The sequence below is a fragment of the Halomicrobium sp. HArcht1-1 genome, from assembly GCF_058933285.1.
Genome location: NZ_JBZYDL010000001.1, coordinates 764,939 through 817,118 on the forward strand (window position 1 = coordinate 764,939; position 52,180 = coordinate 817,118).

General features: G+C 64.4%; 65 protein-coding genes and 1 pseudogene (2 of these 66 cut by a window edge). 28 read left to right on the forward strand and 38 right to left on the reverse strand.

Annotated features, from left to right (window positions below; all coding sequences use genetic code 11):
* Both AC5FRZ_RS04120 and AC5FRZ_RS04125 read right to left on the reverse strand, forming a co-directional pair.
* A protein-coding gene (locus AC5FRZ_RS04120; protein ID WP_493563935.1) for an ABC transporter permease crosses the window boundary here: on the reverse strand, nucleotides 1–88 show its beginning. Its footprint begins 719 nt before the window's first position; only the first 88 of its 807 coding nucleotides appear in the window; the start codon lies at nucleotides 86–88; the stop codon falls past the left edge of the window.
* Nucleotides 85–1,029: an extracellular solute-binding protein gene (locus tag AC5FRZ_RS04125; protein ID WP_493563936.1), complete on the reverse strand. Its 945-nt coding sequence runs from the start codon at nucleotides 1,027–1,029 to the stop codon at nucleotides 85–87. Before AC5FRZ_RS04125 ends, AC5FRZ_RS04120 begins: the two co-directional genes overlap by 4 nt.
* A gap of 79 nt (nucleotides 1,030–1,108) precedes the next feature.
* On the opposite strand from AC5FRZ_RS04125, the gene AC5FRZ_RS04130 reads away from it, so the two are divergent.
* The 3 genes from AC5FRZ_RS04130 (at nucleotide 1,109) to AC5FRZ_RS04140 (ending at nucleotide 2,582) form a co-directional block, all read left to right on the forward strand.
* Nucleotides 1,109–1,819 carry a TOBE domain-containing protein gene (locus AC5FRZ_RS04130; protein ID WP_170093538.1) on the forward strand — a complete coding sequence of 237 codons (711 nt, stop codon included), beginning with the start codon at nucleotides 1,109–1,111 and terminating at the stop codon, nucleotides 1,817–1,819.
* An 87-nt stretch (nucleotides 1,820–1,906) separates the two neighbouring features.
* A complete protein-coding gene (locus tag AC5FRZ_RS04135; RefSeq protein WP_170093539.1) occupies nucleotides 1,907–2,137 on the forward strand; it encodes an Lrp/AsnC family transcriptional regulator in 231 nt (76 codons plus the stop codon).
* A gap of 121 nt (nucleotides 2,138–2,258) precedes the next feature.
* Complete coding sequence (locus AC5FRZ_RS04140) at nucleotides 2,259–2,582, forward strand: DUF7991 family protein (RefSeq protein WP_493563937.1); 324 nt, start codon at nucleotides 2,259–2,261, stop codon at nucleotides 2,580–2,582.
* A gap of 72 nt (nucleotides 2,583–2,654) precedes the next feature.
* On the opposite strand, the gene AC5FRZ_RS04145 is transcribed toward AC5FRZ_RS04140, so the two are convergent.
* Entirely contained in the window at nucleotides 2,655–3,575 is a 921-nt protein-coding gene (locus tag AC5FRZ_RS04145) for a complex I NDUFA9 subunit family protein (RefSeq protein ID WP_208628397.1), read from the reverse strand.
* Nucleotides 3,576–3,729: 154 nt separating this feature from the next.
* Here AC5FRZ_RS04145 and tmk point away from each other — a divergent pair, with 154 nt between their 5' ends.
* From tmk to cofG, 5 genes are all read left to right on the forward strand, one after another.
* On the forward strand, nucleotides 3,730–4,326 hold the full coding sequence (tmk, locus tag AC5FRZ_RS04150) for a dTMP kinase (protein WP_493563938.1): 597 nt from the start codon (nucleotides 3,730–3,732) through the stop codon (nucleotides 4,324–4,326).
* Between the two features lie 147 nt (nucleotides 4,327–4,473).
* Complete coding sequence (locus tag AC5FRZ_RS04155; RefSeq protein WP_170093543.1) at nucleotides 4,474–5,658, forward strand: tubulin/FtsZ family protein; 1,185 nt, start codon at nucleotides 4,474–4,476, stop codon at nucleotides 5,656–5,658.
* Entirely contained in the window at nucleotides 5,633–6,415 is a 783-nt protein-coding gene (locus AC5FRZ_RS04160) for a hypothetical protein (protein WP_372479572.1), read from the forward strand. Before AC5FRZ_RS04155 ends, AC5FRZ_RS04160 begins: the two co-directional genes overlap by 26 nt.
* Nucleotides 6,416–7,027, forward strand: coding sequence for a 2-phospho-L-lactate guanylyltransferase (gene cofC, locus AC5FRZ_RS04165; protein ID WP_493563939.1), 612 nt, complete (start codon nucleotides 6,416–6,418; stop codon nucleotides 7,025–7,027).
* A 43-nt stretch (nucleotides 7,028–7,070) separates the two neighbouring features.
* A complete protein-coding gene (gene cofG, locus AC5FRZ_RS04170; RefSeq protein WP_170093546.1) occupies nucleotides 7,071–8,189 on the forward strand; it encodes a 7,8-didemethyl-8-hydroxy-5-deazariboflavin synthase subunit CofG in 1,119 nt (372 codons plus the stop codon).
* Between the two features lie 15 nt (nucleotides 8,190–8,204).
* On the opposite strand, the gene AC5FRZ_RS04175 is transcribed toward cofG, so the two are convergent.
* Complete coding sequence (locus AC5FRZ_RS04175; RefSeq protein ID WP_170093547.1) at nucleotides 8,205–8,867, reverse strand: helix-turn-helix domain-containing protein; 663 nt, start codon at nucleotides 8,865–8,867, stop codon at nucleotides 8,205–8,207.
* An 85-nt stretch (nucleotides 8,868–8,952) separates the two neighbouring features.
* On the opposite strand from AC5FRZ_RS04175, the gene AC5FRZ_RS04180 reads away from it, so the two are divergent.
* Nucleotides 8,953–10,269, forward strand: coding sequence for a cytochrome P450 (locus tag AC5FRZ_RS04180; protein WP_372479568.1), 1,317 nt, complete (start codon nucleotides 8,953–8,955; stop codon nucleotides 10,267–10,269).
* Between the two features lie 182 nt (nucleotides 10,270–10,451).
* Here the strand turns inward: AC5FRZ_RS04180 and cofH are convergent, their stop codons facing one another.
* Entirely contained in the window at nucleotides 10,452–11,819 is a 1,368-nt protein-coding gene (gene cofH, locus AC5FRZ_RS04185; RefSeq protein ID WP_493563940.1) for a 7,8-didemethyl-8-hydroxy-5-deazariboflavin synthase subunit CofH, read from the reverse strand.
* Nucleotides 11,820–11,935: 116 nt separating this feature from the next.
* Complete coding sequence (locus tag AC5FRZ_RS04190; RefSeq protein ID WP_493563941.1) at nucleotides 11,936–12,952, reverse strand: sodium:calcium antiporter; 1,017 nt, start codon at nucleotides 12,950–12,952, stop codon at nucleotides 11,936–11,938.
* A gap of 171 nt (nucleotides 12,953–13,123) precedes the next feature.
* Between AC5FRZ_RS04190 and AC5FRZ_RS04195 the strand changes: the two genes are divergently transcribed.
* Complete coding sequence (locus AC5FRZ_RS04195; protein ID WP_170093551.1) at nucleotides 13,124–14,152, forward strand: phosphoribosylaminoimidazolesuccinocarboxamide synthase; 1,029 nt, start codon at nucleotides 13,124–13,126, stop codon at nucleotides 14,150–14,152.
* 78 nt (nucleotides 14,153–14,230) lie between these two features.
* Here the strand turns inward: AC5FRZ_RS04195 and AC5FRZ_RS04200 are convergent, their stop codons facing one another.
* Nucleotides 14,231–15,205 carry a formyltetrahydrofolate deformylase gene (locus tag AC5FRZ_RS04200; RefSeq protein WP_170093552.1) on the reverse strand — a complete coding sequence of 325 codons (975 nt, stop codon included), beginning with the start codon at nucleotides 15,203–15,205 and terminating at the stop codon, nucleotides 14,231–14,233.
* A gap of 182 nt (nucleotides 15,206–15,387) precedes the next feature.
* Here AC5FRZ_RS04200 and AC5FRZ_RS04205 point away from each other — a divergent pair, with 182 nt between their 5' ends.
* The 5 genes from AC5FRZ_RS04205 (at nucleotide 15,388) to purQ (ending at nucleotide 19,353) form a co-directional block, all read left to right on the forward strand.
* A complete protein-coding gene (locus AC5FRZ_RS04205) occupies nucleotides 15,388–16,602 on the forward strand; it encodes a PKD domain-containing protein (protein WP_493563942.1) in 1,215 nt (404 codons plus the stop codon).
* Between the two features lie 299 nt (nucleotides 16,603–16,901).
* Nucleotides 16,902–17,468 carry a hypothetical protein gene (locus tag AC5FRZ_RS04210; RefSeq protein WP_493563943.1) on the forward strand — a complete coding sequence of 189 codons (567 nt, stop codon included), beginning with the start codon at nucleotides 16,902–16,904 and terminating at the stop codon, nucleotides 17,466–17,468.
* 220 nt (nucleotides 17,469–17,688) lie between these two features.
* Nucleotides 17,689–18,342, forward strand: coding sequence for a DUF7504 family protein (locus AC5FRZ_RS04215; RefSeq protein WP_493563944.1), 654 nt, complete (start codon nucleotides 17,689–17,691; stop codon nucleotides 18,340–18,342).
* A gap of 76 nt (nucleotides 18,343–18,418) precedes the next feature.
* The gene (gene purS / locus AC5FRZ_RS04220; protein WP_170093556.1) at nucleotides 18,419–18,676 is read left to right on the forward strand and encodes a phosphoribosylformylglycinamidine synthase subunit PurS; all 258 of its coding nucleotides are present in this window, start codon (nucleotides 18,419–18,421) and stop codon (nucleotides 18,674–18,676) included.
* Nucleotides 18,673–19,353: a phosphoribosylformylglycinamidine synthase I gene (purQ, locus tag AC5FRZ_RS04225; RefSeq protein WP_493563945.1), complete on the forward strand. Its 681-nt coding sequence runs from the start codon at nucleotides 18,673–18,675 to the stop codon at nucleotides 19,351–19,353. Before purS ends, purQ begins: the two co-directional genes overlap by 4 nt.
* 129 nt (nucleotides 19,354–19,482) lie before the next feature.
* Here purQ and AC5FRZ_RS04230 read toward each other — a convergent pair whose 3' ends face one another.
* The 4 genes from AC5FRZ_RS04230 to aglM all read right to left on the reverse strand — a co-directional run bounded on the left by AC5FRZ_RS04230 (nucleotide 19,483) and on the right by aglM (nucleotide 23,449).
* Entirely contained in the window at nucleotides 19,483–20,241 is a 759-nt protein-coding gene (locus tag AC5FRZ_RS04230) for a DUF4013 domain-containing protein (protein WP_493563946.1), read from the reverse strand.
* Between the two features lie 316 nt (nucleotides 20,242–20,557).
* Nucleotides 20,558–21,634 carry an archaeosine biosynthesis radical SAM protein RaSEA gene (locus AC5FRZ_RS04235; RefSeq protein ID WP_208628412.1) on the reverse strand — a complete coding sequence of 359 codons (1,077 nt, stop codon included), beginning with the start codon at nucleotides 21,632–21,634 and terminating at the stop codon, nucleotides 20,558–20,560.
* A gap of 37 nt (nucleotides 21,635–21,671) precedes the next feature.
* Nucleotides 21,672–22,109, reverse strand: coding sequence for a VanZ family protein (locus AC5FRZ_RS04240; protein WP_493563947.1), 438 nt, complete (start codon nucleotides 22,107–22,109; stop codon nucleotides 21,672–21,674).
* A gap of 44 nt (nucleotides 22,110–22,153) precedes the next feature.
* The gene (gene aglM / locus AC5FRZ_RS04245) at nucleotides 22,154–23,449 is read right to left on the reverse strand and encodes a UDP-glucose 6-dehydrogenase AglM (protein ID WP_493563948.1); all 1,296 of its coding nucleotides are present in this window, start codon (nucleotides 23,447–23,449) and stop codon (nucleotides 22,154–22,156) included.
* An 82-nt stretch (nucleotides 23,450–23,531) separates the two neighbouring features.
* Here aglM and aglF point away from each other — a divergent pair, with 82 nt between their 5' ends.
* Entirely contained in the window at nucleotides 23,532–24,293 is a 762-nt protein-coding gene (gene aglF / locus AC5FRZ_RS04250) for a UTP--glucose-1-phosphate uridylyltransferase AglF (protein ID WP_493563949.1), read from the forward strand.
* Between the two features lie 41 nt (nucleotides 24,294–24,334).
* Nucleotides 24,335–25,321 carry an SDR family oxidoreductase gene (locus AC5FRZ_RS04255; protein ID WP_493563950.1) on the forward strand — a complete coding sequence of 329 codons (987 nt, stop codon included), beginning with the start codon at nucleotides 24,335–24,337 and terminating at the stop codon, nucleotides 25,319–25,321.
* Nucleotides 25,322–25,334: 13 nt separating this feature from the next.
* On the opposite strand, the gene arcS is transcribed toward AC5FRZ_RS04255, so the two are convergent.
* The 6 genes from arcS to AC5FRZ_RS04285 all read right to left on the reverse strand — a co-directional run bounded on the left by arcS (nucleotide 25,335) and on the right by AC5FRZ_RS04285 (nucleotide 30,123).
* On the reverse strand, nucleotides 25,335–27,107 hold the full coding sequence (arcS, locus tag AC5FRZ_RS04260) for an archaeosine synthase subunit alpha (protein WP_493563951.1): 1,773 nt from the start codon (nucleotides 27,105–27,107) through the stop codon (nucleotides 25,335–25,337).
* A 92-nt stretch (nucleotides 27,108–27,199) separates the two neighbouring features.
* Complete coding sequence (gene tgtA / locus AC5FRZ_RS04265) at nucleotides 27,200–28,669, reverse strand: tRNA guanosine(15) transglycosylase TgtA (protein ID WP_493563952.1); 1,470 nt, start codon at nucleotides 28,667–28,669, stop codon at nucleotides 27,200–27,202.
* A gap of 25 nt (nucleotides 28,670–28,694) precedes the next feature.
* The gene (locus tag AC5FRZ_RS04270) at nucleotides 28,695–29,138 is read right to left on the reverse strand and encodes a type II toxin-antitoxin system VapC family toxin (protein WP_170093565.1); all 444 of its coding nucleotides are present in this window, start codon (nucleotides 29,136–29,138) and stop codon (nucleotides 28,695–28,697) included.
* Nucleotides 29,135–29,410 carry a hypothetical protein gene (locus AC5FRZ_RS04275; protein ID WP_153552839.1) on the reverse strand — a complete coding sequence of 92 codons (276 nt, stop codon included), beginning with the start codon at nucleotides 29,408–29,410 and terminating at the stop codon, nucleotides 29,135–29,137. The genes AC5FRZ_RS04270 and AC5FRZ_RS04275 overlap by 4 nt, the downstream gene beginning before the upstream one ends.
* Before the next feature lie 162 nt (nucleotides 29,411–29,572).
* Complete coding sequence (locus AC5FRZ_RS04280) at nucleotides 29,573–29,815, reverse strand: DUF7861 family protein (RefSeq protein WP_153552838.1); 243 nt, start codon at nucleotides 29,813–29,815, stop codon at nucleotides 29,573–29,575.
* Complete coding sequence (locus AC5FRZ_RS04285; RefSeq protein ID WP_493563953.1) at nucleotides 29,812–30,123, reverse strand: hypothetical protein; 312 nt, start codon at nucleotides 30,121–30,123, stop codon at nucleotides 29,812–29,814. Before AC5FRZ_RS04285 ends, AC5FRZ_RS04280 begins: the two co-directional genes overlap by 4 nt.
* 103 nt (nucleotides 30,124–30,226) lie before the next feature.
* On the opposite strand from AC5FRZ_RS04285, the gene AC5FRZ_RS04290 reads away from it, so the two are divergent.
* Complete coding sequence (locus AC5FRZ_RS04290) at nucleotides 30,227–32,023, forward strand: L-aspartate oxidase (protein ID WP_493563954.1); 1,797 nt, start codon at nucleotides 30,227–30,229, stop codon at nucleotides 32,021–32,023.
* Nucleotides 32,024–32,071: 48 nt separating this feature from the next.
* Here AC5FRZ_RS04290 and AC5FRZ_RS04295 read toward each other — a convergent pair whose 3' ends face one another.
* The 7 genes from AC5FRZ_RS04295 to trmY form a co-directional block, all read right to left on the reverse strand.
* Nucleotides 32,072–32,332, reverse strand: coding sequence for a hypothetical protein (locus AC5FRZ_RS04295; protein WP_153552835.1), 261 nt, complete (start codon nucleotides 32,330–32,332; stop codon nucleotides 32,072–32,074).
* Nucleotides 32,329–32,556, reverse strand: coding sequence for a hypothetical protein (locus AC5FRZ_RS04300; RefSeq protein ID WP_153552834.1), 228 nt, complete (start codon nucleotides 32,554–32,556; stop codon nucleotides 32,329–32,331). The genes AC5FRZ_RS04295 and AC5FRZ_RS04300 overlap by 4 nt, the downstream gene beginning before the upstream one ends.
* A gap of 130 nt (nucleotides 32,557–32,686) precedes the next feature.
* On the reverse strand, nucleotides 32,687–32,941 hold the full coding sequence (locus AC5FRZ_RS04305; RefSeq protein WP_493563955.1) for a hypothetical protein: 255 nt from the start codon (nucleotides 32,939–32,941) through the stop codon (nucleotides 32,687–32,689).
* Nucleotides 32,942–33,066: 125 nt separating this feature from the next.
* Nucleotides 33,067–33,612 (reverse strand): NUDIX hydrolase, encoded by a 546-nt coding sequence (locus AC5FRZ_RS04310; RefSeq protein WP_493563956.1) that lies wholly within the window; start codon nucleotides 33,610–33,612, stop codon nucleotides 33,067–33,069.
* 52 nt (nucleotides 33,613–33,664) lie between these two features.
* Nucleotides 33,665–35,773, reverse strand: coding sequence for a hypothetical protein (locus AC5FRZ_RS04315; protein ID WP_493563957.1), 2,109 nt, complete (start codon nucleotides 35,771–35,773; stop codon nucleotides 33,665–33,667).
* A 97-nt stretch (nucleotides 35,774–35,870) separates the two neighbouring features.
* Entirely contained in the window at nucleotides 35,871–37,109 is a 1,239-nt protein-coding gene (locus AC5FRZ_RS04320; RefSeq protein ID WP_493563958.1) for an outer membrane protein assembly factor BamB family protein, read from the reverse strand.
* A 145-nt stretch (nucleotides 37,110–37,254) separates the two neighbouring features.
* Entirely contained in the window at nucleotides 37,255–37,854 is a 600-nt protein-coding gene (trmY, locus tag AC5FRZ_RS04325; RefSeq protein ID WP_493563959.1) for a tRNA (pseudouridine(54)-N(1))-methyltransferase TrmY, read from the reverse strand.
* A gap of 413 nt (nucleotides 37,855–38,267) precedes the next feature.
* Here trmY and AC5FRZ_RS04330 point away from each other — a divergent pair, with 413 nt between their 5' ends.
* The 4 genes from AC5FRZ_RS04330 (at nucleotide 38,268) to AC5FRZ_RS04345 (ending at nucleotide 40,584) form a co-directional block, all read left to right on the forward strand.
* Complete coding sequence (locus tag AC5FRZ_RS04330; RefSeq protein ID WP_493563960.1) at nucleotides 38,268–39,200, forward strand: VOC family protein; 933 nt, start codon at nucleotides 38,268–38,270, stop codon at nucleotides 39,198–39,200.
* Complete coding sequence (locus AC5FRZ_RS04335) at nucleotides 39,197–39,868, forward strand: alpha/beta hydrolase (RefSeq protein WP_493563961.1); 672 nt, start codon at nucleotides 39,197–39,199, stop codon at nucleotides 39,866–39,868. The genes AC5FRZ_RS04330 and AC5FRZ_RS04335 overlap by 4 nt, the downstream gene beginning before the upstream one ends.
* An 87-nt stretch (nucleotides 39,869–39,955) precedes the next feature.
* Nucleotides 39,956–40,195 (forward strand): antitoxin VapB family protein, encoded by a 240-nt coding sequence (locus AC5FRZ_RS04340; RefSeq protein ID WP_153552795.1) that lies wholly within the window; start codon nucleotides 39,956–39,958, stop codon nucleotides 40,193–40,195.
* Nucleotides 40,192–40,584, forward strand: a complete 393-nt coding sequence (locus AC5FRZ_RS04345) for a type II toxin-antitoxin system VapC family toxin (RefSeq protein WP_170093576.1) — start codon at nucleotides 40,192–40,194, stop codon at nucleotides 40,582–40,584. The genes AC5FRZ_RS04340 and AC5FRZ_RS04345 overlap by 4 nt, the downstream gene beginning before the upstream one ends.
* A gap of 444 nt (nucleotides 40,585–41,028) precedes the next feature.
* On the opposite strand, the gene AC5FRZ_RS04350 is transcribed toward AC5FRZ_RS04345, so the two are convergent.
* Nucleotides 41,029–41,928 carry a tyrosine-type recombinase/integrase gene (locus tag AC5FRZ_RS04350; RefSeq protein WP_493563962.1) on the reverse strand — a complete coding sequence of 300 codons (900 nt, stop codon included), beginning with the start codon at nucleotides 41,926–41,928 and terminating at the stop codon, nucleotides 41,029–41,031.
* A gap of 599 nt (nucleotides 41,929–42,527) precedes the next feature.
* On the opposite strand from AC5FRZ_RS04350, the gene AC5FRZ_RS04355 reads away from it, so the two are divergent.
* From AC5FRZ_RS04355 to AC5FRZ_RS04370, 4 genes are all read left to right on the forward strand, one after another.
* A complete protein-coding gene (locus AC5FRZ_RS04355) occupies nucleotides 42,528–42,839 on the forward strand; it encodes a winged helix-turn-helix domain-containing protein (RefSeq protein WP_493565073.1) in 312 nt (103 codons plus the stop codon).
* 3 nt (nucleotides 42,840–42,842) lie between these two features.
* On the forward strand, nucleotides 42,843–43,109 hold the full coding sequence (locus tag AC5FRZ_RS04360; protein WP_493563963.1) for a MarR family transcriptional regulator: 267 nt from the start codon (nucleotides 42,843–42,845) through the stop codon (nucleotides 43,107–43,109).
* A gap of 27 nt (nucleotides 43,110–43,136) precedes the next feature.
* Entirely contained in the window at nucleotides 43,137–43,910 is a 774-nt protein-coding gene (locus AC5FRZ_RS04365) for a DUF2321 domain-containing protein (RefSeq protein ID WP_493563964.1), read from the forward strand.
* Nucleotides 43,911–44,421: 511 nt separating this feature from the next.
* Nucleotides 44,422–44,619 carry a hypothetical protein gene (locus tag AC5FRZ_RS04370; RefSeq protein WP_493563965.1) on the forward strand — a complete coding sequence of 66 codons (198 nt, stop codon included), beginning with the start codon at nucleotides 44,422–44,424 and terminating at the stop codon, nucleotides 44,617–44,619.
* 159 nt (nucleotides 44,620–44,778) lie between these two features.
* Here the strand turns inward: AC5FRZ_RS04370 and AC5FRZ_RS04375 are convergent, their stop codons facing one another.
* Nucleotides 44,779–45,021, reverse strand: coding sequence for a DUF5615 family PIN-like protein (locus tag AC5FRZ_RS04375; RefSeq protein WP_493563966.1), 243 nt, complete (start codon nucleotides 45,019–45,021; stop codon nucleotides 44,779–44,781).
* 112 nt (nucleotides 45,022–45,133) lie between these two features.
* A complete protein-coding gene (locus AC5FRZ_RS04380) occupies nucleotides 45,134–45,421 on the reverse strand; it encodes a DUF433 domain-containing protein (RefSeq protein WP_493563967.1) in 288 nt (95 codons plus the stop codon).
* Nucleotides 45,422–45,707: 286 nt separating this feature from the next.
* Between AC5FRZ_RS04380 and AC5FRZ_RS04385 the strand changes: the two are divergent.
* Together AC5FRZ_RS04385 and AC5FRZ_RS04390 are read left to right on the forward strand one after the other, a co-directional pair.
* Nucleotides 45,708–45,993 (forward strand): annotated as a pseudogene (locus AC5FRZ_RS04385) (DUF7692 domain-containing protein).
* Nucleotides 45,994–46,109: 116 nt separating this feature from the next.
* Entirely contained in the window at nucleotides 46,110–46,250 is a 141-nt protein-coding gene (locus AC5FRZ_RS04390) for a hypothetical protein (RefSeq protein WP_493563968.1), read from the forward strand.
* A 355-nt stretch (nucleotides 46,251–46,605) separates the two neighbouring features.
* Here the strand turns inward: AC5FRZ_RS04390 and AC5FRZ_RS04395 are convergent, their stop codons facing one another.
* The 11 genes from AC5FRZ_RS04395 to AC5FRZ_RS04445 all read right to left on the reverse strand — a co-directional run.
* Complete coding sequence (locus AC5FRZ_RS04395; RefSeq protein ID WP_493563969.1) at nucleotides 46,606–47,139, reverse strand: hypothetical protein; 534 nt, start codon at nucleotides 47,137–47,139, stop codon at nucleotides 46,606–46,608.
* Between the two features lie 154 nt (nucleotides 47,140–47,293).
* Nucleotides 47,294–47,950 carry a PIN domain-containing protein gene (locus AC5FRZ_RS04400; protein WP_493563970.1) on the reverse strand — a complete coding sequence of 219 codons (657 nt, stop codon included), beginning with the start codon at nucleotides 47,948–47,950 and terminating at the stop codon, nucleotides 47,294–47,296.
* A gap of 114 nt (nucleotides 47,951–48,064) precedes the next feature.
* Complete coding sequence (locus AC5FRZ_RS04405) at nucleotides 48,065–48,268, reverse strand: hypothetical protein (RefSeq protein WP_493563971.1); 204 nt, start codon at nucleotides 48,266–48,268, stop codon at nucleotides 48,065–48,067.
* Nucleotides 48,265–48,480: a hypothetical protein gene (locus AC5FRZ_RS04410; RefSeq protein WP_493563972.1), complete on the reverse strand. Its 216-nt coding sequence runs from the start codon at nucleotides 48,478–48,480 to the stop codon at nucleotides 48,265–48,267. Before AC5FRZ_RS04410 ends, AC5FRZ_RS04405 begins: the two co-directional genes overlap by 4 nt.
* On the reverse strand, nucleotides 48,480–48,929 hold the full coding sequence (locus tag AC5FRZ_RS04415; protein WP_493563973.1) for a hypothetical protein: 450 nt from the start codon (nucleotides 48,927–48,929) through the stop codon (nucleotides 48,480–48,482). The genes AC5FRZ_RS04410 and AC5FRZ_RS04415 overlap by 1 nt, the downstream gene beginning before the upstream one ends.
* 214 nt (nucleotides 48,930–49,143) lie before the next feature.
* Nucleotides 49,144–49,524: a hypothetical protein gene (locus AC5FRZ_RS04420; RefSeq protein ID WP_493563974.1), complete on the reverse strand. Its 381-nt coding sequence runs from the start codon at nucleotides 49,522–49,524 to the stop codon at nucleotides 49,144–49,146.
* Nucleotides 49,525–49,597: 73 nt separating this feature from the next.
* A complete protein-coding gene (locus tag AC5FRZ_RS04425) occupies nucleotides 49,598–50,245 on the reverse strand; it encodes a hypothetical protein (RefSeq protein ID WP_493563975.1) in 648 nt (215 codons plus the stop codon).
* A gap of 6 nt (nucleotides 50,246–50,251) precedes the next feature.
* Entirely contained in the window at nucleotides 50,252–50,824 is a 573-nt protein-coding gene (locus AC5FRZ_RS04430) for a hypothetical protein (RefSeq protein ID WP_493563976.1), read from the reverse strand.
* 61 nt (nucleotides 50,825–50,885) lie between these two features.
* On the reverse strand, nucleotides 50,886–51,149 hold the full coding sequence (locus tag AC5FRZ_RS04435; RefSeq protein ID WP_493563977.1) for a hypothetical protein: 264 nt from the start codon (nucleotides 51,147–51,149) through the stop codon (nucleotides 50,886–50,888).
* A gap of 1 nt (nucleotide 51,150) precedes the next feature.
* A complete protein-coding gene (locus AC5FRZ_RS04440) occupies nucleotides 51,151–51,606 on the reverse strand; it encodes a hypothetical protein (protein WP_170093233.1) in 456 nt (151 codons plus the stop codon).
* Nucleotides 51,607–51,914: 308 nt separating this feature from the next.
* Nucleotides 51,915–52,180, reverse strand: the 3' end of a protein-coding gene (locus AC5FRZ_RS04445; protein WP_493563978.1) for a hypothetical protein. Its footprint extends 328 nt past the window's final position; only the last 266 of its 594 coding nucleotides appear in the window; its start codon lies beyond the right edge, outside the window; it ends in the stop codon at nucleotides 51,915–51,917.

A 52,180-nucleotide genomic window follows, 5' to 3' on the forward strand; every position in this document is an offset into this window, starting at 1 on the left:
CGACGAAGTGGACGAGCAGGACACCGCCCAGCAGCGCCGGCACGAGCCGGCTCGGCGTCCGAAGGTGTCCTCGGTCGAACGCTCTCACACTGTCACCTCCGAGGGGACCGAGCCGTGTTCGCCCGGCAGTTGCTCGCTCACGCGCAGGCCGGCAGCCCTCAGCACGGACGGATTCGCACAGAGGAACCGAACGAGTGCCCGCCCGCCCGCCGGATCGTCGGCGTCGTCACAGACGGTCGCACTGTAGAGGATCGGCCGTCCCGTCGCGGTGTAGCCGTCGTCGGTCGTGTACGAGACTGTCGCGTAGTGGTCTGCCAGCGCCGGGTTCGAAAAGTTGTAGCGGTCCGGAAACGCCACGAAGGGCAGCCCGCGGTCGGCGGCCATGTTCTCGTAGACGACTGCGCCAGCACGAGACCCCGTCTCGACGCCCGCGAGCAGCTGTGGCTCGTCTGGCTCGGTGTACAGCCGCGGGACCACCCGATCGCGAAAGCCGTCGAGGTCGTGTGCCCGCTGTGCGAGTTCGAACGCCTGGAGCGCGCGATAGCCCAGCGGGTCCAGCTCCGGGTCGCCGATGGCGATGGCACCGTCGTCGGCGTCGTCGACGACCTCGTACCACGGGGTGCCGGCCGCCAGCTGTTCGCCCGGCCCCGTCGCCTCGTTGTAGCACAGCCCCAGGCTGTTCGCCGCGAAAGTCACGTCCCAGTCCGTGGCCACCCCGTACAGTCGGTCCCGGAGGAGCGTCGCGTCGGCGCTGACGACGGCGTCGGGCCGCTTGACGCCCTCTTTGACCATCCGCATCACGGCGTTCGATCCGTGGTACTCGCCGTGGATCGCCCGCCCCGTCTGCTCTCTGAACGCCGGGCCGACGTGTCGCTCGACGGTGCGGGCGAGACTGCCGGCACACAGCAGGCCGACTGCGCCGCTTTCCGTTCCCGTGACGCCGGTACACCCCCCGAGTGTCCCCACGCCGACGGCCCCGATCGCGGACAGGAACCCTCGACGGGAGACCGCAGCCCTGGTGTTGTCCATCGTTGTATCACGCCCAACATAACGGGGTTGTGCTGAGTACAACATAACGGTTTTGCTCGCTCCGTCCGTCGGCGTGGGTATGGACACGGACGTGGCCGTCTCGCTGACTGCCGATGAGGTGACCGTCGACGCGTCGGACGCGGCGCTGTTGCGGGCCGTCGACAGCGAGGGATCGCTGAACGCGGCCGCCACTGCGCTGGGCCGTTCGTACTCTCGGGCACACAAGCGCCTGACCGCTCTGGAAGAGACGCTTGGCTCGCTCGTCGAGCGCGAACGCGGGGGAGAGGGCGGCGGTGGGAGCGTCCTCACCGACCGGGGCCGTGAACTGCTGACCCAGTTCGCCCGCGTCCGCACCGTGGTCTCGGGTACGGCCGCCGCGGACGTGATCGCGCTCTCGGGCACCGTTCGCGAGCGAGCGGGACGGCTGGTGACCGCCGAGAGCCCGGCCGGCGAGTTGCACGCGATCGTCGTCGGGGACCGCGAATCGTCGGTCGACACCGGCGACGACGTGACGGTGACGCTGACCGCCGACGCCGTGACGCTCCAGGAGCCAGACGCCGGTCCCTCGGCCACCCGGACGAGTGCCCGCAACCGACTGCGCGGAACGGTGACGGCCGTCGACGAGCGCGACGGCGTCGCGACGATCACCGTCGACGTCGGAGCCGCGACGCCCATCCCGGTACTGGTCACGTCGGCGAGTCGGGCACGTCTCGACCTCGAACCGGGCGATCCCGTCGTGGCGACGTTCAAAGCGACGGCCGCCAGAGTGACACCGCTCTCCGGAGAGTGACCCGGCCGTCACTACCCTCGCCGTCGGCGTCTCGCGAACCACGCGACCGACCTGAAGCTTTTCATGTCATGGGTTCACACAGTACACATGGTCAGTGCATTCATCATGATCAAGAGTTCGGCCGGCAAGTCCCAGGGACTGCTGTCGGAAATCCGCGGTCACGACGGCGTCGGCGAGGCCCACATCGTCGCCGGCAACTACGACATCATCGCCGAAGCGGCCGGCGAGGAAGTGTACGACGTGATGCACACCGTCGCGACGCGGATCCGGGACCTCGACGGCGTCGTCGACACGCGGACCTACATCTGCATGGAGTGAGACCGAGCGGTGGCGACGTGTCCCGGGAGGCGTCGCCAGCAGGTAGCCCTCACCGGTCTATCGTCCGACGCCGTCCGACTCGTCCCGATACTGCAAAGCGTCTCGACTCCCTAGCCCGACCATGGTCGCCGTCATCGATCTCGTCGGACTGCTGGTGATCGTGCTGGTCAACAGCGCCGTCACGGCGTTGATGACTCGGTTCTTCCGCGTGCGACTCGACACGCGCTGGGGGAGTGTCATCTACTCGCTGCTGTTGTGCCCGGTCGTGCTGTTCGTCCTCTTGCTGGTGCTGTCGGGCGTGTTCAAGCTCGGCGGGAATCTCGGCAGTCGCGCACTCGTGGTGTTGGCGACGATCTTCCTCCCGCTGGCGCTGGGACTCACGTTCGACTACGTGTGGATGCCGGCCCCCGACGAGGTAGAACTCCCGGAGACGATGCAACAGTAATGTTCTGGAGGGCCGCGGCGTTCGCTCGCCCGCCGGCCCGAGCACGTCGTCCGGTCGAGGAGACGCCGCCGCTCAGTTCGCGACGCTGGCGGCGATGCCGAGGTACTCGCCGAGCGTCGTCAGCTCGCTCTCTTCGACGCCGAACCGCCCGACGTCGTTGTCGTCGGTCGTGTTGTCGAAGTTCAGTGACCGGTACTGATCGCCGCCCATGGGGAAGCCGGGGACGAAGCCGAGCGTCTTCAGCCCGATCCCGGCCAGTGCCATCGGGAGCGGGACGATGGTGACCGAGCCGTCCGCGGCCTCGTAGACCTGTTCTGTCACCGCTCGCAGCGACAGGACCTCGGGGCCACCGAGTTCGTAGACCTCGCCGACGTGTTCGGCCTCGGTGAGCGCGTCGGCCAGCATCGGCACGAGGTCGCCGACCCAGATGGGCTGGAACCGCGTCTGCTCGCCGCCGCCGGGCAGCGGGTAGATCGGGACGCCGGGCGCGAACATCCCCTTGAGCCGCTTGGTGAACGGGACGAACTCGCCGCCGTCACCGAACACGACGGAGGGACGGACGATCACCCAGTCAAGCGACGAGTCGCGGACGATCGCTTCGGCTCGGCCCTTCGAACGGATGTAGTGGGTCGCACCGTCGGCGTCGGCCCCGAGCGCGCTCATCTGGACGAATCGCTCGACGCCGTGTTCCTCGGCTGCGCGCACGCAGTGCTCCGTCCCACCGCGGTGGACGCGGTCGTGCATCTCGTTGCCGCCCTTCGGCTTGAACAGGGGCGACAGCGCCACGAGGTTGATCGCGGCGTCCTGGCCCTCGAACGCGCCCTCGATGCTGTCGTAGTCGGTCACGTCGCCCGCGACGGCCGTCGCCTCGGCGGGCAGATCGGCGGCGTCGGGCGAGCGTGCCAGCACCGTCACGTCGTGGCCGCGATCCACCAGCGCCGTACAGAGATTCGTCCCGATGAAGCCACTCCCGCCGACGAGCAGTACGTTCATACCCGATATATGACCGGGGACTGATGTAAAGCTAGTGCGCACCCAGTTAGGACGCGCCGCCAGTGTCCTGACAGCCTGTCGAGTGATCTCGGTGGAGCTGCCGGGGCTCCGACCAGTCGGGGCGTTTACGTACGGCCGCGGCGACGGCTCGGGTATGCTGCTCACGCTCGAAGGACTGGACGGCAGCGGAAAGACGACCGCGTGGGAGACGCTCCAGCACCACGCCGCCGTGCCCGACGACGCCGTCTTCACGCGCGAGCCGACGGAATCGTGGTACGGCGAGGCCGTCCAGCGATCGATCGACGACGACGAGGCGGATTCGCTGGCGGAGCTGTTCCTCTATACGGCCGACCACGCCGACCACCTCGCGAACACGGTCGAGCCGGCCCTCGACGCCGGACGACTCGTCGTCTCGGATCGGTACTCCGATTCGCGCTACGCTTACCAGGGGGCGACCCTGAGCGACCGCCTCGACGACGCGCTCGGGTACGTCAGGGACGTACACGCGCCCTGGACCCGACCGCCGGACGCGACGATCTACCTCGACGTGGACGCCGAGACCGCCGCCGAGCGCAGCGGCGCGACCAACAAGTTCGAGACCGCCGACTACCTCGCGGACGTCCGCGAGAACTACGAGCGCCTGATCGCGGCCGAGCCCGACCGGTTCGTCCGCATCGACGCCACCCAGCCCGAGCGGGCCGTCCGGGCGGCCATAGAGGCGGCCGTCGACGAACTCCTGTCCCGAGACTGATGGCTCCCCACCGGTGGCTCGATCCGCCGCTGTCGCGTAGTGTCGACCAGAAAAGTCAACTCGACTACCATATCGTATTCGATATCCTGGCAAAAGGCTTATGCCTGCTTTCCTACTTTCCCTCTTCAAGCGGAGTCTCACCAAGCAATGAAACTCGCGATGATCGGCTTCGGGCAGGCCGGCGGTAAAATCGTCGACAAGTTCCTCGAATACGACGAACGGACCAACTCTGGCATCGTCCGTTCGGCGGTCGCGGTGAACACGGCGAAAGCGGACCTGCTCGGCCTCGAGAACATACCACAGGAGAATCGAGTCCTGATCGGACAGGCGCGCGTCAAGGGACACGGCGTCGGTGCCGACAACGAACTCGGCGCGGAGATCGCCGAGGAGGACATCGACGAGATCCAGGGCGCGATCGACAGCATCCCGGTCCACGAGATCGACGGTTTCCTCGTCGTCTCTGGACTCGGCGGTGGCACCGGCTCGGGCGGTTCGCCGGTCATCGCGAAACACCTCAAGCGCATCTACACCGAGCCCGTCTACGGGCTCGGCGTGTTGCCGGGCAGCGACGAGGGTGGCATCTACACCCTCAACGCCGCCCGCTCGTTCCAGACGTTCGTCCGTGAGGTGGACAACCTGCTCGTCTTCGACAACGACGCCTGGCGCAAGACCGGCGAGTCCGTCGAGGGTGGCTACGACCACATCAACGAAGAGATCGTCAGGCGCTTCGGCGTCCTCTTCGGCGCGGGCGAGATCGGCGACGGCGACAACGTCGCAGAGAGCGTCGTCGACTCCTCGGAGATCATCAACACGCTTTCGGGCGGTGGCGTCTCGACGGTCGGGTACGCCTCCGAGGACGTGGAGATGTCGTCAAACAGCGGTGGCGGCCTGCTGTCGCGGTTCTCCAGTAGCAGCGACGACAGCAACGACATGGACACCGCCAACACCACCAACCGAATCACCTCGCTCGTCCGGAAGGCGGCGCTCGGTCGGCTGACACTGCCCTGCGAGATCGACGGTGCCGAGCGCGCGCTGCTCGTGATGGCCGGTCCCTCTGCCCACCTCAACCGGAAAGGCATCGAGCGCGGGCGCAAGTGGCTCGAGGAGCAGACCGGTAGCATGGAAGTCCGCGGCGGAGACTACCCGACAAACGAGCCCCGCGTCGCCGCCGCGGTGCTCCTGTCGGGCGTCCACAACGTGCCCCGCATCAAGGAGCTCCAGCAGGTGGCAATCGAGGCACAGGACAACATCGACGACATCCGCCAGGAGAGCGAAGATAACTTAGAGCAGTTGGTCGAAGACGACGATGATGAACTTGACCCGCTGTTCTAAGACTGCGACTGCGCTGCTTTGCGTCGCGCTGCTGGTGACCGCGACGGGGACAGCCGCTGCTCTCACTCTCTCTTCGGATGGGGTGCCAAGCGAGGCACAGGTCGGGGAGGAGGTGTCGATGACGTACACGATCGACGATCCCTTCACCGACACGGCCAACGACTGGACGCTCGTCGCGAACACCGAACTCCAGAACGTCCGCTGGACCGTCACCGTCCTCAGGGCCGGCACGCCGGTCGAGGACGGGGAGACGACATACGGCGAACAGTCGTTCGAACAGGATCTGAGCGTCGACAACAACGGCGACGAGATCCAGATCGAACTGGTCGGTGAGGCTCCGGCGGTCGCAAACTACAGCTACGACCCCGAACAGACGTTCACCGTCGCCGCGCTCGACCAGCGGACCGGCAGCAACACCGACGAGCTGGTCAACGACTCCGCCCACCACTACACGAGCGAGAGCCAGGCCGCTCGCGAGGCCATCGACGACGCCCAGAGCGCCATCGACGCCGCAGGTGGCCACCAGGAAGCCGAGGACCTGCTCGACAGTGCGATCTCGTCGTACGAGAACGAGAACTTCGAGAACGCACAGGAGCTTGCGGCCCAGTCTCAGAACACGGCCGACTCCGCCCGCCAGTCCCAGCAGACGACCCAGACGATTCTGATGGCTGCCGGCGTGCTCGTCGTCTTGCTCCTGCTCGGCGGGGGCATCTACTACTGGCAGTCCCAGCAGGGCGACGACTTCTCGAAGCTGTAGATGCGCGTCGTCGTTCCGTTTTCTGCGACCGAACCCAAGACGCGACTCGCGCCAGTTCTGGACGCCGACGAGCGTCGCGCGTTCGCTCGTGTGATGCTCGCGGACGTGCTCGACGCGCTCGATACGGTCGGCGTCGACCCCACGATCCTCGCGACCGAAGCGATCGACCTCGATCGGCCGGTGATCGTCGACGACCGCTCGCTCGATGCGGCGATCAACGATCTGCTCGCGGCGAGTGACGAGCCGGTCGCGGTCGTGATGGCTGACCTCGCGCTGGCGACCCCGGACGCGCTCGACCGACTCTTGGCGGCCGAGGGCGACGTGGTCCTCGCTCCGGGCCGTGGCGGCGGGACGAACGCGTTCGTCGCACGCCACCCCGACTTCCGGGTCGACTACCACGACGCGTCGATCCGCGACCACCGCCGGATCGCTCGCAACGCTGGTGCGACGGTGACCGAGGTCGACTCCTATCGCCTGAGCACCGACGTCGACGAGCCGGCCGACCTCGCGGAGGTCCTGCTCCACGGCGAGCGAGCGGGTGCCGACTGGCTGCGGGGCGCAGGCGTCCAGTTGACCGTCGCCGACGGGCGGACCACCGTCGAGCGATCCTGATCGTCCGGAAGGACTTTTGCCCTCGCAGTTCCGAGACGGTGACGTGATTCCCGGCGCGAGCGACTACGACCTGTCGCTGTCCATCGACGAGGAGGCGATCGAGCAGCTGTTGCAGACGACCCCAGCCGACGTGTCGGCCGCGCCGTCGCTGTCGTTCGCGCGCAACGTCTTCCTACCCCTGACGACGGCCTGTCGGTACACCTGTACCTACTGTACCTACTACGATCCGCCGGGCCAGGCCGAACTTATGACCACCGAGGAGATCAGAGAGACCTGCCGGCGCGGGGCCGACGCCGGCTGTACGGAGGCCCTGTTTACCTTCGGTGACGACCCGGACGACCGCTACACGGCGGTCCACGACCAGCTCGCCGAGTGGGGGTACGAGTCGATCCACACGTACCTTCGACGGGCCTGCGAGATCGCCCTGGAGGAGGGACTGCTCCCACACAGCAACCCCGGCGACCAGACGCGCGAGCAGATGGCAACGGTGGCCGACCGCAACGCCTCGATGGGCGTGATGCTCGAAACCACCGCAGACGTGCAGGCCCACGGCGGCCCCAGAGCCAAGAACCCCGGCCAGCGGCTCAACACGCTGCGGGTGGCTGGCGAGCTCGGAGTCCCGTTTACGACCGGAATTCTGGTCGGCATCGGCGAGGACTGGGCCGACCGGGCCGAGAGCATCCTCGCCATCGCCGCGATGCACGAGCGGTACGGCCACGTCCAGGAAGTGATCGTCCAGCCCGTCGTGGACAACGAGCGGTGGGACGGCGGGTCCCCGGACCTGGCGACGCTGCGTCGCGTGACGGCGATGGCTCGGGCCGGGCTGCCGGAAGACGTGTCCGTCCAGGTCCCGCCGAACCTCGCGCCGGCCCGCGAGCTCGTCGACTGTGGCATCGACGACCTCGGCGGCGTGTCGCCGGTGACCGTCGACCACGTCAACCCGGCCTACGAGTGGCCGGCACTCCAGGAGCTGCGTGCCGTGGCGGACCACGCCGACGTACCGCTCCGCGAGCGGCTGCCGGTGTACGAGCGGTTCCTCGGGGACGAGGCGTGGATCTCCGAGCGGATCCGCGCCGCCATCGAGCGCGACGACGTCCACGGCGAGCGGTTCCGTGCCGTGCGAGACCGGGGCGAGAACCCTGCCGGCGTCGGCGGCCGGTAGCTGCCGAGCACGTTCTCACGAGTCCGGATCGACGAACTGCGAGAACACCCGGTGCTCGATTTTCCGGAGGTGTTCCCCGACGGTCCCGGCGGTCGCGTCGACGGCGTCGGCGATCTCCGCCTGGGTCGCCTCTCGGGGGTTCTCGTAGTACCCTAGCTCGATCGCCGTTTCGAGGATCGTCTGCTGGCGGTCGGTCAGACAGGCAAAGAGGTCCTCGCCGCGAGGCGGGCGCTGGCCGGTCTCCAGCAGTTCGATCTCGAACGCCTCTCCGCTCGCGGGCACGGCCTCGCTGAAGGCTCCCTCGTCGCCGACGAAGGTGATCTCCATCGCGCCGTCTGGGTGGACCTCGATGGGCATCTCCATCATCACGGTCGACTCCTGGCGGTGCTGGAGCATCCGGTAGTTGGCGTCGTTGGGATCGAACTGACAGTAGGCGTACCAGCGCCCCTCGGTCCCGGTGACGGCGTACTGACGGACGTAGTCGCTGTCGTCGAGGATCGCCTCGTAGTGGTCGCGGTTGCCCCGCGCCTCCGCGAGCATCACGCCGCTGCCGTCGTCGAGCAACTCGACGCGGTGGATCGCCTCGCGGGTGATGTCCTCGGCATCGGACAGCGCCTGCCCGAGCGGGTGGAAGGCGGTGCCCTCACGCGGCTCGACGCGGACGGTGACGTACCGCATATCCGCAGTTTCTCCGGGCGCTACTTAAATCGACCTCGTCGGCGAGGCGACAGGCCGAGGCGAGTCCCGGCCGTCTCTGTACACGATGACGACCACAGACGCCCCCGGCCCGCGTGGATTGCCCGTGATCGGAAACTCCCACCAGTGGGCTCGCGACCCCTGTGCCTTCCGCGAGCGCTGTGCCGCGGAGTACGGCCCCGTCGTCAACTACGAGATGCTGGGGTGGGACACCTACATGCTGACCGATCCCGCCGACGTCAAGCGCGTCCTCGAAGATCCCGACACCTTCCCCAAACACGAACCGAGCAACGCCCAGCTGGAAGCGTTCGTGGGAAACGGCCTGCTGACGAGTGGCGGCGATCTCTGGGAGCGCCAGCGAGCGGCGATTCAGCCGGCCTTCTACATGGATCACATCCGCAACTACGCCGAGCGGATGGTCGCTCAGGCCGCCGCGACCGCCGACCGCTGGACGGCCGGCGAGTCGGTCGACGTTCGGCGCGCGATGACGCGGTGTACGCTCGACATCCTCGTCGACTGTCTGTTCGGCGAGGATATCGATCCGGCCGAACGCGGACTGTACGAGGCCGTCGAGGCGTTTCAGGCCCCGCTGGAACCCAGCAAGCAGCCGATCACGTTCTTCGCGCCCGACTGGGCTCCAGTCCCGTTCCTCAGGCGGGCCGATCGGGCGCTCTCTCACATCGACGACCAGATCTACGACATCCTCGAAACCCGCCGCGCCGACGAGTCGGACCGCGACGACCTGGTCGCGATGTTGCTCGCGGCCGACACCGCGATGGACGACGAGCAGATCCGCGACGAGCTGGTCACCTTCCTCTTTGCCGGCCACGAGACGACCGCGCTGTCGATGACCTACGTCTGGGACCTGCTCTCGCGCAATCCCACGGCCCAGCGGCGACTCCACGAGGAGGTGGACGCGCTCGACGGGCGACCGACGATCGAAGACGTGTTCGACTTCGAGTACACCGGTGCCGTCATCGAGGAAGCGATGCGACTGTATCCCCCAGCCCACGACATCCGTCGATCGCCCGCCACGACGGTCGAGATCGGCGGCTACACGATTCCAGAAGGGAGTCTCGTCACGCTCCCGACGTGGGTGTTGCACCGCGACGAGCGCTTCTGGGACGACCCAGAGCAGTTCCGCCCCGAGCGGTTCCTCGACGGCGGCCGATCGGACCGGCCGGAGTACGCCTACTTCCCCTTCGGCGGCGGCCCGCGTCGCTGTATCGGCCAGCAGTTCGCGATGACGGAGGCCCAACTGATCCTGGCGACGATCGCCCGCGAGTGGACGCTCGAACGCGAGTACGGCGACCTCGACCTGTCGGCCGCGGTCACGCTCCAGCCGAGCCACGACGTGCCGATGACTCCTCACGAGCGAACGTAGACCGACACTACCGGCTGTCCATCTGTGACCGATTTCGCCACCCCGGGGTGGCGAAGCTCGTCACGAAGTGACAGCCGGCAGTATGAGCGAGCGACAGCGTGCGCCCGATTGCTCGACGGGGCGTCGGGTCGCGGTCGTCGGCCGAACGACCGGCGCGGGCCGACGGTTCCACGGTGGCGGCGCTATCGTGTACTATCCTCTAGCATCGGAGTGCCGTCTGCCTTCGGCCCGAGTTCGGGACCGAAGGGCGGGTCGTCGGGGTCGATCCGGCGGCGCTGGCGGTAGTCGGTCGACCGTTCGACGGGGATCCGGCCGACGGCGGTGATCATGTCGACGTACTCCCGGAACGTGCGCATCTCGCCGTAGTCGCCGCCGGCTCGCTTGGTGATCTCTTCGGAGAGGATCGTCCCCATGAAGTCGTCGGCACCGCAGGTCAGCATCTTCAGGCCCTTGGCGTCGCCGTACTTGACCCACGAGGTCTGGATGTGTTCGACGTTGTCGAGAAACAGTCGCGAGACGGCGATCAGGAGCTCGTCCTCGTCGTCTGTCGCGCCGCCAGAGACCAGCCCTTCCTCGTACAGCGGCGTCTCCTCGTGGACAAAGGAGAGCGGGACGAACTCCGTGATCGCGCCAGTGCGGTCCTGCAGATCGCGGATCCGTTCGAGGTGGAGCGCCCGGTGGGCCTCGTTGTCGACGTGGCCGTACATCATCGTCGCGGTCACGTCCAGCCCGACGCTGGTGGCCGCCTCCATGGCCGCCATCCACTCGCTGCTGTCGATCTTGCCGGGACAGATCACGTCGCGCACCTCGTCGACGAGGATCTCGGCGGCCGTTCCGGGGACGCTGTCGAGGCCGGCCTCGGCCAGTCGCCCGTAGACCTCCTCGTAGTCCCAGTCGGTGCCCCGTCGGGCGTGGTAGGCCTCTTCGGGCGTCATCGAGTGGAGGTGGACGCCACCGACGCTCATCGCCTCGATCTGTTCGCAGTAGGTGCCCGGATCGGTGTCGTACTCGCCGGCCGGCCGGTAGTTCAGGTCGCCGCGGTCGCTGGTCGCGAGGATCTCGCGGTGTTCCTCGTCGAGGACGAAGGCGGGGTGCAGTCCCGAGACGGAGGTCACCTCGTAGATCCCCATCTCCAGGGCGTCGGCGACGATCTCGCGAGACCGTGCGGGCGTCTTGGTGAAACCGCCGTGTTCGTCCTGGTGGGACGTGCGGAACTGTTCGGAGCGATCCTTGAAGTTACAGAACTGACAGCCCGTGTTACAGGCCGTCGTCACGTTGTTGTTGAGGTTCGCGACGAAGGTGACTTCCTCGCCGACGACCTCGGCGCGGCGACGATCCGCGGCTTCCAGGACGAGTTCCTTGCGTCGCGGATCGATCCCCGAGTGGTCGGTGCCCGTCGTCAGGAGTTCGATCGCGTCGTCGACGGACAGTCGCGTCCCGTCGCGGGCCTTCGCCAGTGCGTTCTCGAAGGCCTGGTCCGTCTCGGGGCGGTGGGAGAAGTCGAACTCTCCCCGCGGGACGTTCGCCGCTGTGTCGAAGGCGTCCGGCATCGTCTACCGATAGGTGTAGTCGGTCAAAAGCGTGGCGGGACTGCACGAAGCTGTAGCGTTCCCGAGGGTTACCGCTCGAAGGCAAAACGTGCCGAGCCGAGCGATTCGGCCGGTCGCTACGACGGCAAGACGCCGACGACGCCGACCGCTTCGGCGACGACCCAGGCGACGAACACGAGGTACGCGATCAGCAGCGAGTACGCCTCGCCCATCGTCATCTCCAGATCCGTCCTGAGGACGGTAAAGAGGTGCAGCGTCGCGAGCGTGAGCACGCCGAACATCGGGACGGCCATCGCGAAGTCGACTGCCCACTCGCCGATGATGAGAACGCCGGCCGGGATCGCGACCAGCAGGTCGAACGTGTTCGAGCCGAGTACGTTCCCCAGCGACACGACTCCGCGCTCGTCTCGCGCCGAGCGCACGCTGACGAGCGTGTCCGGGAGGCTGGTCGCACCGGCGACGACGGTGACGCCCATGATGAACTCCGGGACGCCGAGCGCGAGCCCGATGGCGTCGACCGACTCGACGAGGAAGTGGACGGCGACGAGGATCGTCAACAGCCCGGCACCCAGCAGCGCCCACTGTCTGCCGGCGTCGATCCCCTCGTGTCCGTCCTCGTCGGCCTCGTAGTCGGCCGTGTCCTGCGACTGGATGAAGACGTACAGTCCGTACATGCCAAGCGGCAGCAGTGCCAGGGGACGGGTCACGGTCCCGACCAGCCGCTCACCGTCGGCGGGATAGTAGATCACCGCCATCGAGAACGTGATGATAAGGACCGACACCGCGAGCATGTAGAACTGGGCCTCCTTGTAGACGAGCGTTCGGCTGGCCTCCATCGGTCCGTCTCTGGCGATCCCCGACAGCGCCGGAATGACCAGGATGTTGAAGATCGCCGACCCGACGATCGCACCGACGCCCAGCGACAGCGACCCCTGGAGGGCCGAGGCGACGGCACTCGCGAGCTCCGGGAAACTGGAGCCGATCGCGGCGACGAGTGCGCCCTGTACGACCTGTGGCAGTCCGTAGTAGGTCGCGAGTCGATCGCTGGCCGATTCGAGCCAGCCGCTTCCTTTCCAGACCGCGATCGTGGCCGCGAAGACGATGCCGATGTCGATCGGCGCAACCCCACTCATCGACTGACGGTCCTGCTGGATCGGAGTTAGGTGTTTGGTTGCCCGCCCGAGTCGAGACAGCCAGACAACACGTGTGCCTGCGTCGGTGAACCCGGCGACGGATCTGGACGGCCGCTGCCCGACGGTGCGAAGTGCAAACGCCTTTGTCCGGGCACGCCGACGCTGGCAGTAATGACGAGCGTCAAGGAGTTCCGTGTCGACGAACCGGCCACTGCCGACCAGCTGGGCCGTGGCTCGTTCGTGTTCACCGACGACTACTCCGTGTTCGACTGGGGCAAGATGCCCGACGAGATCCCCGACAAGGGGGCGTCGCTGTGTACGATGGGTGCGTTCAACTTCGAGCTCCTAGAGGAGAACCACGTGCCCACTCACTACGAGGGCGTCGTCGTCGACGGCGAGGTCGTCGAACTCGGCGACGCGCTCGCGGCCGGTGTCGCTCCCGACGAGATGTCGATCTCGCTGACCCAGGTCCCCGACCTGCCTTTCGACGGGGGCAGCTACGACTACGACGCGTACCACGCCGACGCCGGCCAGAACTACCTCGTTCCCTTGGAGATCGTCTTCCGCAACCGCGTGCCGGTCGGCTCCTCGCTCCGGAGCCGGACCGATCCCAGCGATCACGGGCTCGACCGCGACAGCTGGCCCGACGAGGTCGTCGAACTCGACGAGCCGATCGTCGAGTACTCGACGAAATACGAAGAACAGGACCGCTATCTCGATCCCGCCGACGCCGACGAGATCGCCGGCCGGGCCGACATCGACCGCCTCGACGAACTCGCCCGCGCGGTCAACCACGTCGTCTCCGAGCAGGCCGCAGACGCCGGGCTCGTCCACGAGGACGGCAAGATCGAGTGTCTCTACTACGAGGGCGAGATCCGGGTTGCCGACGTGGTCGGCACCTTCGACGAGAACCGCTTTTCCTACGACGACCAGCAGGTCTCCAAGGAGGTCGTCCGCCAGTACCACAAGCGAACCCAGTCCGAGTGGGTCGCGGCTGTCGGCGACGCCAAAGACCGCGCGGACGAGGAGGGCGTCGCCGACTGGAAGTCGCTGTGTGACCACCGGCCCGAACCGCTCGAGGAGGACGTACTCGGTGTCGCTCGGGACCTCTACTGTGCCGGGACCAACGCCTACGTAGCGGCCGACGTGTTCGACGCCCCGTCGCTGGACGCCGCGGTCGCCGCCGCTCGCGACCTGTAGAACGCTCGCCGTTGTGCCGTTTCGGTCGACTGCACGCACTCGTGCGGTCGGCCGATCCAACGGCGGCAAGAATCCGTCTCAGTCGTCGGCCTCGATCTCGTCGTCTTCGCCGGCAACGAACTCGCCCAGTCCGTCGATGGGGCGATCCGGATTCTGCTCGTCGAGCTCTCGTGGTGCGCCCAGCTGGGCGTCGACCTCGTCGGCGTTCCGGAGTTTCGTCCGGCCGCGGTGGACCGTCACCTCGTCTTCGAGGTGGAGTCTGATGGCCTCCAGCAGCGCCTCGGCTTCGAGTGGCTGGCCGATCTGCTGGAGTTCCTCTTCGGTCGCGTCGTCGGGGACGTTGAACGCCCGCTGGGTGATGATCGGTCCCTGGTCGAGGTCTGTCGTCACGTAGTGGGCCGTGACACCGGCGATCCGGACGCCCTCCTCGATCGCTTGCATGTACGCCGACGCGCCGGGGAACGCGGGCAGCAGCGACGGGTGGACGTTGATGATCCGACTCTCGTAGCGAAAGACCACGTCGGGACTGAGGATGCGCATGTACCGCGCGAGAACGATCAGATCGGCGTTGTACTCCGAGAGGAGGTCCAGGAGCTCTCCCTCGTCGGGAGTCCCCTTCTCGTCGCCGATGTCGTGGAAGGGAACGTCGTACTTCTCGGCGAGGGGCCGAAGATCTGGGTGGTTCCCGATCACGACGTCGATGTCGGCTCCGAGGCTGCCGCTGGCCCACGCTTCGAACAGCGCTTCGAGACAGTGGCTCTCCTTGGTGACCAGGACGGCGATCGACTGCGTCTCTCGGTCGGCCGGGAATCGAACCTGCACGTCGACGCCGAGTTCGTCTCCCAGATCGTGGAGGTCGTTTCGCAGCGTCGTCTCCGTACAGACCATCTCGCCGGTGTCGACGTGCATCGTCATCCGGAACACGCCTTCCCGGACCGCCTGGTCCAGGTCTTCGATGTTGATGCTCCGCTCGAACAGGAGACTGGTGACCTCGGCGATCAGGCCCGTGTCGTCGTCGCCGACGACCGTGATCTCCGTCAGATCGTGCGTCACGCCCACCACCTCGTGACGATCGTGCTCATCATTGCCCGTTCGTCGGGCGTGCCACTCCAAAAGCCTTCGTGTTGGCCGCCAGCCCTGGCGAACGCCACCCATCTTTCCGATTAATCTGGAGAACATTCCCGAACCGAATGGACGAAATTATAAATACGGAGACGGAACCACGCCCCACCCAGATGCGACGACTCCACTCTCTCGTGGTACTCTTGGGGCTCCTCGCGGCGCTCGCGATTCCCGTCTCAGCGGCCGGCAACGCTCCGCCGACCGCTGCTGCGGGACTCGATCAAACGGTCACGAGCGGGACGACGGTGTACCTCGACGGCGCCAACTCCCACGATCCCGACGGGCGTATCCAGACCGTCGAGTGGTCGATCCGGGACCCAAACGGCGCGACCGTCGCCCCGTCGTGTCGGAACTGCCTCCAGCCGACCTTCACGCCGAACGTCACCGGGCGCTGGTCGGTCACTGTGACGGTGACCGACGACGACGGCGCAACGGCCACCGACACGCTGTACGTCACCGTCGAAGAGGCACGTGGCCCGACGCTCACGCTCGATGGACCCGACAGAGTCGTTCCAGACGAATCGACGCCCTTCGTCGTCGAGGCGACCAGCGACGGAGCACCCCTTCGTTCCGTGTCACTCTATCAGGACGACACGCGCGTCAACAGCACGACGGTCGACGGCACCACGACGCTGACGACGCTCACTCACACGTTCTCCGAAACCGGGTCGACGGAACTGCTCGCCGCCGTGACGGACGAGGCTGGCTACGTCAACACGACGACGATCACCGTCGACCCCACGACCGCCAGTGCTGCCAGGGTGGGCGATCGCTGTGACGAGGGCGAACGCCGGGTGTACATGGGTGGAAGTATCGGCAGTATGTGCTCTTCGACGGCACTGATCTATGAGACGCGAACCGACGTGACGATGGTCGTTCCGACGGGTGGCGCGTCTCAAGACGGCATTCAACTCTACAACGATGAACAGGGCGAAATCGTGACAGTAGCGACGGGCGAGCAGGTCCAAGAGCTACGACGTGAAAACGAAGACGGGGTCATTACACTGGAAGACGTAGAAAAAACTTACGAAGAAAACAAAGATAACGGCATGTATAGTCCATATGATCAGTCGGTAGGGAATATTATAGAAAATAATGAGGAAGAGTATGAAGACGCAATTGAGAACATGCCAGTATCGATGACGGAATCTGGAATCACTGACGTGGATGATACGACTGGATCCAACTCTCAAAGAGAAGAATCTGAAGAGTCAGATGATGGAAATGACGCTGCCGAGGATGACAACACGACATCAAATTCTAGTGGTTGTCCGCCAGTGAACAACCTTGTTCCTCCATCAGTCAGACACAACCGGATGAGTTGCTGAGTATGTTGGGGTACAAAACAAAACACATCATGAAACAAATTCTTCGAGTTATTGGACTCCTCTTTTCCCAATTACTTTACCAATCGCTGTTGGAACAAATACTGATAAATATGCAGAGCTATTCAGTTTACTACCCGGAATCAATGAAGATGGAGGAGTTATTAGTGGGGTATTAATGGCTCTGTACATTTCTTTATTTATGTATGCCATTTTAGCATTCGCCTCTAATATGTATGGTGGAGTAGCTGAACCGCAGGCCTGTAGATACCAATACTTCAGAAAGCAGCCATATGCAGACAGTGGTTCAAAGTATTAATAACACCCAAACTGCCGGGACAGTTACAACAACACCAGAACCATCCCAAACAACCGTATCAACTGAAACTCCTGAGGGTAGTACCACATATGGCGGTCAGGTCAAAAGAGAGATAGTTGAATATGTATCATTTATGATTGTATATAATAATACGCTATCCAACAAGAGCGGTGTAAATGTCCAGAACTATACTGTGGACCCAAGGAATGAATCAGCAACACTCTATTGGGAAACGAATCCGGATAATGAATCTAGATATATTCAGGAAACTCAGTCCGTAATGTTGAATTATGCTGGAGGCAGTGAACGAATCCGTGAGTCTGATAATGTATCGGTTAGTATGATACCAAAGAAATTGAACTTTGTTGTTCTAACAACAAACGGAGAAGTATATCTGAAAAGCTATGTAGAATATATGTCTGCTTGGAGATTTACTAAGGATGTTACCAGCGGACAACGATATTATATGGGGTTCTTTCAAAATTCAAGACCTGGCCCAGCACACCCGAATTACGAAGCGAACCAGACGACTACCGCAACCACGGGCTAGTGACTCGCCTCGGTATCAGTAATTGATTCGCGGCGATAAAACCTAACACGGAGGACTGACCAGAAGAGTACGTGAGCGGCCGAACCACGTCGGCAACCGGTCCCAGCAACGACCGAGCAGTGCGGTGTGAGCCACTCGACAGCCCAGAGTGTGGTGCAGTCGAGTCGAGTCGCCGACGGCGAACGGACCAGGAGCGACGGGCGAGTCACTGGAGATCGACATGAGTCAGGTGAAGACGCGATACGGGTTCGAGGGAGTGCCACTGGATCCGGTTCCAGCCGGGACGAATCTACTGGTGACGGGGCCGTCGCTCGGTGGCCTGCGGCAGCTTTCGCTGGGCCTCCTGTTTGGGCCGGCTGACGAGGGTATCTTGCTCGTGACTGCGGACGTGAGCGCCAGTGAGGTCGTCACCGACTTCGAGGCGGTCGGTGGCGATGCCGATCCGGGGCGGATGTGCCTCGTCGACTGTGCACACGAGAGCGACGGGACAGAGAGCGACCGCGTTCACGGTATCGCGACGCCGGCCGACCTGACGGGGATTGGGATGTCGCTCTCCGCGCTGTACGAGCAACTGTACGACGACGGGCTGCAGAGAGTCCGGGTTGGGGTGTACACGCTGGGTCCGTTGCTCGTGTACGCCGACGACGTGCGGCCGGTGTATCGGTTTTTGCACACCGTTGCCGGGCGTGTCAGAGCGGCGGACGGACTGGGTGTCTGTGCCGTCGATCCCGCGGCACACGACGAACGGACGATTCGGAGCGTCGCGCAGGCGTTCGACGGGACAGTCGAACTCCGCGAGGGCGACGCCGGACACCAGCTTCGTGTTCGGGGCCTGTCCGGTCAGCCCGACGGCTGGGTTGACGTGACCCTGTAGGTCCTGTCGGAGTCTGGCTGCGCCGGCACAGGCGAGAACACAAGCGTTTTGCCCGGTCCCCACCGTCGGTTCACCAATGACTGACTACACCGCGACCGTGACGGTCAGGCTCAAGCGGGGCGTGCTCGACCCCGAAGCCGAGACGACCAAGCGAGCGCTCGAACGGCTGGGGTTCGAACTCGACGCGCTCCGATCGACGGACCGCTACGAGCTCGATCTGGCTGCCGAGAGCGAAGACGAGGCTGCCGAACGGGCCGGTGAGATGGCAGAGCGGCTGCTGGCGAACCCGACCATCCACGACTACGAGGTGGCGGTCGAGCGGGCCGACGCATGACCGTCGCCGTCGTCCGCTTTGGCGGTTCGAACTGCGACCGCGACTCCGTGCAGGCGCTGTCCCATCTGGGCATCGACGCCGAACTCGTGTGGCACGAGGACGGACTCCCGGAGAACGTCGAGGGCGTCATGCTCCCCGGCGGGTTCTCCTACGGCGACTACCTGCGAGCAGGTGCGATGGCGGCACGGTCGCCGATCATGCAGGAGGTCCGCGAGGTCGCGGCCGAGGGGGTCCCGGTACTGGGCGTCTGCAACGGTGCGCAGATCGGCTGTGAGTCGGCGCTGACGCCCGGGGCGTTCACGACGAATCGGAGCGCACGCTTCCAGTGTGAACACGTCCACCTCCGCGTCGAGAACGCCGACACGCCGTGGACGGCCGCCTACGACGAGGGGCAGGTCGTCGAGTTCCCGATCGCGCACGGCGAAGGCCGCTTCGAGATCGACGACGACCGACTCGAAGCACTGGAAGCCGACGACCGGATTCTGTTCAAATACTGTGACGAGAGCGGCGCGGTTCACGACGGTGCGAACCCGAACGGGTCGAAGCACAACGTCGCCGGCATCACGGGCGAGGACGACACGGTCGCCGTCATGATGCCCCACCCCGAGCGCGTCTCGCTGCCCGACATCGGTGCCGTCGAGGGCCAGGGCGTCCTCCGCGGATTCGCGGAGGCGTAGGTCAGCGAACCGCCGTAGAAACGGTTTCTATCGAACGAGTGTGCGCGCTCATACTGCCGGCTGTAACTGTTTCAAGATGTTCGCGACCCCGTGGTCGCGAAATTCTTCACAGACTTACAGCCGGCAGTATCAGAAAGTCCCTTCTGCGGGTGCGCTGGCGTCGCCGGAACCCACGTCGGTGTCGCGAGTGAGGGGCGGTTCGCCGTACTCCTCTTCGTACGCGTCGGCGAAGCCGTTGCCCCAGACGTAGAAGATCGCCGACTGGAAGACGAACTGTACCCACGGGACCGCCAGCAAGCCAACGATCGTGAAGCCGAGGACACTCCCGACGACCGAGGCGATGATGTTGACGGCGAACGCGAGCAACACGGCAACCAGCATCGTCCGATTGGTGACGAGCGTTTTGACGACGTCGAGATCGAAGGCCGCCGAGACGCTGTCCTTACGGACGAAGTTCGCCGTCGCGACCGGCACGGCGACGGCGACTGCGATCAGACCCAGGAAGTAACACAGCACGCCAATCAACACCGCGAGGAAGAACAGCACCTCGTTCCCAGACGCCACACCGAGGACGGCGACGATCGCAGCGGGAATCATCGCGACGAGCAGCGCACCGATCGTGTACGGGAGCACGACGAGGAGATATCTGAGACCGTCGACCGTCGCCTCGACCAGATCGAGTTCGTCCCACTCAGGCGGATTCTCGGTGTCACCGGCGAGCACTCGGCGCATCACTTCCAGCATGTACCCCTGAAGCGTCAATAGCAGTACGAGCGGGAACAAAAAGATTCCGAGGAACAGTCCGACGAACACGATCCCACCGCCGATGCCGACGCGCTTGAGCCAGTCCTCTCCCTGTGTTTGATACCGAATCGAAGCTTCTAACATTCTGGTTAGGTCGTTTCGAGATATAAATAAATAGCTTGTGCAACAGCCGATATCACCGATCAAACGGTTGCGACTCGGGTCACAGTTGACTTCTGTTGCTACTACCCGTCGCTGTCGCTCACGGATGAAAGGGAACGAGGGGCCATGGAGCGTGTGACAAGATCCTGACCCCTAATCATCGGTAGGACACCCAGGAATAAAAAGACGGGGTTACCGGAGTGAAAGTGAAAATGGGTGTAACGCGACACCTACTGGCACTCTCTACAGACCAGCGGGCCAGCAATCGCTCCCCGTTCCTGGCCGGGATCGGGGATGGCTATCGGGCCAGGGGGAGCGAGTAACTCGCTTCGCGCTCGACGACGGCGTCCCAGGTCGCCTCACAGTCACAGGTGACTTGCTCGAAGACGCTGGGGTCCTGGCGGAGGTCGAAGTCCTTGATCGCGCGCTGGGCGCGGTCGTCGCACTCTCCGCAGTTGTGTGGGCCGCGATCGCTCCCGTGGCCGACGGGGTCCGAGACGACGATCACGTCCTCGTCGGCGGTCGATTCCAGCACCTCACACACCGACCAGAGCCACGGGGGCCGGTACCCCTGGTCGTGAAACAACTCTTCGACCATCGTGTACCGCTGGACGTTACAGGGGTTCATCGAGACGGTGTGACACCCCTCGACGTCGGCGCACTTGCGCACGGAACGTTGCATGTCTTCGATCGCTTCCGACTCCGTGAGGAAGGGCGGTTTCATCAGGAGATACGCCTTGACGCCGCCACCGGCGGCCTGTGCCTGTGCGGCCGCGTCCTCGAAGTCCGCAAAGTCGAAGTACTTGTTCACGCAGTCCCGGCGGACGCGGTCTGTCGCCGTTTCGAGGCCGACCGCGATGTCGGTCTCCAGTCCCGCGTCGACGAACTCGGCGACCTTCGCACGGTCGACGAAGTCGGGCAGGGACTCGACGACGATCCGGTCGCGGTCGGCGAACTCAGAAGCGATCGCGCGCCGCGTCTCGGCTCCGACCTCGCGTTCGTCGAGGAAGCTCCCGGACGTGTAGATCTTGATCAGCCCGGCCTTCTCGTCGGCCTCCTCGGCCTCGTGGTCGAGACAGTACTGGATCTGGGCCATCAGGTCCTCGTGGGCGACGCTGCCGCCGTCGACGCTCTCGGCGACGTAGCCACACATCGTACAGCCACCGGCGCGGGCCCACCGGCAGCCGCCGGTGTTGAGGATGATCGTCAGGCTCTGGTAGACGCCGTCGGGCGTGTTGTCCTCGTCGAGCCAGACGCGGGTCGGTTCGCGGGGATCGTAGGACGCGTCGTTGCGCGAGCGGACCTCGCGCATCACCTTGTTGTGGGCGTCCATGCCCTTCCCCTGTTCGTAGACTTCGGGCGTGGGCGTGCTCATTGTCGGGCAAAGCGGGGCTGTGCGTAAAGCGGCTTCGCTACGGCTCGCCGTCGGACGGGAACTCCGTCGCGTCCGTGACCGGTTCGAAGCGCAGTCGGGTGGCGATGACGCCCCAGCCGGCGGCGATCACGGACGCGCCGACGGCGTTTGCGAGCACGTCGAGACGACTGAACTGCCGGTACGCCAGTGGCAACTGGACGAGTTCGACCACGAAGCCAAACGCCACCGCGAGGACGAACACCGCAACGGCCACTCTGCGTGGCTCTCGCTCCGCCAGCGCGTAGGCAAGCACCGTCGCGAGGCCGCCGTACGCCAGCACGTGGAGGTACTTGTCGATCCCGAACACGCCGAGCGGACCCGTTATCCGGCTGGCCGAGCCTGGGCGAAGCACCGAGACGAACAGGATCACGGCCGCGACGCAGCCGACGACCAGCCAGCGCATCCGGCTGGAGACGAGTGGGAGCCGACGGGACATAGCGACGACTGGCCGGCGACGCGCAAAAATGTCTTGCTGTGTGCTCACCAGGTCAGGCCTTCGTAGGTGATGCCGTCGCGCCGCTCGACGACGTGGCGGCCGTCGACGACGACGGGGTCCGCCATCTCGTCGAACTCGTCGTCGAGCGCCGCGAACTCGTCCCAGTCGGTGACGACGACTGCGCCGTGGGCTCCTGACAGGGCGTCCGCCGCGGCGTCGGCGGCGCTAAAGGCCACGTCGGGCGCGTACTCCCGGAAGCTCTCGACGGCGACGGGATCGTAGGCGACCACGTCGGCTCCTCGCTCGTGGAGCCCCTCGATGACCGGGATCGCACGCGTCCCGCGCACGTCGTCCGTGCCGGGCTTGAAGGACAGTCCCAGCACGGCGATCCGTTTGCCCGCCACGTCGACGTGATCGTCGAGCAAGGAGAGGAGCCGTTCTGGCTGGCGGTCGTTGACGTTCACGCCGGCCTTCAGGAGTTCCGGGTCGTAGTCGGCGTCTTCCGCGGCCGCGATGAGTGCGTCGACGTCTTTCGGGAAGCAGCTACCCCCCCACCCCAGCCCCGACCGGAGGAACCGCTCGCCGATGCGGTCGTCGAGCCCGATCGCGTCCGCGACCTCGTAGGCGTCGACGCCGTACTCCTTGCAGATGTTCCCGAGTTCGTTGATGAGGCTCACCTTCGTCGCGAGGAAGGAGTTGTTGGCGTACTTGATCATCTCGGCCTCACGGAGGCCGGTGCGGACGACCGGGGCCCCGGTCTCCTCGACCAGTGGCTCGTAGATCCGATCGAGCGTCTCGTAGGCCCGCTCGTCGGTCGCGCCGAAGACGATCTTGTCCGGGTCCGTGAAGTCCGCGACGGCGGTCCCCATCCGGAGGAACTCGGGGTTCATCGCGATCCGGAAGTCCTCGCCGACCGCGAGGTCGCCGGCCTGCTCGATTGCCGGTGTGACGACCGCTTCGGTGCTGCCCGGGATCACCGTGCTCTTGACGATCACGAGGTGGTCGCCGCCCGCCGGGAGCACCTCGCCCAGCGAGCGCGCGCCCGCTTCCATGATCGAGAGGTCGTTGCTCCCGTCGTCGTTTGCGGGTGTCGGCAGCGCGAGGAACGTCGCGTCGGTCTCGCGGACGGCCGCGTAGTCGGTCGTCGCCCGCAGACGGTCGCCCGCGTGGCGCTCGATGCGCTCTGCCAGACCGGGCTCGTGGATCGGCGCGTCGCCGTCGTTGATCGCGGCGACGACCGACTCGTCGATGTCGACGTTGACCACGTCGTGTCCGAGGTCGGCCAGACAGGCCGCGAGCGTCGTCCCGACGTACCCGCTGCCGACGATGCTTACCTTCATTGGCCGCCAGTTGGCCGGGACTGGCCTTGAGGATTCTGTTCGACCGATAGCCTTTAGCTGACTGACTGGTGAAAGGGAACGTATGAAAGCTGTCGTCCTCGCCGCCGGGGAAGGCACCCGGCTCCGCCCGCTGACCGAAGACAAGCCCAAAGGAATGGTCGAAGTCGCCGGCAAGCCGATTCTCACTCACTGCTTCGAGCAACTGATCGAGCTCGGTGCCGACGAACTGCTCGTCGTCGTCGGCTACAAGAAACAGGTCATCATCAACCACTTCGAGGACGAGTTCGAGGGCGTCCCGATCACGTACGCCCACCAGCGCGACCAGAAGGGGCTGGCCCACGCCCTGCTGACCGTCGAGGAGCACATCGACGACGACTTCATGCTGATGCTCGGCGACAACATCTTCCAGGCGAACCTCCAGGACGTGATCAATCGCCAGCGCGAAGAGCGGGCCGACGCCGCCTTCCTCGTCGAGGAAGTGCCGTGGGACGAGGCCTCTCGCTACGGAGTCTGTGACACCAACAAGTACGGCGAGATCGAGGAAGTCGTCGAGAAGCCAGCGGACCCGCCGTCGAACCTCGTGATGACCGGGTTCTACACGTTCACACCGGCGATCTTCCACGCGTGTCACCTCGTCCAGCCCTCCAACCGCGACGAGTACGAGATCAGCGACGCGATCGACCTCCTGTTGCACTCGGGGCGGACCATCGACGCCATCCGGATGGACGGCTGGCGCACCGACATCGGCTATCCCGAGGACAGAGACGCCGCGGAGGAACGACTCACCGACGGTGACGAAGCCGACGACGGTGACGCCGTGCAGGCGGTCGACGGCGCGGAGTAGTCCCGACGGGTTTTTACTGACAGCCCGTGGCCTTTCCGACAATGAGGATTCTCGTCACCGGCGGTGCGGGGTTCATCGGCGGTCACATCGCCGAGCGGTTCGTCGTCGACGGCCACGACGTGGTCGCGCTGGACAACCTCGATCCGTTCTACGACGTGGACATCAAACAGCACACGATCGAGCAGTGTCGCGAGCAGGCGGCGTCGGGCGACGGTAGCTACGAACTGGTCGAGGGCGACGTGCGCGACGCCGACCTCGTCGCCGAGCTGGTCGCCGACGCCGACTACGTCTACCACCAGGCCGCACAGGCTGGCGTCCGTCAGAGCGTCGAGAACCCGCGCAAGTACGACGAGGTCAACGTCGACGGAACGCTGAACTTACTGGACGCCGCCCGCGAGACCGGTCTCGAGCGGTTCGTGATGGCGTCCTCGTCGTCGGTGTACGGCAAGCCGCGGTACCTGCCCTACGACGAGGAGCACCCGACGACGCCGGTCAGTCCCTACGGGGCGTCCAAGCTCGCGGCCGAACGGTACGTCTGTGCATACAGCGAGGTGTACGATCTGTCCGCGGTCGCGCTGCGCTATTTCACCGTCTACGGGCCGCGGATGCGCCCGAACATGGCGATCTCGAACTTCGTCTCTCGCTGTCTCGACGGCCGCTCTCCCATCGTCTACGGCGACGGGAGCCAGACGAGAGACTTCACCTTCATCGAGGACGTGGTCGAGGCGAACGTCGCACTGCTCGACACCGACGCGGCCGACGGCGAGGCGATCAACGTCGGCTCGACGGACAACATCGAGATCGAGACGCTGGCCCAGGAGATCCGCGACCAGCTCGCCCCGGAGCTCGATCTGGTCTACGAGGAGCGCCACGACGCCGACGCCGAACACACCCACGCCAGCACCGAGCAAGCCGCGGAGCTGCTGGGCTACGAGCCGGAGTACACGATCCGTGAGGGCGTCTCGGCGTTCATCGACTGGTACCGCGAGAACCGCGAGTGGTACGAGCCGCTGGTCCGCAACTCCTGACGGTCACCGCACGCTACTGTTCTTCGACGTGGCGCACCTGACAGGCGATCCCGCGAGTGGCTTCGTCCATCGCCGGACCGGGCATCGTCGCGCGGCCGACGCCGAAGGCCGACGGGCCTTCGATCACGACCTCGTCGCCGACGCGGATCTCGTCGTCGGCCTCTACGACGCCCGGCGCGAGCACGGAGCCGTGTGGCACGAAGTCGTCGATCGCGACGCGCTTTACCGACACGTCCGAGTCGACCCACCGTCGGGCTCCCGCGATCGTGAGTCCGAGGACGCCGTACTGCTGGGTCAGCGCCGCCAGCTGTTCGCCCTGGCCGCCGTCGGTCCGCTCGCCGTGGGCCCGTAGCTGGGGGTACGTCCCTTCCGCGGTCAGCGTGTCGCCGAAGATCTCGTCGCCCGCACCGGCCCCGAACTGGTAGTCTGCCACTGCCCGGAGCGTGTTGTGCTGGCGCTCGCGCTTGCGGTACTTCGGGTACCCCTCCAGCGCCCCGGCGAGGTTCGCCAGCGAGTCTGCCGTCGTCGGGTGGTCTTCGACGGTGTAGGTAAAGGACTGGTCGAGACGCTCCTCGACGCGCTCGCAGATCTCGCGGTACCCCTCGCCGGGGACGTGGACGATCACTTCGGGGTAGTCGGTGCCGTCGAGATAGCGTTCGAGCACGTCGGCCACGAATTCGATCTCGTTGGCGCTCCACTGCCCGGTGACGACGGAGTCGTAGTGCTGGGCCGGATAGGTGAGTTCCAGCTCCTGTGGGACGACGCCGATCGGCGAGGTCATCGACGCCATGTGGCCCCGGAACTGGACCGCCCGGTGGTACTGCTCGTGGCTCTGTGAGTCGCTGTAGGGCTTGCGCGCCGAGCAGGGGACGATGACGAGGGGCTGCTCGTCGAAGCGGGGCCGGTACCGTTCGGTGACCCGCTGTGCGAACCGCTGGATCTCGACCCGGCGCATGGTGTCTTCGGTCGCGGCGGTGAGCTCCTCGCGTCGGTAGATCGGGGTGTGGCGTTCGAGGTAGGCGTACTGCTGGTCGAGCCGGCGCATCGTCGCCGTCAGCCACTGGTCCTGGCGGGCCTGGCCCTCGACGTAGTCACGCAGCCGGCCGTCTCGTATCCGGCGACGGACCCGAGCCAGCTCCGCTTCCAGTGCGTTGACGTTGTGGTCGACACAGTCCTGTCGGTCGAACTCCTCGCGGGGCTGCCGGCAGGCCGGACACGAGCAGGGCAGCTCGTCGAGGTCTTCCAGGAAGTAGGCGTCGTCGGTCGTCAGGTATCGGCCCTGTGTCCCCCGGACGACGGCCCGGTCCCGGTCGACGAGGTCGACGCCAGCGTAGACCAGCGTGGCGACGTTGCGCGGCGTCGCGACGCCGGACAGCATCAGGGCGGTGTCGTCCGGTATCGCTTCGCGCGTCTCGATAACGGCCTCGACGAACGCTTCGGCGTGGCCGACGACCCCGGCGGCCTCCGAGAGGACGTACGCGTCGGCGCTGTCGTCGTCGGCCGTCTCCGTCGAGACGACGGCGGCGCTCGGATAGTCCACGTCGGGGTAGTCGACGGCGAACGCCTCGGCGACCTCCTCGGGCGTGCCACCGGGGAGGCCGCGGTGCGGGAGGACGGTGAGGACGCTCTCGTCGCCCTCCGGCACGTCTCGCTCCGTCGGCCAGAGGCTCCCGGCGTCCGCGAGGTAGTCGTCCACGACCGCGGGCGTCGTGACCGGATCGGCCAGCCGCAACTCGGCCAGCCGCGCCGCGCCGTCGCGCTCGTGAACCTCGAAGTACTCGGTCATGGCCCTGTATCGGCTACGGGGACCCAACTATCTTGCGAGTCACCCCGGCCGGCGAGTCGCCACACGACCGGACGGCCGACACGGCAGCCCGGTCAGTCCTCCCCCAGCTGCCTGATCGTCACCGAGTCGGGAACCCGCACCAGGGCGCTCTCGGGCCACTCGAAGTGGGCGAGGGTGAGGTCGACCTCGGGGTTGGCCTCGGCGAGGCGCGCGACGCCGTCGGCGGCGGCCTCGTAGGCCTGCGGTGCCAGCCGCTCGGGGACCTCCGCGGTGAAGGGATAGGCGTCGCTCATCTCTCTGGGATAGGGGCCGAAGGGGGGCGTCACCTGCCAGCACTCGCCGTAGGCCTCGTCCCGCTCGCCTTCCGTGAGCAGGACCTCGCCCGAGAGGTCGAAGCGGTCGAGTCGCTGGTGGTGCCGGACGACCTCGGGGCGGCGCGCGCTCTCCGTCGACGTGTGGAAGACGGTGTCCTTGGCGATGCGGTCGGTCTCTTCCAGTTGCTCGCTGTGGTCCAGCAGCGTCCGGTAGCCGTCCAGCATCGTCGGGTGGGCACGAGCCCGCGAGTCGACCAGTTCCATGAGGTCGCCGTCTCTGATCGCCTGCTTGATCGTCCGGATCTCGCCGTAAGTGACGTGGAGGTTGTGGCGGGCCAGCAGGTCCTCGCCGCGCTGGTCGTCCATCGCCCGGAGGTCGGCGGGCTCGTACTCGACGCAGACGGGACACGAGCAGGGGAAGTACTCCATGTCATCGAGGTGCTCGGTGCCGCGGACGGTGAGGTACCGGCCGTCACGAGCGTACAGCGCGTACGCCGCCGAGTCGAACAGGTCACAGCCGAGCGCGACGGCCATCGCGAACATCATGGGATGGCCGGCCCCGAACAGGTGGACCGGCGCGTCCTCGCCGAGCCCGCGCTTGCAGGCCGCGACCACGTCCGCGAGGTCGTCGTAGCGGTACTCGTTCATCAGCGGGACGACCGCGCCGACCGGGAACACGTCGAGGTCGGTCCCGTGTGCGTGCTCGGCCGCTCGCTCGCGCAGGTCGGGATAGGTCGAGCCCTGGATCGGCGCGGTCGTGAGCATCTCGCCGGTGTCGACGCCGTCGGCGATCTCCAGGCGCTCCTGGGTCGTCGCCAGCTCCGATTCGGCTCGCTCGCGCGCCACGTCCGGCGGCGTCGGGATGTCGACGGGCGTCCCGATGTCGCTCCCGATCTCCTGCTGGAAGGCCAGGATCTCCTCCGTCGTCACGTCGATCTCGCCGTACTCGGCCAGCTGGAAGGAGCCGGAGTCGGTCATGATCGCCCCCGGGAAGTCGAGCAGTTCGTGGAGGCCCTGCTCCTCGGCGGGCTCGCGGAGGTCGTCGCTCTGGTGGAGGATGTAGCTGTTCGTGATGAGGATCTCCGCGCCGAACTCCGACGCCAGCGTGGACGGCTCGATCGTCTGGACGTGGGGGTTGACGACGGGCAGGAGTGCGGGCGTCTCGACGGTGACGCCGGCCCGGGGCACCGTCAGCTCGCCCAGGCGGCCGGCCGCGTCGTACCGGCCGACTTCGAAGTGGTCTCGCATTACCCCCAGTGGGGCGAGCGCGTGCCTAAGGGTTGCGTTCCGCGACGGTGGCCGGAGCGAGGCGATCGACGAGACCGTCGAAATCGTCGTCGAACGCGAGGACGTGGTCGATGTCGTGAGACCGGACCAGCGCGACCGTCGTCGCGTCCGTGAAACTGAGGCGCTGGTCGTCGTACCGTTCGAAGATCTCCACGGCCTCGTCGAACTGCGGTGATTCGACATCGAGCATCGAGAACTCGCTCGGGTAGCCGTCGCCTCGAATCCGCTTCCCGACGTGGACTGCTCGCTCGTGATCGCCGCTTCGCTGTAGCGTCAACGTCACTGCCTCGTCGTAGACGTAGTCGCTGACGTACGGCTGTCCGAAGGCCCCGTCTTGCACTGCTTCGAGCGCTGCGGCGGCGACATCGTGGCGAGATGCCGAGTGATCCTGCTCCGCGTAGACGACGCCAGTATCGACGAAGACGGTCATCCGTAGAGGATGTCGTCGATGTCGTCCTCGTCGGTCTCGACGCCCGAGTCGAACTGACTCTCGCGTAGTTTCTCTTTTTGCTCGTCACTCAGCGGGACCGTCGAGTCACGGAACGAATCGACGAACTCCGTCCGGGACCGATCGACGTTCTCGACCATCCGTTCGAGGATCTCCTGTTGGGTCACCTTCCGACCCGTTTCGAGTCTGATCTCGGCCTGGATCTCCTCTATCTTCTCCTTGACCGCCTCGTCCATCTTCACGGCCGTCGCCATACAACTGAGTAGCAATTTCAACCGAATAAACGTTACTCACCCACGGCCGCGTCGCCACTCGCTTCCAGGTGTTCGCGTTCGGCGACGAGACAACCGGCGAGGGCGTCCCTACGTCCCATCTCGTAGTCCTCGCTTGCGGTTTCGGTCCGAAACGTCTGTCGTTCACCCGCCCCGGACGCGGTACCAGACCGTTTCACCGACCGGCGATCCGCCGTCGAGGTCGAGCCGTCCCACGAACAGGTCCCGGACGGCGAAGGTGACGGTCAGTTCGACGCACTCCCCGTCGTCGGCGCGGACCGTGACGACGCAGTGGCCGTCGCGTTCTTCGAGTGCCTCGATATGCCCACGCTCCCACCGGTCGACGTGGTGGTCGGGTTCTCTGGCGTGGATGCGATCGTGGTTCACGACGGGCTCCCGTCACAGCAGACGGTGTAGCGAACGTCCGCGTCGACCAGGGCGACGATCCGTTCGAGGACGGCCGTCGTCGTTTCCAGCGGGCCGAACTTGCTCACCGTCTCCCCGCCGGCTCGCACGACGACCGTCCATGCTGAGGTCCCTGCCGGCCCCTGACGCCGTTCGACGACGAGCGTCCGGTCGGGAAAGGCGAGGCGACAGTGGCCGTCGTCCGAGACGGTCAGCGACACGCCCTCGCGGTCGCCGAACCGCTCTCGGAGCCGCGCGTCGAGGCCGTCGGCGTGTTCTGGCTCGGTCACACCGGCCGTAGCGCCTCTCGACCGATACGTGTTTCGCGGCTTCGCGTGCGAGCACGCGCACGCGCGCGAAAGCCGTAAGGGTCCAGCGCCCCTCTATCTTGATGTGAGCAACCCAGACACTGCCGACAGCGACGGAACGTCTGTGCCCGAATACGAACGAGTCGACGTCTCGGTACTCGTCGTCGGAGCGGGCGCTGCCGGCGCTCGGACGGCGATCGAACTCGCCGAGCGCGGCGTCGACGACGTACTGGTGCTGGGCAAACGGAATCACGGCGACGCCCACACGACGTGGGCTCGCGGTGGCATCAACGGCGCACTCGGGACCCACGATCCGGACGACTCGTGGGCGATCCACGCCGCCGACACCCTCAACGAGGGCCACTTCGTCAACGACCCACAGAAGGTCGAGACGGTGACCAGACAGATGCCAGATCGCCTCCGGGAACTCGACGACTGGGGGATGGACTTCTCCCGAACGGACGACGGCGAGATCGACCAGCGATTCTTCGGTGCCCAGTCGTTCCGCCGGACGGCGTTCGCGGGCGATCACACCGGCGAGTCGATGCTGAAGGCGCTCGTCGACCGGGCACGGGAGCTGTCGGTGCCGTACCGCGAGAACGTGCTGATCACCAAGCTGCTGTCGGACGGTGACGAGTGTTACGGTGCGGTCGGGTTCGACATGGACTCCGGCGAGTTCGTGCTCGTCAACGCGGGGACCGTCGTCCTCGCGGCCGGTGGCTACGCCGCGGCCTACAACCGCCACACGTCCCGCGACGACGAGAACAACGGCGACGGCCCGGCACTGGCCTACGACGCGGGTGCCGAACTCATGGACATGGCGTTCGTCCAGTTCCACCCGACGGGGATGGCGGTCGACGAAGACGATCCCGAGTGGGAGCCCTGGAGTGGGCGACTCGTCACCGAGGCGGTTCGCGGCGAGGGAGGACACCTCTACAACACCGACGGCGAGCGGTTCATGGAGCGGTACTCCCCCGACCAGATGGAGCTAGACGCCCGCGACGTCGTCGCCCGAGCGATCGCACGGGAGATCGCGGAGGGACGTGGCACCGACAACGGCGGCGTCTATCTCGATCTCTCTCACAGAGACCGTGCGTTCATTCGAGAGCGTCTCCCCCGGATGTACGAGCGGTTCCAGGAACTGGGCGTCGACATGGCCACCGAGCCCGTCGAAGTCGCGCCGACGGCCCACTACGGCATGGGCGGGGTCGCCGTCGACGAACACGGGGAGACGACCGTCGACGGACTGTTCGCGATCGGTGAGACGATGGCCGGCGTCCACGGTGCCAACCGGCTCGGTGGCAACTCGCTGGCAGAGACCGTCGCCTTCGGCGTCGTTGCGGGCGAACGGATCGCCGAGCGCGTCGACGGAGCGGGGGACCTGCCCGAAGCGGTCGTCTCCGATATCGCCGAGCCGCAGTTCCGTGATCTGGCGACACTGGCCGGTCGGGACGGCTCTCACGACGTGATGGACGTGTTCACCGAACTGCAGGACCTGCTGTGGGAACACGCCGGCATCCTGCGGACCGACGCGTCGTTGCGGGCAGGCCTCGACGCACTCGACGAGGTCCGCCGGAAGGCCGCCGACATGGACGTGGGGCCGACGACGAGTTCGTCGTTCGAGTTCGCGATCGACATCGGGTTCATGCTGACCGCCGCAGAGGCGGTCCTGCGTGGCGCACTCGAACGGACCGAGTCTCGGGGCGCACACTACCGGACCGACGAGACGGAGACGGACCCGGACTGGCAGCGCAACATCTACTTCGAACGCTCCGATGTCGGTGGCATGCGGACCGAGACGCGTCCGGTCGGCACGCCGAGCGACGCCGTCCAGGCGGCTCTCGACGAAGGGCACGAACTGGACTACCACCAGCTCGAATGAGGCCGCTCGGGCGTCCCGAGGGCCGATCAGATCGTGTGGCTGGGGCTCTTAGCTGTCCGGCACGTCGAAGTAGCCCAGTGCGTCCAGAATCGCGCCCAGCAGGAAGCTGATCACGGCGAGCACGACGACGAGGCTGGTCAACACCGTCGAGATGGGTTCCGGGAGCGTAAACTGGAACGCTGCGATGAACACGCACGTGACGATCCCGACCACGAGGAGAAACGACCCCGCGCTCGGGTCCTCGCCGGTCAGGAACTCGATCCCGGAGAGCGAACGGTCGGGCTGTTCGTCTGCGAGGTCGTTGCTCATGTCTCGGCCTCGGGTGCGGCTCGCTGGACGATCTGAACGAGATGGGAGACCCAGAGCCCGCCAGTGAAGCCGAACAGCACGGAGACGACGACGACTTTCGTCATCAGCTCCAGTGGGGCGACTGCTGCCAGCAGGCAGAGCGTGCCAAACAGGAGCATCAATCCGTACTGGATGCGCGTCTCGGTGTCGATCCGTGTGAGTGGTCTGGTGATTGTCGAACGCATTGTGTCTGTCTCGTCGCGGCCGCAGTGTCTGGTCGTTCCGTACTTCGTCTCGTACTCTCGGCGGCCCATCTGTGAGCGAGTTCGCCACCCCGAGGTGGTGAAGACCGTCACAGCGTGGCCGCCCAGCGTTTCACTCTCGGTGCCGTTCGAGCTCCGTTTCGATCTCGCCCAGCCTGTTGTAGATGGCGAGCCCGAGAATCGTCGCGGGCCACAGGCCAACGAACTGCCCGCGCTGTTTGTCTCCCCGAACGTAGTAGTAGTACAGTGCTAGCGCGACGGAGGCGATCGAGGCAAGCAACGCCGGGCCGAGCGTCCGTTCGGCGCTACCGCCCGTCTCGACTGTCAGTTCTTCTGTGGACACACTGTTAACTAGTCCCACGCACATATATCACTTCGGAAGTAATTTCACTGAAGAATGTTCTTCCAGAATCTCTTTGACCCCTCTGTTCTCTCTGCAACCGTCGTTTCCGGGTGGCGCGTGGGGCACAGACGGACGGCCGGGAGACGCCGCTACCGCTCGAACAGCGCGTAGTAGAGCACGCCCGTCACGGTGCGCCCGTCGCGCAGTTCGTCCTCCCGGGCCGCATCGAGGAGGTCGTCGAGCGTCGTCGTCGTGACGCGGATCGACTCGTTGTCGTCGAGGTCCTGCTGGACCGTCTGCTCGCAGTCGCGGGCGACGAAGTAGTGGAAGACGGCGTCCGCGAAGCCGTTGGCCGGCTCGACCGTCGTCAGGTGTTCGAGCGACCCGGCCTCGTAGCCGGTCTCCTCGGCGAGTTCGCGACGGGCGGCGTCCGCGGGCTCGGCGTCGTCGGACTCCATCGAGCCGGCCGGGAGGCCGCGGTTCACGCGGCCGACCGCCTGTCGCCACTCCTCGATGACGACCACGTCGCCGTCGGGCGTCAGCGGGAGGACGACGACGCTCTCACCCTCCGCGAGGTAGTCGAATTCGGCGTCGGTACCGTCCGGGAAGCGAACGCGCTCGTTGCGTACGTCGAACCCCGCACAGCTGTAGGCGACGCTGCGCTCCAGAGTCTCCCAGGCGAGTTCGTCGGTCATGTCACAGCGTGTGTGGACGACGGTCAAAAGGAGCCCGGAACTGCCGCCCGCGCTACAGCTTCTCCGCGTCGAGGGCCTGCTGGACGCGTTTGCGGGCCTGTGACAGCCGTCTGTCGACCGCTCGCTCGATAGGATCGGGGAGACCGTCTGCGGCCCGTTCGAGGTTGTCTGCGACCCGGTCGAATCCGCTCTGGACGGCGACGAGCCGGCGGTCCGCTCCCTCTCGGTCGCCGTCTGCGGCCCGCTGGGCCGCTCGCTGTGCGGCGCTGCCGGTCGCTTCCAGCGCTCTGACGAGTCCCCGGACGGCGTTTGCCCTCCCGTCGAGGTCCAGTCCCTCGATCTCGGCGCGCGTCTCCTCGGTGATCGTCGCCAGAAAGCTCGCCAGCGATTCTTTCCCGGTGGTCGGCCGCTCGATCGCGATGCGGTCCTCGTCGGTCGGATTCACGCGGACGGCCCCGAGTTCGTCGTCGCTGTCCCGGATCTCGCCCGTGTAGGCACCGCCGCGGTGGACGTAGACCGCGTCTGGTCCCTCGACCGGCGCGTCGTAGAGCCGCCCGCCGAAGTCGTCTTCGAGCGCGAAGTCGGTCACGTCGGCCTCGCTCTCGGTCGGATCGACGGTCACCTTCGTCGCGTCCTCGCGAGCCACGAGCGGGATCTCGCCGTCGACGCCGGCCGCCGTCACGTCCTCGTCTTCGACCGTGATCGACTCGCTGTGCGGTTCGACACCCGCTCCGTTGACGGTGAGGCGGTGCTGGCCGGAGTCGACGCCCTGTGCCACCGCGACTCCCCGGAACGTCGGGACGGCACTCGGCTCGCTCTCCAGCAGCGCGACGGACTCGACCGCGCTGTCCTCGGTGGTCACGCCTTCCCCGTCCGGAGCCTCGCTGTCTTCGACGAGCGAAGAGACGGCAGTGACGACGGCGTTGATCGGTGCCGGCTCGCCGATCGCCGCGTAACGGTCCGCGAGTTCCCGGCGGTGGTTCGGGTCCGAGATGTCCGCCGCGGGGTTCTCGTAGCGAGGCTGGGTCCAGGGCTCGCCAGTGGTGGTGATGTGGCCCGAGACCGCGTCCTCGACAGCCTCGGGGATCGAGAACTCGAAGCTCAGTTGCGGGCCGGTGAAGCCGGTGATGTGCTCGATCTCGCTCGTCGGGCGCAGTTCGTAGGCCACGTCGGCGTCGGTCTCGGGGTCGTCGCGGCCTTCGAACTCGAAGACGAGGCCGGTCTCGCGCTCGGGGAGGTCGGTCGGCGGCGCGGTGAGCGCGTCGAACGACCGGATCGTGAGCGCCGCGGGAACGAGATCTTCGGGTTCGACCGACGGCAGCCGATCGTGCTCGTAGACGGGTACGCCGTCGAGTTCCGGGACGACGTAGGGGAGCCGACTCCCCTCGTCGCGGGGCAGCCCGTAGGCGACGGGGATCGAGGCGAGAGACTCGACGTCGTCGACGACGCGGTTGGTGATGTCCGCGATGTCGCCGCCCGTCGGCAGTCGCTGGAAGCGGTCGCGTTCCTCGTTGACCGACAGCGCGCTCGAATGAGAGCCCAGTTCCTGGAGGATCCGCGGCACGGTCCGCTCGGGATCGAGAAACTCGTTGTTGGGCACTTTCCGGGAGTGGGAACTGGCGACGAACAGCGCGGGCTCGTCGCTGTCGGTGTCGACGAAGACGTGGAGCACCTCCCAGTCGTGCCAGTGGAAGTTCGTCGTGAACTGGTCGAAGGCGCTGTAGGCCCAGTACTGGACGACCGCCAGCGGAGAGTCGTCGTAGGTGACGACGTTGTGGAAGACGGTCGGGTCCGGCGGCGTCTCGGCGGCTCGAAACCGTTCGGTGTAGCCGTCGAGTGCGTCGAATCCCTCGACGACAGTTTCGCCCTCGCGCTCGCTCTCGTAGGGGCGTGGGTCGGTCGGGTACCACTGCTCGGCGCTGTCGAAGTACAGCGTCGGTGCGAAACGCTCGGCCAACTCGCGAGCGCGGCCCTCGTCGACCGGCGTCGTCGTCGCGTCCTCGCCGGATTCCAGCGCGCTACAGCCGGCCACTGCGCCCGTCCCGACGACGGCGGTGGCGGCGAGGAAGGCACGCCGGTCGAGGGGATCGGAGGCGTACTCATACTGCCGGCTGTCACTTCGTGAAGATCTTCGCCACCCTGGGGTGGCGAAATCGTTCACAGATTTACAGTCGGTAGTATCACTCACGTGTGTCCCTCGCCGGGCACGTCAAAAGGTCTTCTGGCACTTTCGGGACCGCCCCAGCCGTCACCGCCGGTCACTCGTCGGCGACGATGCGGTACAGCCCGCCGGTGGGGCCCTCGCCCTCCAGCGACGCCTCGGAGGTCCGCTCGGCGACGTAGATCGCGCTGTCGGTGACCAGCGGGGTGCTGGTGACCTCGCCCTCGGCCGGGACGGTCCAGACCTCCTCCCCGGTCGACTTCGCCAGCGCGGACAGCGTCGGCTCGTAGGACCCCACGAGGACGTGCTCGCTGGTCACGGTCGGACAGCCGATGACGGGGCCACCCACGTCTGTCTCCCACTGCTCGTCGCCGCTGTCGGCGTCGAGAGCGTACAGCGACTCGTGCTGGTCGCCGACGTAGACGGTGCCCGTCGCTCCCTCGACGGCGGGGCCGGCCATCACCGACGCGCCCAGATCGGTCGCCCACTCCTCTGTGCCGTCCGACAGCGCGACGCGATAGACGCTGTCGCTCCACGAGCCGAAGAACGCGCTCCCGTCCCAGGTCGCGATCGGCCCCTTGATCTCCTCGCCGGTGTCGTGGGTCCACAGGAACTCGTGGTCGGGGTACGACCAGCAGTAGAGCGAGCCGTCGTTGGAGCCCACGACCAGCCGACCGGCCGCCCGGTCGATCGCACACGTCGAGTGTGGGTGGTCCGTGATCCGGCGATCCTCCCAGCGGACCTCGCCCGTGACGGCGTCGAGCGCGAAGATGGCACCGCTCGGTTCGTAGTACTCGACGGCGATGTAGAGTCGTCCGTCGTGGTAGCCGGGACTGGAGCCGATGGCGTCGCCCAGCTGCGTGCGCCAGTACTGCTCGCCGGTCTCCAGATCGAACGCGTACAGCGCCCCGTCGTACGCGCCGACGTAGACAGTCCCGTTCGCGATCGCTGGCGTGCCGTGGAACCCCCGCGACGTGTCCGTGGCGTCGGCCCGCCACCGCCGCCTCCCGTCGGGCCGGACCGCCCACACCTCGCCGGTGTCGCCGGTGACGACGATATCGCCGTTCGGTGCCAGCACGGGACTGCCCTTCGCCGCGGTGTGTCCGCCCGTGTTGAGGCCGTCGAGTCGCCAGTCGACGGTCACCGACGAGGGAATCGTCTGTTCGGGGAACACACCCCGTCTGGTGGTTTCGCCACGGAATTGCGTGTCGGCCGTCTCGGCTGGCGGCCTCTCCGGGCCGCCTCCGAGCGTCCGCAAGCGACCGAGACAGCCGGCCGTCCCGATCGCCGCGGTCGTTCCCACGCCTGCGAGGAACCGCCGTCTGCGCTCGTCCATACCTCACCCCAACGCGGGGACCGAGTCAAGTGGCTTTCGCACGCTCCGGGGGCGCGCTCCTGGCTCATACTACCGGCTGTACATCTGTGACCGATTTCGCCACCCCGAGGTGGCGAAGCTCTTCACGAAGTGACAGCCGGCAGTATCACTCGGTGGTCCGGTAGCCGTCGGTGTCGAGGAAGTTGTGGGCGACGGTGATCGCGTGGTTGGCGTGTAACGGCTGTGGCCCAAGCGAGAGCCGCCGGTCGACGGCGTCGTCGAGCAGGGCCTGTTCGGCGTCGGTGAAATCTCGGTGATCCGAGAGGACGAACACCGGATCGGTCGGCGGCGTCGCGTCGACGACGGGGTCGCCGTCGGCGTGCAACTGGACGACCGTCCCCGCCGTCGCCACGTCTTCGAGCGTCCCCTCGAATCCCCGGCGGGTCAGCGAGATGCCGGGCGAGGTTTCGACTGGCACGTGGCCGATGGCTTCCTCGCGCTCTTCGAGAGCCGTGCGGATCAGGGCCGCCGTCGAGCGCTCGTCCGGGTTGAGCCGCCGGACCGTGTCGCTGTCGACGGTGACCGTGTACTCGTCGCCCAGCACGAGGTGGACGCGTACGTCCTCGCGGACGTCGTGACTGAGGAAGACGGCGGCCGAGACACACCGACAGAGCACGTCGAGTCGCCCCGCCGCCCCCGCGAGATCGTCCAGCGAGAAGTCGGGCGTCGTGGGGGCGTCGTGGCCGATGATGACGAACTGGCGCATACCGACGGCGAGGACGTGTGGGGACAAGAACGCTCGCTTTTGAGTTCTGCTCGAGAAGGGCTCACTGATGCTGCTGGAGTGTATACACCGAAAGCCCTCGTGCAGTTCCGGTCCCGCGACTCGCTGCGCTCCAGTAGGTGCTTACGTCGTCGGGGTTCCCGGAACTGCACTCGCCCTTTCATCCGCCAGGACGTAGACTGTTCAGCTATCCACACGCCTGGCGGATGAAAGGGCGAGGCGCGGTAGCCGGATCTGCAGCGGCACTATTCGACCGAAGGGAGAATATCTGCCACAGATCCGGCTAGCGTGCCGAGGGCTTTCGGTGTCTGCACCGTGACCAGCCCGTATCTCAACTCTTTCCTTTCGTCTGCCGCCGGGACTATCACCACCGATCCCCAACAGACGTTTATCAGATGCTCACCGATACGCCGGGGATCCACCACGTCACGTCGATGGTCGGGGACCCGCAGGCGAATCTCGACTTCTACGCCGACGTGCTGGGACTGCGCCTCGTCAAGCGCACCGTCAACCACGAGGACGTGCTGCGCTACCACCTCTACTACGGCAACGCCACCGGCGACCTCGGGACGATCTACACCTGCTTTCCCTACCCCAACGAGCCGCCGGGGCGGCGCGGGCGACCGGGAATCGACGCCGCCGCCTTCGCCGTTCCGCCGGGGTCGCTCGACTTCTGGGCGGACCGCCTCGCCACGCACGGCGTCGACGCCGAGCGCCGCGAGCGCTTCGGCGAGTCCCTGCTCCGGTTCGAGGATCCCGCGGGGACGCGTCTCGAACTCGTGGCCGTCGACGCGCCGGTCGACTCCTGGCAGGCGGAGTCTGTCCCAACCGAGCACGGGATCAGGGGCCTCCACGGCGTCACGACCCATCCCGTCGATCCCTACCAGACCGCGAGCGTCCTCGAAACGCTCGGCCTCGAACAGGTCGCCGAGAGCGATGATCGGATCCGCTACCGCGCATCCGGTGACTACGCGACCGTCGTCGACCTGCTCGACCGCGAGGGCACCTTCGGCCGCGAGGGCGTGGGGACGATCCACCACGTCGCCCTGCGCGTCGCCGACGAGGATCTCCGTGAGTGGCACGACCTCTTCCGGGACCGTGACGTTCGCGTCTCGCGCATCCACGATCGGCACTACTACCGAGCGATCTACGTCCGGGAACCAGGCGGGATCCTGATCGAACTCGCGACGGAGTCACCGGGCCTGACCGTCGACGAGGACGCCGCCGACCTCGGCGGGTCGCTCGTCCTGCCACCGTGGGCCGAAGAGGACCGGTCGATGATCGAGGAGCAGTTGCCCCCGATCGAGGTGCCCCACCGCGACGGATGAGCGAGCACAGTCCTACTGACGACGTGCCCGGCCCCCACGGCGGCCGGCCGATCGTCACCGCTGGCGCGCCACGCGGCGCGACCGAGGCAGTCGTCCTCGCACTTCACGGCCGGGGCGCGACCGCACAGGGCATCGTTGCCCTCCTCGATCCGATCTCCCACCACGGCGTCACCGTCGTCGCCCCTGACGCCCACCGAAGCAGGTGGTATCCCTACGCTGGCACCCAGCCGATCGAGCGCAACGAACCACACGTCTCGTCTGCCCTCGCCGTCGTCGAGGCCCTCCTCGAACACGTCGTCGAGACCTTCGGCGTGGACCGTGACCACGTCGTCCTCGTCGGCTTCTCGCAAGGGGCCTGCGTCGCCGCCGAGTTCGCCGCCCGCAACCCCGACCGGTACGGCGGCGTAGCCGTCCTCAGTGGCACGCTGCTCGGTCCGGCCCTGGATTCCGGGGGCTACGCAGGGACGCTCGACGGGACGCCGGTGCTCGTGGCCTCGGGCGACGAAGACCCACACGTCTCCGCCGACCGGGCGCGAGCCACTGCGGAAGTGTTCCGGTCGCTCGATGGGGATGTGACTGAGCGTCGCTACGAGGGCGTGGGCCACGAGGTCACCGACGACGAATTCGACGTTCTCGGGTCGGTGCTCGAAACGCTGGTCGACAGCTGATAGCCGTCATTGGTTGGATCGTGCAGTCGGAATCAGTCGGCACGTGGTGGCGGTAGTCTTTTCAACTCTGTAAACGAGTGTTTACATATGGGGACGAAGCACGTCCGGCTCGACGAAGACGTCTACGAGACGATCCGAGCGCGAAAACACGAGGACGAGACCTTCTCGGAGGCCGTCGATCGGCTCGTCGGCGGCCCCTCGCTGCTGGAGATCGCCGGTATCCTCTCGGACGAGGAAGCGGACGGGTTCCGTGAAGCAGTCGACGAGGTAGACGCCGTCGACAACAAGGATCTCGACGAGCTGGTCGACCGTTTCGAGGGCACATGATCCTCGATACGTCGTTTTTGATCGATCTAATGAACGGACAGACCGACGCCGTGACGAAGGCCGGTCAGCTGGACTCGAATCCCGTTGTCGAACGAATCCCCGCGCAGGTCGTGTACGAGTTGTACGTCGGTGTCGGATACACCGAGACGCCCGAAGCGGAGGTCGAGAAGATCCAGTCGATCGTCGACACTCGCCCCGTCGAGGAGACAACGCCGGAGATCGCGCGTCTCGCTGGCCGGCTCAACGGGTCACTGAAGCGCCAGGGACAGACAGTCTCGACCGGAGATATACTGATCGGAGCGACTGCACGCCACTACGACGAGCCGGTCGTTACCGGCAACCCCACCGATTTCGAACCGATCCCCGACCTCGAGATCGAGCGATACTGAGACACGGTCGCCATGGCAACGAGCGTCGATGCCGCAGTCGACAGTTGCTGTGAACCAGCATCAACTGTCAGTTCATGCGGGGTACGAGTCGGGCTCGTTTTACGATCTCGGCCCCAGCAGATGAGTTCTCCAGGGTGATATCTTTACGTTCGCTGTTTCTCTTGCACGCACAAACACGATATTTACCCAGCGATTGCATTTGAGAGTCCTCAGTGCAACGCTCGACGTGGAACGGTCCTGCTGTATCGAACAGCGACCACGCAATGATCGTGTTGTGTCACCAAGCCGGTGAAGTAGCGTATTTCGTTCTATTCCAACGTACACTGAACTCTGCGTTCTCAGGACTTCTCGCGTAGTAGAGTGAAAATGGGCCGGCGCGATTCTGGTTTATCGCGATTCGTAGGCACTTGTGCATGGTCTATCTCCCGTTCTCGGATTTTCGTGTTAGCTATCATCTTTCTGAAACTCCAGTTGGTCGATGAGCGATCGGCGGCGGTCTTCCATCCGCTCGCGCAGTCGTTCGCGGCGCTCCTCGGGAGTCGCCTTGTCGTAGTGGTCCTCGATCGTCTTGACCGAGGCATTGACTCGTTCTGCTACGTCCTGTGGCGGCCACCCGCGGTTGAGCAACCACGTGATCGTCCCGGTTCGGATCTGGTGGGGTGATCGGGACGAGGGGCACTTGCTGGCGTGACGCCGGGCGGTCCAGTCACAGTCTTCGATCGTCTTCCCGTGGGGACAGAGACCGTAGGTACACGGAATGGTCGCCAGATAGCTCCAGAAGCGGACCGTGTTGCTCGTCGGTCGGCCGTTTGCGCTCGCCAGCAGCGGCTGGCGACCGTGATCGTCGTTCACGTCGTAGCGGTACTCAGAGAGGTACGTCTTGACGACGGCCGCAACCTCTGGAGAGAGGGCGACCGGCCGCTCACCGCGGCGCTTGTTCTTCAGCGGCGTCCCGGTATCGGGCCGATGGCGGAACATCACGTAGGGGTTCTCGCCCAGCTCCGCGTCCCGAACGTCGAGCGCTCGGAGACTGCCCTGCCGAGCGCCAGTGAACCACGCCAGTTCGAGAAAGACGTGCTGTCGGGTCCCGTAGTCGGAATCGGACTGCCGGTAGTGCTCCAGCAGGGCGCGGGCCTCCTGCGCGTCGAGCTTCGTGTCGCTCGATCGTTCCTCGGGGTCGATGTCGGGGATTCGGACTCTCTCGGCGAGGCCGTCGTCCACTGCCTCGATGTCTTCGAGGAACTCGAAGAGCATCTTCAGCGTCCACATCTCGCCTTCGAGTGTGACGGGTGCGATGTTGGCCGATCGGAGCTCGTAGTACTCGTCGAGATCGTAGCCACGCAAGCTCCCCGACGGTCTCGATACCGACGCCGTCGCACCATTCGACGAAGAGCTTCAGCCGGTACTCCCAGCCGTGAACGCTCTTCTCTGTCGAGTCCGATCGGCGACGCCGAAGGTATCGGTCACACGCCTCGCGTGGCGTCAGTTCCGACGGCTCGGACCGCCGACGGCGTCGGTCGTCACTCATTGTCTGACTTGCCGCCGTCGGCGACGAGACCGGCACAGTCGGCGCACGTCGGCAGTCGGTCGCGGGCGTCGACGCCGTCGGCCGCCGCGCCACAGGTCGCGCAACTGCCAGCGTCAGAATTATTGGATGGCGATGCCTCAGTCTCTGCACGGGGCTCCAGCCCCGTCGAAGTGGTTTCGATCATAGCTATCGGTGGAACCACCTTTTCGGGCGGTGTTGTCGCACCGCCCGGCTTCGAGAACCGAGGAGAGTCATCATCAACCGACCAAGCGGTTCCTACCTCACCAATAACACTGGCATGTTATAGATGTTACGCTGGCGCTTAGAGTACAGTATATAGTTATAAATGCTATATTCCGGGCCTTGACGTTCTAAAACGCCATATTTGATGTAAATGAGACGTTCAGGCGCATGGATGACCATATGGGATGACCGAATCCTTGAGATTGCTCGTGACGAAGACAGTGTCTCCCCAAAGATGCTGGAAGATACAGGGTTGATCCGAGTCACGAAACAACAGATCTCTCGTCGACTGCGGAAGCTCGCCGACAAGGGCCTCTTGCTCGATCTCGGAAACGGGGTCTACGTAATCACCGACCGGGGCGAGGCGTACCTCAACGGCGAGATCAGCACGTACGAAGACGAGCAGGACGAGCCGATCGACGTGAACGGGGAAAATGGGAACAACGGCACGACCAGCAAATCCGAGTCGGAGAACGCGGGGTAACACATGGATCGGAAGACAGCCAGTTGGATGAAGCGCGAGGACGAGCGGATACTCGAATATCTCGAAGAGGAAGAGTGGGCCGAACCGGAGATGATCTCACGGAACGCCTTCACGAAGGTTTCGACGGCCCACGTCTGTGAACGGCTCGAAATGCTTCGCTACGCCGGTCTTGCCGATACGATGGGACTGGCGAGCTACGAACTCACGGGTGACGGCCACCGATATCTCGACGGGGGCTCGACGCCGAGAACCTGCCACGGCCGACCGTAGACCGGGTGCTACGGAAGTAATCAATCCATGACTGATGATATGGAAGCGGTTCGAGTTTGTCGGAATGGTCATATAAAAAAAGTAGGTCCCGATCCTAATGCAGTCATGTCTGCATCCGAGGCCTTTGATGTCAACATCAACTCGGAGGTCTCTGATGGAGGAAACTACTGTGGAGAATGCGGCTCTGAGATTATTTGGCGCTGTGGAAGCTGTGGTACCTCGATCATGATTTCGTATAAGCGGCCTGTACCGGCAACAGTTGATCTTCCGAACCACTGTAGAGCCTGTGGTGAACTGTATCCGTGGGTTGATCCTGTTGAACAGGCAGAACAACGTGAGGGTGAATTTTTGGCGCTTGACGACTCAAATATCACCGGGCAGTTCTATCCATCACTCGTATTTGAAATCAATCTCTGCTATCGGGTTCAGGCCGATGAAGCGGCCATGGTGCTAACAAGAAAGCTTCTTGAAAATCTGCTGATCGACATTTTGCGGGGCCATTTCGGGATAGAACAGAACGGAATGTTCTACAGGCCAGAACATCGCCAACACAAATCATTCGGAGACTTAATCGAGGTTTTCGAGCAGAATACGAATACACTCGATCAATACTCTACCGCAGACGAAGAGACAATCATCGAAAAGTTGTCCGAGATCAAGTATTCCGGCGATGCTTCGGCACACTCAATTGAACAGAATCTTTCTAAGGGTGAGTTAGATGAACTATCAGAGGGTGCGACGTGGGTCGCAAAAGTCTTGTTCCGAATCCGCCGAGAAGTGGCAACCGCTCATCGAAATTAGACCGGAGTAGGTGCCTCAGACTCAATCGGAATCGGATTCTTGGGACTACTGGTGTCCTTGACTCTTTGAGGCTACAGTATACCTCCAGTTCCCAAAATCGGAAGGGCGGTTACTACCCTATTGCTGGTGTAACCTGCCTGCTGGTCGTGGTGGTAACCCAGCAGACCGATCAGTGCGGCCCCAGCAATCGCTCCGCGGGGAGACCGCCGAGTGCGCCGCCGATAACGCCACCTGCAACGGTTCCCGAAACCGTGCCAGGGGCATTGTTCATGCTCTCTTCGACGAGTATCTGTGCAACTTCGTTCGCAAGTTCGTTAGCAGCGTCAGACGCGATCTCATCCGTGGCCGGCTGAGCGTCACGCTTTTGCTGCTGGATGTCTAAAGACGACATGGTGTTAGGCGTGGGGTCCAACCCCACATTTCCTATACTATACTGAAAGTACTTAAAAGTCTAGCTTAGGTACTACGCGAGATTAATAACTTAATAAGTTATCAATCTTTATCAGGCTCTTTGCTCTACTACTACGTAGATATTGAAATGTCGTCCCAGATCAAGGAGGAGGCTGAAGACGAGGATACGAGCCAGATCGAACTGCCTGACTCGTTGGATCAAGATCGACTGCGCGAGATCATGATTTACCGCGCACTGGGATATAATCAAACAGAAGTAGCTGACCGTGTCGGCGTCTCTCAGAAAAACGGTCAGTAAATATCTGACCGAAGTGAATGAAATCGCCGAAGAGAGTTCGTCAGCGAAAGCTGTCTTCTATAATCTCTTGCTCGAAATGTTCACCGACAAACTACAAGACACGCTTTCGTTCCTGTTCGAGATGACAGAGGAGTCCGATGACGAGAACGAGTAGCCAAATCAGAGCCAGTCTTTGCTCCCGAACTCCAGCCCACGGAACTCCGATTCGGGATACGTCGACGCCATCTTGTGGACGATCTCGGCCACTTCTCGGCCCGAGAAGTCCTGATCCACGAAGTAGATCGCGCAGTGGTAGGCGTCGTGGTCGTGGTCCGTGATGAAGTCGTCGTCGTAGGTGAGGATCACTCGCTCCTCGCGAGCGGAGTAGCGGACGATCTGGTCGTCCGTCGTCCCCAGGTCCAAGCTCTGCTACGTCACCGACGTGCTCGACATCGTAGCCGTAGGCATCCAGCTTGTGGCGTACCTGCGGCTCCATGTTCTCGTCGAGCAGGAAGCGCACCGTCATCCTCACTCATCAGGTGGGGTGAGCGTCGACTCTTCCCGCGCGATCTCCGCGGCCTCCCTCTCGCTGGCGTTCCACGGCGTCCATCTCTTCGGGGTGGTCGTGATAGTACGCCAGCGCGTGGTAGACCTTCGACAGTGGGAGATCGTGCCGGTCAGCTACGGTCTCGGGCCGCAGCCCGCGCTCCTCGACGCGGTCGTGGATGTAGCCGACCGTGATGCGACGGCCGCGGATGTGCGGCTCGTCGTGAATGTCTGACTCGTCGCCTGAAACTACAGTTTTCTTCATCTGCTTCGACATTGCTACACTACGATATTGTAGAGCGGCACACTTGAGTTTTGCCGGTAGTTCCCTCTCAGTTGCTGGGAAGACTCTCTGGGTACGACCTCTCGGGGTTGCGCGTCGAGAAAATGGCTTCCCTCAATATGAACACGAGACTGGGTCACTCCGTGTTCATATTCGCGGCTCGTCCCTGATCGTGACCACGAATCTCCTCGGCAGTTCAGCACTTCACCCCCAAATCGGGCCGAAATGGCCCGTCCAGTGAGCCGAAAAAACTAGGATTCTGGGGGTCGTGTTCACGAGCATGGCGACGAAAGACGTTCCCAAGTCCGTCCGCATCCGTACCGGCGATGGTAACGAGTACCGTTTCGACGCGATCGAGCGGGCCGCCGACTTCTACGACTGCAACCGATCGGACGCAGTCGCCTATGCCTGCGATACTGTGCCGTCGCTCGTCGACGCAAGCTCGGGACGTGCTGGAACGGGACGACCTGACGACCAAGCAGAAGCGCGAGATCGCCGAGACCATGTCGACGCGAGGAGTCGAGTTCGAGATCGAGAGTAGTGTAGGCGTGGATCGCGGGAACTGATCCACTTGGAGATTCATCTAAGGGTGGGATGTTTCGCACAGTCTGTGCGAGAACGGTGGTTCTCGGTCATGCCACCCCCAAGATTGTAGACCTGTCCGTAAGAACCAGAAATCGGAATGACAGTACACGCCAGCGAAAACAACGGTGCGATCACTCTCACGATCAACGGCAGACACAGAGCGATGAAGCTTGAAGACGCAGAGGATCTTCTGGACGAACTCGAAGAAGCGATCAGCGAAGCGAAAGAGAACCAATAATCTGTCCGACTCTGTCCCGAGAGCCGGACGAATGTAACGGATATAGTCATTACTTTTTAGACAATATGTAGTTGTCGGAGAACTCTACGTGTCTTTCCCCTGGCCACCTGAAACCGAAAAGAGAGAGCGTAGAACTGGAAATGCACCCAGAATTACTAATGCAGGCGTGGGTCCCCAGATGGAATAGCTCACAATTGCAACGAGCAAGAAAATAAACCCGGAAGCCTGTTTCAACCAACCAACCGTTATTGCTTCAGAGACCTCATCGACAAGAATCCGAATGTTTGAAGAACTGGTTGGCTCGTCTTCTTCCTCTCTTGGAATTGTTATATCTATATTATCATATAATGGAATATTATCGAGGACTGAGCGTATATTTTGACTGAATGTCTCGGCCAAGATCTCCCTCTTGTTTGTTAGGTTTTGAATCCTCCAGTAAATCAATGTACTCGTGAAATCGTTCTTGATACATAGGATGGATGAGAGATGTAGACGTTCCTGAGTCATATTCTCTGAATTTTTTGAGGTATTTCACCACATTTTTGCGGTCGCCATCTTGGTGATGTTCAATAGCCATTGAAAGATAGTGTAGCAAAACAGCCTTATTATTAATATCATATTGATTTTTCCTCTTTAACAACAATAAGTAAACCCCAAAGACTGGTATGAATGAAATTATTGTACCGGCCCACGCTACAGGATCTCGTAATTCACCATTCTGAGTGCCGATTTTGAATTCAGTCAAGGTATAATTGATAGCTATAGCAAGGATTAACCAAATAGCCCCAGCCGGAACTGGTGAACTTACTGTAGAATTGAGTGTAGTAAACCGATTTATCTCATCTTTGTCCTGTCGGTTTTCCTCAACAAAGTTGTCTAATTCATCCATGGTATGGTATATCCCTCTTAGTATCCGAAAGTCATCTGAAATATAAAAGAGTGTATGTCAGCTAAATCTTCAAAACTCAATCACATCCGACTCTGTCCCGAGAGGCGGACACCAGAAGAGCGAAACTGTCGCAGAAAAGCTCGGGTGCGATCCTTCAGTAGGGGTTCACTGCGCTATTCAGGCGTGTGACGCCGTCGATCGAGTCGAAGTCGTCGTCGAAGCTATAGATATACTCGATGTTCTCAGACTCCATGAACGCAGTCTGCATACTGTCGCCGAAGTTCAGGCCCGGATGGCCACGGAACAGGGATCGACCAAGGCCGAAGTTCTTCTTCGGATTGTACTGCGGCTCGAAGTGTGCGCCCTGTACGAAGCGGTCGAGGAGGTCGACGGCGCGGTCATGGCCTTTTCGCTCCTCGACGAAATTCAGCGTCTCAAGCAACGCTTCGTTGGTGATGACGCCGTCGGGCAACTCTCCGTAGTCGATCCCGCGCAGAATCTCCAGTCCACGCTGGTGGTCAGCGTCGTCACGATCCGCCGCAGCAATGAGGGCAGTGGCGTCTAAGAGTGCCCTGCTCATCGCTCCTCTCCGGTCGTGTTGTGGGCGGTCCCGCCGTCTCCTCCCCATCGACATGGGTTCGAAGTCATCGAAGACACCTTCCCGCTGGTGGACGATCTCCACCATCACGTCGCCCTCCTCGACGGTCCAGCGGATCTTGTCTCCCGCTTCGATGCTGAGTGCCTCTCTGATCTCGGAGGGGATCGTGACGCCACCACGTTCACTCACGGTCGTCTCGTCGCTGGTTCCCATATTGATAGCCATGTGCTGTGGTCAGTTAAGCCTCATGTGGTTTCTCATGTGCCACGCTGGGGAAAGAACCCAGGAGCTTCACGACCTGCTCTCTTCTCACCGCCGTCGACGGCGTCAGCCATCGCCTGCTGCTCGTCCTGTCCCGGCGGGGGGCTGGTACGGCAGCTGTGAGACCACGGCCCGCCCGAAGCCCTCGACGCGCTCCATCCCGTAGCGGGTCGGGACAGCCATACCGGCGATCAGGAACAGCACGCACAGCGAGACTGTCGCCGTGTCCGGCGTCGGGATCGTCGGGAGCGTCATCTGTAGCGCGATCACGACGATTCACCTCCGAGTGCGTCGGCGTCCACGTCGTAGGCTGGTCCTTCGTCGGGATGGACACCGAAGGCCCGCAGGAGCGCTCTGAGCCGCTTCCGGTTCGAGCGCGACCGCTGGGCCGTCCGTCGCAATACCTCCAACTGCGCAAGCTCGATCCCGACGAGCACCGACAGGAGTGCCGCGACCGTCCCGAGACCGATCTGGACACCCATTAGAGCAACCCTCCGATGGCGTCCCCGGCGTCCTCGACCGTGTCAGCTGTACCGCCGGCCGCCCAGTCCCACGCTTCGCCGGCTTCGTTGCCGACGTTCTCGACGGCGTCGGCCGCACCGCCAGCCGCCCAGTCACCGGCCTGCTCGGAGTCGTCTGCCGCCTCCTCGGCTGCACCGGCACCGTTGCTGAACAGCCAGTCGAGGCCGTCTCTCACCACGTCGCCGGTGCCGTCGGCCACGTCCGTTGCACCGTCCCAGGCATCGCCAGCAGCGCCGCCCACGTCACCCGCGGCATCCTGTGCGCCGTCAGCCACGTCGCTGCCGACGGTGACGGCCGTGTACATGTAGTACAGCAGCCCGAGACCGAGGATCACCATGAAGATCTGCCCGCCGCGGGACTCCGCGACCTGACGGGCGTCGGCACTGCCCTGCTTGGCAACATCGGCCACTTCGTCGGCGTTCTCAGCGAGAGCGCCGCCGGCTGCTGCTGCCGCTGGAGGCTGGACTCACTGCCACCACCCCCAGAGCGCGACCAGCAGCATGATCCCGGCGACTGCACCGACTGCCTCCATCGGCAAGCCGGCCGGCCCGGTCGGACCGGTCGGTGTGGAACTATCGCTCGACGGGCCACCCGATCCCGAGGAATCCGACGTGTCGGTCGAGTCATCCGGAGCGGTGGTCCCTCGATCCTCCCTGGCTGGAGTTGGGGGTCCCGTCAGTCCGCGAGTCCGGCGTCGTCACCACCGTGTCGGCCGATCCGTCGCCATCGGTGTCCTCGACGCCTTCAGACGGGCCAACAGTCGTGTCACTACTGCCCTCGTTGCGCCCGCTGATGATCGTGTGATCCGAGCCGTTCGTTCCCGAGCCCGCCGGGTCGTCGTCTGGGACCGTGTAATCGTCATCGCGCGAGTCGTCGGTCTGCCGATCGAGGAGGTCCTGCGTCTGCTCCGATCCGCGACTCGACGACGAGTCAGTGCTGTCGTCTGTCGGGTCGTCCGGCGTGTCCTGACGATCATACCACCTCTCCATTGCAGTCTTGCTCATCGCTCGATACCTCTGGTCTGAGTGTTGCTGTCGTTCATGATTGTATCACCATAGATGCGCTGTCGGGAGTCGATCACGAGAGAGGCCCTCCGAGATTGCCACCACGACCAACGCTGAGGCCCTTGAGCTTGACCGGGTCGAGAACGATCGTCGCAGTATCGTCCAGCGGCCCGATGGGATCTTGAAGCGGATTGCCGTCCTCGTCGGTGGCCGGGTTGAACCACGTGTAGCGAACGCCATCGGGTCCGCCGTCTCGTCGGGCCACGCCCATGAACGTCGTGTAGGTCGTGGAGAGACACGGGAGATCGCCCTGGGCGTCGTCGTCGATCGCTGCCGCCGTCGGGAACACGCCGGCAGACATTACCCACTCGACTTCTGGGAGCGGGTTGCCGTCGGGATCGACCACCTCCACGGCGACGGGCCGGAACGCTGCCGGTATGAGGATCGCACTCTGGTCGGTACTCGCGGCGCGATCGCGACGGCGGTGGGGCCGCGGTCGGACCGTGTCGGTCGTCGCCGCCCCAGCCGTCTCCCCGGCCGCTCGGGTCGTGGCCGCACCGTATCCGCAGTAACGAGCTCCCGACTGGGTCACGGTGTGCTGGGTGTCGGGCCGGGATCGACTCGACGTGGCCGCCGAGGCCGTCGTGGCCGTCCGCGACTCGTCGCTGTCGCTCAGCGATCTGGCGATCGCCCCGGTCGGTGCCTCTGTGAAAGTCGCCATCGGTGGTCACTCCATCGCGATGCCGACCTGGGCGATGTTGTGGGCCTTACAGAGCTTGTACAGGTTGTTCGCGCTCTCGTCCTGAATCGTGTCCTCGTGGCTGGCGTCGTCGCCCGATTCCTCCCGAACCCACATCGAGTGCGTCCCGATGATGGCGTCGTTCTCCGCGTTGTTCTTGTACTGGCCGGACGCGACTACGTTGTCCGTCGTCGTGTAGTTCGCGTAGTTGTTGTCTGGGTTCACCTGCCCTCGACCGTGCTGGGTGCTGCCCGACTGCGTTCCGGGCATCGCACTCATGAAGTTCGTCCAGCTTCGTTCGTACGCGTAGCCATCGCGAGAGTCCTCACATCGCGCGTGCCAGAGGATCGCGTAGTTGCTCTCGCGGTTGGCAGCAGCGTCGATATCCCAGGTTTCCGAGAGTCGGGCCATCCCGATCGCCATATCCTCGTCGTTGCCGTCGCCCACGTTCCGATCGACGTAGAATACCCAGCCGTCGGTGTCAGAGTAGTCGAGATAGTAGCTCACGCTGTCGCTCTCTTCGAGGATCTGTCCTCCCGAGTCATCTGGCGCGTAACCCATCGGGTCACCACTACCGCTGTCGTCTCGCCCAGTATTAGCGGCCACGTCGTGTGCGTAGCGGTCAGCCCACGTCGATTCCGCCGAGTCCCAAGCTCGGGCCGTGTTCCATTCGGATCGCTCCATCGTACCGATTGTCGAGTACGAAGATCTGGAAACACTCGCCGTTCGGGGTACTGATGACGAACCACTCCCCGTCAGCGATGCTCTCGGCGTCGCCGTTCGCGGAGGTGTCTTCGAGCGACCAGGTCGCCATGCCGCTCACCTTGTCTCTGAGTGCTGCCAGTGCTTTGCCCCACGTCGTCGCGTTTGGTCCAGTGAAAGTCATGCTATCGTAGTGCCAACACTTTCAGAGTGGTGTCGGCGGCACTCTCGGTCATCTGTCGGTACCACAGCTTCGAGGTGTTGAGTCCACCAGGTGGGCTGAGCGAAAACGGCGCTTCAGCGGCTGTGAGCGGAATTTCGCGGTTGGTCCCGGTCTGCTGGAACGAGACCAGAACGGGCTCGTCGAAGCCCCAGACGGTGACCGTGTCGGCCGGGAATCCCCAGTCGAGGCCCTGCTGGTTGACAGAGTCGACCGAGACCGGCTCTTCGGTCACGAAATACGTCGGCTCGTCGCTGGTGCTCGTTTCGCCGAGGTACTGTTCACCTCGCTGCTCAAGCAACAGCGCGAGCAAGAGCCGGTCCGTGTCGCTCTCAAACAGATCTTCGTGCCAGGAATCGGCACCGATGTTGTACTCGGACAGCACCCGCTCGATGACGCTGTCGGGGCCGACAGTACTCATCGGCCGATCACCACGTCGTTGCTGTCGTGCCGCCGTTCTGTGGCGGCTATGTCGTCGTGAGTCATATCGTACCGTCCTCCATCGCCGTGTACAGCAGCAAGACGAGCATACACACAGTGCTCGCCAGCAGCAGGTCGTCGCGGTTGATCGGACGCTGACGGAAGAACTCGTCCAGCGCCGAGTCGTCCGGTCCGTACTGTTGGCTTCCCTGCTCGGTGCTCGTGGTCGCTGCTGCGGTTCGTGGCCCGGTGCCAGATGCCTCTCGTCCGGTTGCGGGTCGTGTAACAAGTCCGCCGGGCGGCACGGCTCTACCTCCGTGCCGCGTCAGTCGCCACTGCCTGCTTCAGTCCGTCGATAGGACCTTCGGCTCCGCGGACAGGCAGGTCAGTGAGCGCGTTCGTTGCGACCACCTCGGTCCCCGACCCGTTCGCGTCCGTAGCGAACGCGACCGTGTACGGGGCCGTGACGGTGAGTGCGAGTGTGTAGTCTGCCGGAACGAACGGATGAAGCGGGGACTGATCGGCGTCGACGGTGATCGGCTCCTTGCCCTGGTCCCGACGGTGGATCATCCCCA

What these genes read in the sequence shown, in the direction of transcription:
- AC5FRZ_RS04125 (WP_493563936.1), bottom strand. Translation starts at nt 1,029, where the DNA reads ATGGACAACACCAGGGCTGCGGTCTCCCGTCGAGGGTTCCTGTCCGCG.
- AC5FRZ_RS04130 (WP_170093538.1), top strand. Translation starts at nt 1,109, where the DNA reads ATGGACACGGACGTGGCCGTCTCGCTGACTGCCGATGAGGTGACCGTC.
- AC5FRZ_RS04135 (WP_170093539.1), top strand. Translation starts at nt 1,907, where the DNA reads ATGGTCAGTGCATTCATCATGATCAAGAGTTCGGCCGGCAAGTCCCAG.
- AC5FRZ_RS04140 (WP_493563937.1), top strand. Translation starts at nt 2,259, where the DNA reads ATGGTCGCCGTCATCGATCTCGTCGGACTGCTGGTGATCGTGCTGGTC.
- AC5FRZ_RS04145 (WP_208628397.1), bottom strand. Translation starts at nt 3,575, where the DNA reads ATGAACGTACTGCTCGTCGGCGGGAGTGGCTTCATCGGGACGAATCTC.
- tmk (WP_493563938.1), top strand. Translation starts at nt 3,730, where the DNA reads ATGCTGCTCACGCTCGAAGGACTGGACGGCAGCGGAAAGACGACCGCG.
- AC5FRZ_RS04155 (WP_170093543.1), top strand. Translation starts at nt 4,474, where the DNA reads ATGAAACTCGCGATGATCGGCTTCGGGCAGGCCGGCGGTAAAATCGTC.
- AC5FRZ_RS04160 (WP_372479572.1), top strand. Translation starts at nt 5,633, where the DNA reads ATGATGAACTTGACCCGCTGTTCTAAGACTGCGACTGCGCTGCTTTGC.
- cofC (WP_493563939.1), top strand. Translation starts at nt 6,416, where the DNA reads ATGCGCGTCGTCGTTCCGTTTTCTGCGACCGAACCCAAGACGCGACTC.
- AC5FRZ_RS04175 (WP_170093547.1), bottom strand. Translation starts at nt 8,867, where the DNA reads ATGCGGTACGTCACCGTCCGCGTCGAGCCGCGTGAGGGCACCGCCTTC.
- AC5FRZ_RS04180 (WP_372479568.1), top strand. Translation starts at nt 8,953, where the DNA reads ATGACGACCACAGACGCCCCCGGCCCGCGTGGATTGCCCGTGATCGGA.
- cofH (WP_493563940.1), bottom strand. Translation starts at nt 11,819, where the DNA reads ATGCCGGACGCCTTCGACACAGCGGCGAACGTCCCGCGGGGAGAGTTC.
- AC5FRZ_RS04190 (WP_493563941.1), bottom strand. Translation starts at nt 12,952, where the DNA reads ATGAGTGGGGTTGCGCCGATCGACATCGGCATCGTCTTCGCGGCCACG.
- AC5FRZ_RS04195 (WP_170093551.1), top strand. Translation starts at nt 13,124, where the DNA reads ATGACGAGCGTCAAGGAGTTCCGTGTCGACGAACCGGCCACTGCCGAC.
- AC5FRZ_RS04205 (WP_493563942.1), top strand. Translation starts at nt 15,388, where the DNA reads ATGCGACGACTCCACTCTCTCGTGGTACTCTTGGGGCTCCTCGCGGCG.
- AC5FRZ_RS04215 (WP_493563944.1), top strand. Translation starts at nt 17,689, where the DNA reads ATGAGTCAGGTGAAGACGCGATACGGGTTCGAGGGAGTGCCACTGGAT.
- purS (WP_170093556.1), top strand. Translation starts at nt 18,419, where the DNA reads ATGACTGACTACACCGCGACCGTGACGGTCAGGCTCAAGCGGGGCGTG.
- purQ (WP_493563945.1), top strand. Translation starts at nt 18,673, where the DNA reads ATGACCGTCGCCGTCGTCCGCTTTGGCGGTTCGAACTGCGACCGCGAC.
- AC5FRZ_RS04230 (WP_493563946.1), bottom strand. Translation starts at nt 20,241, where the DNA reads ATGTTAGAAGCTTCGATTCGGTATCAAACACAGGGAGAGGACTGGCTC.
- AC5FRZ_RS04235 (WP_208628412.1), bottom strand. Translation starts at nt 21,634, where the DNA reads ATGAGCACGCCCACGCCCGAAGTCTACGAACAGGGGAAGGGCATGGAC.
- AC5FRZ_RS04240 (WP_493563947.1), bottom strand. Translation starts at nt 22,109, where the DNA reads ATGTCCCGTCGGCTCCCACTCGTCTCCAGCCGGATGCGCTGGCTGGTC.
- aglM (WP_493563948.1), bottom strand. Translation starts at nt 23,449, where the DNA reads ATGAAGGTAAGCATCGTCGGCAGCGGGTACGTCGGGACGACGCTCGCG.
- aglF (WP_493563949.1), top strand. Translation starts at nt 23,532, where the DNA reads ATGAAAGCTGTCGTCCTCGCCGCCGGGGAAGGCACCCGGCTCCGCCCG.
- AC5FRZ_RS04255 (WP_493563950.1), top strand. Translation starts at nt 24,335, where the DNA reads ATGAGGATTCTCGTCACCGGCGGTGCGGGGTTCATCGGCGGTCACATC.
- arcS (WP_493563951.1), bottom strand. Translation starts at nt 27,107, where the DNA reads ATGACCGAGTACTTCGAGGTTCACGAGCGCGACGGCGCGGCGCGGCTG.
- tgtA (WP_493563952.1), bottom strand. Translation starts at nt 28,669, where the DNA reads ATGCGAGACCACTTCGAAGTCGGCCGGTACGACGCGGCCGGCCGCCTG.
- AC5FRZ_RS04270 (WP_170093565.1), bottom strand. Translation starts at nt 29,138, where the DNA reads ATGACCGTCTTCGTCGATACTGGCGTCGTCTACGCGGAGCAGGATCAC.
- AC5FRZ_RS04275 (WP_153552839.1), bottom strand. Translation starts at nt 29,410, where the DNA reads ATGGCGACGGCCGTGAAGATGGACGAGGCGGTCAAGGAGAAGATAGAG.
- AC5FRZ_RS04295 (WP_153552835.1), bottom strand. Translation starts at nt 32,332, where the DNA reads ATGAGCAACGACCTCGCAGACGAACAGCCCGACCGTTCGCTCTCCGGG.
- AC5FRZ_RS04300 (WP_153552834.1), bottom strand. Translation starts at nt 32,556, where the DNA reads ATGCGTTCGACAATCACCAGACCACTCACACGGATCGACACCGAGACG.
- AC5FRZ_RS04305 (WP_493563955.1), bottom strand. Translation starts at nt 32,941, where the DNA reads ATGTGCGTGGGACTAGTTAACAGTGTGTCCACAGAAGAACTGACAGTC.
- AC5FRZ_RS04310 (WP_493563956.1), bottom strand. Translation starts at nt 33,612, where the DNA reads ATGACCGACGAACTCGCCTGGGAGACTCTGGAGCGCAGCGTCGCCTAC.
- AC5FRZ_RS04320 (WP_493563958.1), bottom strand. Translation starts at nt 37,109, where the DNA reads ATGGACGAGCGCAGACGGCGGTTCCTCGCAGGCGTGGGAACGACCGCG.
- trmY (WP_493563959.1), bottom strand. Translation starts at nt 37,854, where the DNA reads ATGCGCCAGTTCGTCATCATCGGCCACGACGCCCCCACGACGCCCGAC.
- AC5FRZ_RS04330 (WP_493563960.1), top strand. Translation starts at nt 38,268, where the DNA reads ATGCTCACCGATACGCCGGGGATCCACCACGTCACGTCGATGGTCGGG.
- AC5FRZ_RS04335 (WP_493563961.1), top strand. Translation starts at nt 39,197, where the DNA reads ATGAGCGAGCACAGTCCTACTGACGACGTGCCCGGCCCCCACGGCGGC.
- AC5FRZ_RS04340 (WP_153552795.1), top strand. Translation starts at nt 39,956, where the DNA reads ATGGGGACGAAGCACGTCCGGCTCGACGAAGACGTCTACGAGACGATC.
- AC5FRZ_RS04345 (WP_170093576.1), top strand. Translation starts at nt 40,192, where the DNA reads ATGATCCTCGATACGTCGTTTTTGATCGATCTAATGAACGGACAGACC.
- AC5FRZ_RS04355 (WP_493565073.1), top strand. Translation starts at nt 42,528, where the DNA reads ATGACCATATGGGATGACCGAATCCTTGAGATTGCTCGTGACGAAGAC.
- AC5FRZ_RS04360 (WP_493563963.1), top strand. Translation starts at nt 42,843, where the DNA reads ATGGATCGGAAGACAGCCAGTTGGATGAAGCGCGAGGACGAGCGGATA.
- AC5FRZ_RS04365 (WP_493563964.1), top strand. Translation starts at nt 43,137, where the DNA reads ATGACTGATGATATGGAAGCGGTTCGAGTTTGTCGGAATGGTCATATA.
- AC5FRZ_RS04380 (WP_493563967.1), bottom strand. Translation starts at nt 45,421, where the DNA reads ATGTCGAAGCAGATGAAGAAAACTGTAGTTTCAGGCGACGAGTCAGAC.
- AC5FRZ_RS04390 (WP_493563968.1), top strand. Translation starts at nt 46,110, where the DNA reads ATGACAGTACACGCCAGCGAAAACAACGGTGCGATCACTCTCACGATC.
- AC5FRZ_RS04395 (WP_493563969.1), bottom strand. Translation starts at nt 47,139, where the DNA reads ATGGATGAATTAGACAACTTTGTTGAGGAAAACCGACAGGACAAAGAT.
- AC5FRZ_RS04400 (WP_493563970.1), bottom strand. Translation starts at nt 47,950, where the DNA reads ATGGGAACCAGCGACGAGACGACCGTGAGTGAACGTGGTGGCGTCACG.
- AC5FRZ_RS04410 (WP_493563972.1), bottom strand. Translation starts at nt 48,480, where the DNA reads ATGGGTGTCCAGATCGGTCTCGGGACGGTCGCGGCACTCCTGTCGGTG.
- AC5FRZ_RS04420 (WP_493563974.1), bottom strand. Translation starts at nt 49,524, where the DNA reads ATGAGCAAGACTGCAATGGAGAGGTGGTATGATCGTCAGGACACGCCG.
- AC5FRZ_RS04425 (WP_493563975.1), bottom strand. Translation starts at nt 50,245, where the DNA reads ATGGCGACTTTCACAGAGGCACCGACCGGGGCGATCGCCAGATCGCTG.
- AC5FRZ_RS04430 (WP_493563976.1), bottom strand. Translation starts at nt 50,824, where the DNA reads ATGGGTTACGCGCCAGATGACTCGGGAGGACAGATCCTCGAAGAGAGC.
- AC5FRZ_RS04435 (WP_493563977.1), bottom strand. Translation starts at nt 51,149, where the DNA reads ATGACTTTCACTGGACCAAACGCGACGACGTGGGGCAAAGCACTGGCA.
- AC5FRZ_RS04440 (WP_170093233.1), bottom strand. Translation starts at nt 51,606, where the DNA reads ATGAGTACTGTCGGCCCCGACAGCGTCATCGAGCGGGTGCTGTCCGAG.